The organism is Frigoribacterium sp. CFBP9030 (assembly GCF_034045195.1).
Lineage (GTDB): Bacteria > Actinomycetota > Actinomycetes > Actinomycetales > Microbacteriaceae > Frigoribacterium.
Map to the genome: position 1 here is coordinate 1 of NZ_JAXCWG010000003.1, position 57,671 is coordinate 57,671.

Genomic DNA, 57,671 nt, shown 5'->3' on the forward strand with positions numbered 1-57,671 from the left:
GGCTCGGGGGGCTCCGCGTCGCGGGGGGCGCGCCAGCCCTCCCCCCCCGCCGATGACAGGAACCCGCCGAACCGGATCGTGCCCTCGGAAAACGCACGCGAGCACCGAGTGACGGCGACCCGCCGAAACGGAACGGGCCGTCAGGAGGCGCGGGCGAGCACCGAGTGCCGGCGCCCGTACCCGAGGTACACCGCCGCGCCGACGAGCATCCAGACGCCGAACGCGAGCCAGGTGATCCAGCCGAGCGTCACCATCAGCAGCACGCAGAAGGCGCAGCCGAGCACCGGCACGACCGGGTAGAGCGGCACACGGAAGGTCCGGTCGAGCTCGGGCCGGTTGCGGCGCAGCCAGATCACCGAGACGTTGACGAGGGCGAAGGCGAACAGTGTGCCGATGCTCGTGGCGTCGGCGAGGGCGCCGAGGGGCACCAGCGCCGCCGCGAGGGCGACCGCGCCGCCGACGATCAGCGTGCCGGCGACGGGCGTCTGCGTGCGGGGCGAGATGCGACCGAGCACCCTCGGCACGAGTCCGTCGCGCGACATCGACACGAAGATGCGGGTCTGGCCGTAGAGCACGGTGAGGACGACGCTCGCGATGGCCAGCACGGCGGCGACGGCGAACACGAACGCGACCCACGGCTGACCGGTGATCTCGGCCACGATCGCGACGAGCGACGCCTCGCCGTCGGTGAAGGTCTCCCACGGGCGGGCGCCGATGGCGGCCACCGCGACGAGGATGTACAGCACGGTGATGATCACGATCGAGGCGATGATCGCCCGCGGGAGGTCCCTCTTCGGGTCGCGCGCCTCCTCGCCGGCCGTCGACGCCGCGTCGAAGCCGATGTACGAGAAGAACAACCGCGACGCCGCGGCCGAGACGCCTGCGGCGCCCATCGGGGCGAGGGGTTCGAAGTTGCCCGCGCTGAAGGCCGTGAAGGCGACCGCCACGAAGAACACCAGCAGCCCGATCTTGACGACCACGAGCACGGTGTTGACCCAGGCCCCCTCGCGGGCGCCCGGCACGAGCACGAGCATCGCGACGATGACGAGCAGGGCCGCGGGCAGGTTGACGACCCCGCCGGCGCCCGGGGGCTCGGCGATCGCGTCGGGGAGTGCGAGGCCGAACACGCCGAGGGCCTCGTTCACGTACTGACCGGCACCGACCGCCACCGCGGCGACCGACACCGCGTACTCGAGCACGAGGCACCAGCCGCAGACCCAGGCGAGGCCCTCGCCGAGCGTCGCGTAGGCGTAGCTGTAGCTCGACCCCGAGACGGGCACGCTGCCGGCCATCTCGGCGTACGACAGCGCCGACAGCAGGGCCGCGACGCCCGCGAGCACGAAGGCGATCCAGACGGCGGGCCCGGCGAGGGGCACGGCCGTGCCGAGCACGACGAGGATCCCGGTGCCGAGCGTCGCCCCGATGCTGATCGCGGTCAGGTGCCACACGCCGAGCGACCTCCGCAGACGCGGACGACCCGCGGAGTCCGTGGCCGCCGCGGCGCTCGCGTCGCTCTCGGCGGCGAACGCCTCGATGGGCTTGCGCTGCCGCAGCTGGGCGGCGAGCGAGAGGCGGGCGGAGGGCGAGGCGGTGTCTCTGGGCACCGCGAGAGGCTACCAGGCACCCGCAGCGCCCTCGGCGTCGCAGCACGCCCTCCGCGCCCTCCGAGGGGGAAGGTCAGTCGTCGATGTGCAGACCGAGCTCGCGGACCCTCGTCATCGCCTCGCGACGGGACGACGCCTGGAGCTTCCGGTAGATGCTCCGCACATGGCTCTTGACGGTGTTGACCGAGATGAACAGCTGACTGCCGATCTGGCCGAGCGTCTGCCCGGTGGCCAGGTGGCGCACGATCACGAGCTCGCGGTCGCTGAGGGGCTCGTCGAGGCGAGGCGCCGCGTCGACCGACGAGCCGAGGAGGCGCTCCAGGCTCGCCCGGATCGGCTGCGACTGCTCGCGGTGCGACGCCCGCTCGAGCAGGTGCCGCAGCACGTCGTCCCCGAGGGTCGAGAACATCCACACCGACTCGTTGCGCCCGGCGCCCAGGAGCGACCGGTCGAACGCGATGTCGGCCCGGGCCGTCTCGCCGAGGGCCAGGTGCGCGGCGGCGACGATGGCGTGCACGTGCGGCATCGTGCGGTCGCTGTGGAGGTCGCCGAGCACCAGACAGGGCTCGAGGGCGTCGAGCGCGGCCTCCGGTTCGCCGGCCGCGAGGTGCACGAGCGCGAGCACGCGGGCCGGGCACTGGATGTGTCTCGGGGTCGGGACGAGCGGGGCCGCGAGACGCCGCGCCTCCTGCGGCTGACCGAGGCAGCGCATCGTCTCGGACCGCAGCGACGCGATGGCGGCCGGCAGCGTCGACGTGCCGGTGAAGGCGTCGACCAGCCGGGTGATCCGGGCCAGCAGGTCCAGCACCTCGATGTAGCGGCGTTCGACGAGGCAGGCGTGGGCCTCGGCGAACCAGCCGTGCGCCTCCCAGTCGCTGCCGCGGGTGGCGAGCCGGACGGACTCGACGGGGGCGGCGACGCCGGGCTCGCCGCGTTCGAGCGCGAGCTGCAGCCGGGTGATCTGCGCGAGCGCGGCGAAGACGCTAGACATCAGCTCGGTACCCTCGGCCAGCGCCTCGGCCGCCTCGAGGTGCTCGTCGGCGAGGCGGAAGTCGCCCAGCAGCATCGCGACGTACGCCAGGGCCGAGAGGCACTCGACGCGTTCGGCGAGGCTCAGGTGCTCGACGGCGAGGCCGCCGGCGAGGCCGAGGGCGAACTGGGCCTGGTCGTACTCGCCGTAGTGGACGCGGATCAGTCCGAGCTGCAGCGAGAACGAGGCGCTGAGCGAGATGCGCGTGCTGATGGACTCGGTCGTGTCGTTCTCGATCAGGGTGCGAGCCACCTCGAGGTGCTCGTGGGCGACGACGAGGTTGCCGAGCGACCGCAGCGCGGCGGCGAGATGGATGTGGTAGCCGGCCCGCACCTCCAGCGACATCGTCGGATCGGCGTCGATGGCCTTGGCGACCCCTCGGAACCAGGGCAGCGCGGCGCTGCGCGAGCGCGAGCCGACGGAGCGGTGGCTGGCGGCGAGGGCCAGCAGGATGCGCGGGCGGCCCCGCCACTCGTCCTCGGGCGTCGAACGGATGGCTTCGCGCAGTCGGGCCCCCTGCAGGGGCGCGATGCTCGTCCAGGCGCGTTCGATCGCGTCGAGGGCAGCCCGGTGGTCGGCGGGCTGCATCTCGGCGCTCGGGTAGTCGGCGGCCGTATCGTCAGGCGTGTTCACGGGTCCTAACCTCTGCCGTATCGGGGTTCCTCGGTCGGGTACGAGGACTACGGCGTCGGGATGGTGGTCGTCCATCCGTCGCGCTCATACTAAGGTGACATCTCCGCTCCATCGATCAATTGGTCGTAAGCGCCCTGAAATGGGGGCCGAACGTGTACCCCGATGGTCTTCGGCGTACCGTTGGCGGATGAGCAGGATGGACTCCGTCGCCTCGGGCGGCGGGATGCGCGGCGGCGGGACGCGCCCCGGTCGCGTCTCGAGCGGCGACGTCCGGGCGCAGAAGGCGGCCAACGCCGAGGCCCCCCGGGTGCCGCATCTGCTGCGACGCATCCGCGGGCTGTTCGGGCCGCACAAGCGGGCTCTGGTCGTCACCGTCGTGCTCGTGTTCATCGGGGCCGCGATCAGCGTGCTGCCGCCCTTGCTCACGAAGCAGGCCTTCGACCGCGGGCTGTTCCCGAGCGGTGGCCCGGACGTGCCGGTGCTGCTCGAGCTCGTCGGGGCGATGATCGGACTCTGGGTGCTGTCGGCGGGCATCGGCGTCTGGCAGACCTTCCTGACCGCGACGGTCGGCAACAAGGTGATGGGGGCGCTGCGGATCCGGCTGTTCGGTCACCTGCAGAACATGGAGCTGGCGTTCTTCACCCGCACCAAGACCGGTGTCATCCAGTCGCGGCTGCAGAACGACGTCGGCGGAGTCGCGAACGTCCTCAGCAACACGATCTCGAGCGTGCTCGGCAACACCGTCACCGTCATCGCGGCCTTCGTCTCGATGCTCGTGCTCAGCTGGCAGATGACCGTCGTGACGGTGATCCTGCTCCCTCTGCTGGTGGTCGCCCAGCGCCGGGTCGGCCAGGTGCGGGCGCGCATCGCCACGCAGACGCAGGAGTCGCTGAGCGACATGACCGCCATCACGCAGGAGGCGCTCAGCGTCAGCGGGATCCTGCTGGCGAAGAGCTTCAACCAGCAGAGGGCCGAGATCGAGCGCTACTCGGCCGAGAACCGGACCCAGATCGGTCTGCAGGTGCGCCAGCAGATGAGCGGGCAGTGGTTCTTCGCGGTCGTGCAGATCTTCCTGTCGGTGATCCCCGCGGTCATCTACCTCGTGGCGGCCTGGCTGATCCTCCGCGACGTGCCGGTGACGGCGGGCACGATCGTCGCCTTCACGACGGTGCAGGCGCGGTTGACGTTCCCCCTCATGGGGCTGCTGCGGGTCGCCCTCGACCTGCAGACGTCCGGCGCGCTCTTCGCGCGCATCTTCGAGTACCTCGACCTGCACCCGGCGATCGACGACGACCCCTCGGCGCGCACCGTCGACGAGTCGCGTCTCGGCCGGGTCGAGTTCGACGACGTGTCGTTCTCGTACCCCGACGCCGAGCCCGGCCAGCGGACCCTCGACGGGGTCTCGTTCGACATCGCGCCGGGTCAGTTCGCCGCGTTCGTCGGACCGAGCGGGGCCGGCAAGACGACGGTGTCGTATCTGATCCCGCGGTTCTACGAGGTCTCCGGAGGCGCGGTGCGGTTCGCCGGGACGGACGTCCGCGAGCTGCGCCAGGAGTCCCTCGTCGAGCACATCGGCATCGTCAGCCAGGAGACGTACCTCTTCCACGCGACGATCGCCGACAACCTCCGGTACGCCCGGCCCGACGCCACCGACGAGCAGATCGTCGACGCGGCCCGGCGGGCGAACATCCACGACACCGTGGCGTCGTTCCCCGAGGGCTACGACACGGTCGTCGGCGAGCGCGGCTATCGGCTGTCGGGCGGCGAGAAGCAGCGCATCGCAATCGCCCGGGTGCTCTTGAAGGACCCTGCGGTGCTCGTGCTCGACGAGGCCACCAGCGCGCTCGACACGGTCTCGGAGCGCGTCGTGCAGGAGGCGCTCGACACCGCCGCCCGCGGCCGCACCACGATCGCCATCGCGCATCGGCTCTCGACCGTGCGGGCCGCCGACGTGATCTTCGTCGTCGACGCCGGGCGCGTGGTCGAGCGGGGCACGCACGACGAACTGGTCGCCCTGGGCGGCGTGTACGCGGAGCTCTACGGGCAGCAGGTCACGACCGGCTGAGCTCTGCGGCGGCCCCGTCGCGGAGCGCCCCTCGGCTGGGCGCCGGCCTACTCGCGTTCGGCGAGCATGTCCTCCATCGCGTCGATCTCGCTCTCCTGGCTCTGCACCATGCCGGTGGCGAAGACCCGCACCTGACGGTTCTCACTGCGGGCGAGCACGGCGTCGGCCATCTCGACCCCGCCGCGGTGGTGGGCGATCATCAGGGTCAGGAACATGCGCTCGGCCTCGACGCCGCTGGCCGCCTCGAGCGCGGCGAGCTGCTCGTCGGTGGCGAGCCCCGGCATCGGACCGCCGGGTTCGTGGGTGGCGACCGGCGTGGCCGAGCCGCCCGCGCCTCCGGACGGGGTGTGCTGGTGGTCGCCGTACGAGCCGTCGAGGGTCGGCCGCGACATCCAGGTCATGGTCGGTTCGGAGGGGGCCTGCGGCACCCCCCAGAGCTCGAGCCAGGCGAACATCTGCCCGGCCTGCTGCGACTGGGTCAGCGCCATGTCGTAGGCCATCGACCGCGTCGCCGGGTCGTCGGTGCGGTCGCGGACGATCATGGCCATCCGCACGGCCTGCTCGTGGTGCACCTGCATGTCGCGCGAGAAGCCCGCTTCGACGCTCTCGGTGCCGGGCGTGACCGGGTTCGGCGAGCTCAGCCGACCGACGGCGATGCCGATCAGCAGCACGAGGGCGATGCTGAGGGCCGCGGCGACCACGAGCCGGACGCGGCGACCCCGGGAGGCACGGGTCGGGTCGACGACGCCCGCCCCGGTACCGCCACGGTCGGCGTCGGTCACGCGATCTTGCCTGCTCCGTCGACACCGCCGGTGCAGGGGGCGCCGGGCTCGGGGGCGTCGCCGGACTTCCAGTACTTGGTGACGAAGTCGGAGACGGCCTCCTCGTCGTCGGTCACGTTGGCGAACGGCAGCTGCGCGCCCCATGCGGAGACGTACATGGGGGAGTCGAGGCCCTCGTAGGGCGAGACGACGGCGTAGGTGCTGGGGGCGAAGTCGCGGAGCTCCTCGATCTCGGCCTCGCTCACCTGAGCGGGGTCGTAGGTGAACCAGACGGCGCCGTGCTCGAGGTCGTGGACGGCGTTCTCGTTGGGCACCGGCTCGGTGTAGACGCCGCAGTTCAGCCAGATCTGGTTGTGGTCGCCGCCCGCCGGAGGGGTCTGGGCGTAGTCGACCGGGCCGGTGACGTGGTTCGCGGTGAGGTCGGAGAAGGTCTGGGCCCCCTCGACGACGATGTCGCGCGGGTTCTCGCGCGGCTGCCCGCTGGTGACGACGAAGGCGACGACGATGCCGATCACGGCCAGACCGGCGACGGAGCCGGTCACGATGCCGATCAGGCGGTTGCGCTTCGCCCTCTCCTGCTGCTTCTTGAGCGCGGCGACCTTCTCCTGACGCCGTGCGTCGCGCTGCTGCTTGACCGAGGGCTTGTCGTTGTTGCCGTTGGCCATGTGAGGTCCTGTCGTGAGAAGGGGCCGACGTGACATCGGCGTAGCCGTCCCATTCTCGGTCACACGACGCTGAAAGGAAGGTCACAGCGTGCAGTGTCTGCACCGTCCGTGCGTCCGACACCCGTCGCCCGAGACCCCGCGGGTCTCGCCTCGTAACAGTCGCAGGGCGCCTCGATAGACTCGACGCCTGGTCGCCACCGGCGCGACCCGAGCCCGTCACCTCGAGTCCGCACCCCACGACGGAGGCGGAGAACCGGAGCCTTCGTGAAGTACGCCGAGACCGTCCTCGACCTGGTGGGCGACACCCCGCTCGTCAAGCTCAACAAGGTGACCGAGGGCATCACGGCGACCGTGCTGGTCAAGGTCGAGTACCTGAACCCCGGCGGCTCGTCGAAGGACCGCATCGCCACGCGCATCATCGACGCCGCCGAGCGCGACGGCCTGCTGAAGCCCGGCGGCACCATCGTCGAGCCCACCAGCGGCAACACGGGCGTCGGGCTCGCCCTCGTCGCGCAGCAGCGGGGCTACCGCTGCGTCTTCGTGCTGCCCGACAAGGTCGGCGAAGACAAGCGGAACGTGCTGAAGGCCTACGGCGCCGAGATCGTCGTCACCCCGACCGCCGTCGAGCCCACCAGCCCCGAGTCGTACTACAGCGTCTCCGACCGCCTCGCCCGGGAGATCCCCGGGGCCTTCAAGCCGAACCAGTACGCCAACCCGAACGGCCCGCTCAGCCACTACGAGACGACCGGGCCCGAGATCTGGCGCGACACCGACGGGCGCATCACGCACTTCGTCGCCGGCGTCGGCACCGGCGGCACCATCAGCGGCACCGGTCGCTACCTCAAGGAGATCTCAGGAGGCGCGGTGCAGATCGTCGGGGCCGATCCCGAGGGCAGCGTCTACAGCGGCGGCACCGGGCGGCCCTACCTGCTCGAGGGCGTCGGCGAGGACTTCTGGCCGAGCGCCTACGACCCGAGCGTCGTCGACCGCATCATCGCCGCCTCCGACGCCCGGTCGTTCGAGCTGACCCGGCGCCTCGCCCGCGAGGAGGGGCTGCTCGTCGGCGGTTCGTCCGGGTTGGCCGTGGCCGCCGCCCTCGACGTCGCCCGCGAGCTCGGACCGGACGACGTCGTCGTCGTGCTGCTGCCCGACAGCGGCCGCGGCTACCTGGGCAAGATCTTCAACGACGCGTGGATGCGCTCGTACGGCTTCTCGGACAGCACCGACGAGCGCACGGTGCGCGACCTGCTCGCGTCGAAGACCGGTTCGCTGCCCGAGCTGGTCCACGCCCACCCGAGCGACACCGTCCACGACGTGATCGGCATCATGACCACCTACGGCGTCTCGCAGATGCCGGTGCTCTCGGCCGAGCCCCCCGTCGTGATCGGCGAGGTGGTGGGCGCCATAGAAGAGAAGTCCCTGCTCGAGGCGCTTTTCGCCGGGGGAGCGACGATGGGCGACGCCCTCGCGCCGTTCGTCGGCGAGCCCCTGCCGCTGATCGGCATCAACGAGTCGGTCACCGCCGCGCGCACCGCCCTCGAGTCGACCGACGCGCTGCTCGTCACCGACGACGGCAAGCCGGTGGGCGTCATCACCCGCCACGACGTGCTCGCCTTCGTCTCCGCCTGATCCAGGCACCTCCGCATCGCAGTCCCCTTCGAAAGGACACCCGCATGACCCACGGCTTCTCCACCCGCGCCATCCACAGCGGTCAGGACTTCGACCCCACCACCGGTGCCGTCGTCCCGCCCATCTACCAGTCGTCGACGTTCGTGCAAGACGGCATCGGCGGGTTCCGGGGCGGGTACGAGTACGCCCGGTCGGCCAACCCGACCCGCGACTCGCTGCAGACCCTGCTCGCCGACCTCGAGGGCGGCAGCCACGCGTTCAGCTTCGCCTCGGGTCTCGCGGCTGAAGACGCGCTGCTGCGGTCGGTCCTGCGCCCCGGTTCGCGCATCGTCATGGGCAACGACGTCTACGGCGGCACCCACCGCCTGGTGAACCGGCTGCACGTGCCGTGGGGCGTCGTGCTCGAGACCGTCGAGATGACCGACCTCGACGCCGTGCGCGCCGCGGTGCGCCCCGGCGAGACCGCCGTGCTCTGGGTCGAGACCCCCAGCAACCCGCTGATGAAGATCAGCGACGTCACGGCGCTCGCCGAGATCGGCCACGCGGCGGGCGCCCTCGTCGTCGTCGACAACACCTTCGCGTCGCCCTACCTGCAGCAGCCCCTGTCGCTCGGGGCCGACGCCGTCGTGCACTCGACGACGAAGTACATCGGCGGTCACTCCGACGTCGTCGGGGGAGCGGTCGTCGTCGACGACGAGGCGCTCGCCGACAAGATCGGTTTCCTGCAGTTCGGCGCGGGCGCGGTGTCGGCTCCGATGGAGGCCTGGCTGACCGTCCGCGGCATCAAGACCCTCGGAGTCCGCGTCGACCGTCACTCGTCGAACGCCGCGACCATCGCGGACGCGCTCGAGGGGCACGCCGCCGTCGACCGCGTCTACTACCCGGGTCTCGCCTCGCACCCCGGGCACGACATCGCGGCACGCCAGATGAGGGCCTTCGGCGGCATGATCTCCGTCTCGCTGGCCGCCGGGCCGTCCGTCGCACGTCGCTTCGCCGAGTCGACCGAGCTCTTCCAGCTGGCGGAGTCCCTCGGCGGCGTCGAGTCGCTGATCGGCTACCCGACCGAGATGACGCACGCGTCGGTGCGCGGCACCGAGCTCGAGGTCCCCGAGACCGTCGTCCGTCTCTCGGTCGGCATCGAGGACGTCGACGACCTGCTCGCCGACGTGCTGCAGGCGCTCGACCGGGCCACGTCCGACTAGTCGACCTGCGCCTCCTCGACGCGGAGGGGCGGAGAGCGAGGGAGGCGCGGCCTAGGGTGGGGGGATGTCCGACGGCGCACTGAGCACCCGCCCCGAGGGGGTCCTCAGCCGGCGGTATCTCCTGGCGACGCTCGGCATGTGCGCGCTGATCGGCATCGCCGCGTTCGAGTCGCTCGCCGTCACGACGATCATGCCGATCGTCAGCGCCGACCTCGACGGCGAGAGCCTGTACTCGCTCAGCTTCGCGGCACCGCTCGCGACCGGTCTGGTCGGCATGGTGGTCGCCGGCAACTGGGCCGACCGGAGCGGCCCCCGGGTCGTCGTCATCGCGTCGATGCTGCTCTTCGCGGTCGGTCTGCTCGTCGTGGGCGCGGCCCCCGACATGACGGTCTTCCTGTTCGGGCGACTCGTGCAGGGGCTCGGGTCGGGCGCGGTGATCGTCGGCCTCTACGTCATGGTCGCGCGGCTCTACCCGCCGGCGCTGCATCCGTCGATCTTCGCGGGGTTCGCCGCCGCCTGGGTCGTCCCGGCGCTCGTGGGCCCGCTGATCGCCGGTCTCGTCGCCGAGAGCCTCAGCTGGCACTGGGTCTTCGTCGGGGCGGTCGTGCTGGCCGTGCCCGCCTTCGTGATGATCCTGCCGAGCCTCCGACGGGTCCCGCCGCCCGACCGCGCCGACGGCAGGAGCGCCGTGCCCTGGAGTCCGCGGCGGATCCTCTGGGCGGCGGGCGCCGCACTCGGGGTCCTGGCGCTGAACCTCGTCGACGAGTTCGAGCCGGCCGTCGCGGTGGCCGTGGTCGTCGCCGCCGTGGCCGCCCTCGCGATCGCCCTGCGTCCGCTGCTGCCGCCCGGCACCCTGCGTGCTCGCGCCGGTCTCCCGACCCTGGTGCTCCTCCGCGGTCTCGTCGGGGCGGCGTTCCTCGCCAGCGAGGTCTACATCCCCTACCTCCTCCAGGATCGCTACGGCTTCAGCTCGTCCGCGTCGGGCACCGCTCTGACGGCGGGGGCGCTCGGCTGGGCCCTCGCGAGCTGGAGTCAGGGGCGCCTCGGCGAGCGGGTCCCGCAGCGGACGGGCATCCGCATCGGCATCGTGCTCGTGCTCGGCGGACTCGTGGTCGCCACGCTCACCCCGCTCCTCGGTCTCGCGCCGGGTGCGCTCATCGCCACCTGGACCCTCGCCGGGTTCGGCATGGGCTTCATGTACCCGCGGTTCTCGGTGCTGACGCTGGCGCTGTCGACCGGGTCCGACCGGGGCTTCAACAGCTCCGCCCTGACGATCTCCGACTCGGCGGGCTCGGCCGTGGCGCTCGCCGTGGCCGGCGGCGCTTTCGGCCTGCTCGGCGGGGCGTCGAGCCCGTACGCGTTCGCCGCCTGCTTCGCGATCGGCTCGACCGTGGCGCTGCTGGCGCTGGTGCTCAGCGGGCGCGCGGTGCCTCGACGGACGTGAACCGCGCCTCCTGCCGTCGTCGTCCCGTGGTCGAGACGCGGCCCGCAGAACTGCATAATGGTCTGCAGACAGCGATGTGTACGGTCACACCGCTCGTGACAGAGCGACGGAGCCACGGTGAAGCCTGACATCGACAAGGTGCGTGCTCCCAACATCCGCGACGTCGCCGCTCTGGCCGGCGTCTCGTATCAGACCGTCTCCCGAGTCCTCAACGACAGTCCGAGCATCCGGCCGGCGACACGGCAGCGCGTCCTCGACGTGATCGAGCAGGTCGGCTACCGCCCTAACCAGGCGGCCCGGGCCCTCGTGACCAGCCGTTCGCGCGCGATCGGCGTGCTCACCCTGCAGAACGTCCACTTCGGCCCGCAGACGATGGTCAACGCGATCGAGGCGGAGGCGAGGGCGGCCGGCTACCGGCTGAGCATCGCCAGCACGACGCGAGCCGACGACGACGTCCGCGCGAGCCTCGACCTGCTGACCAGTCAGGCGGTCGAGGCGATCATCGTCATCGCGCCGCAGCGCAAGTTCTTCGACGTCATCGACGAGCTCGACCTCGACGTGCCGATCGTCGCCCTCGACTCGACGCAGCGCAATCGGGCGCACAGCCTGTCGGTCGACCAGTTCGCCGGCGCCCGCCTGGCCACCCGGCACCTCATCGACCTCGGTCACCGCCACATCGTCCACGTCGCCGGCCCGCAGGACTGGATCGAGGCGGACGAGCGCATGCAGGGGTTCCTGTTCGAGATGGGCGAGGCGGAGCTCTCGATCGAGCCGCCCATCCTCGGCGACCTGACGGCGGACTTCGGCTACCTCGCCGGCAAGGAGCTGCTGCGCCGCCGCGACTTCACGGCCGTGTTCGCGGCGAACGACCTGATGGCCGTCGGGCTGCTGCACGCCTTCCGCGAGGCGGACGTGGACGTCCCCCGCGAGGTCAGCGTCGTCGGCTTCGACGACGCGCCCACGGCGGCGCACCTGTGGCCCCCGCTCACGACCGTCCGGCAGGACTTCGACCTGATCGGGCGTCGCGCGGTCGAGCTCGTCATCGGCGAGCTCGAGGGGCACGAGGTGATCGACCGCACCCTGCTGGCCGCCGAGCTGATCGTCCGCGCCTCGACCGACCGGCCGTGGTTCCTGTGACGGGAGGGGTGCGGGGAGCGTCGTCGCGCCTCCTCGGCGGCCTCTCCGCGGCCCGACCGTCGACCGGCTCGGCACCGCTTCATAACAGATCGGCCACGGCGTTTGACACGGGGCTTTCTCAGGATTAGCTTTGCTCCAGTCGCGGTGTGAACGGTCACATTCAGTCACCGCAACGATCCGGAGCCTCTGGTGCGGATCGCCGCCCGACGCCGAACAGACAGTGCCCGCCACGCCCTCAGGGAGCGGCGGACCGACAGAGAAGTCGAAACGTGGAGGTCAGCGTGCCCGGTGCACACATCACGACGAGCGGAACCCGCGGGGGTGGCGCGCGTGGCTGAGTCCCCGATCATCCTCGAGATGCGCGGCATCACGAAGGAGTTCCCCGGCGTCAAGGCCCTCGACGCCGTGTCGATGCAGGTCCGGGCCGGCGAGGTCCATGCGATCTGCGGCGAGAACGGCGCTGGCAAGTCGACCCTGATGAAGGTCCTCTCGGGCGTCTACCCGTACGGCACCTACACCGGCGACATCGTCTACCAGGGCGACGAGATGCGCTTCCGCGACATCAAGTCGAGCGAGTCGGCCGGCATCGTGATCATCCATCAAGAGCTCGCCCTGATCCCCGAGCTCTCGATCACCGAGAACATCTTCCTCGGCAACGAGCCCACGCGCTTCGGCGCCATCGACTGGTCGACCGCCAAGCTGCGCGCCATCGACCTGCTCGCCCGGGTCGGCCTGAAGGACGACCCCGACACCGCCATCAAGAACCTCGGCGTCGGCAAGCAGCAGCTCGTCGAGATCGCCAAGGCGCTGAACAAGAACGTCAAGCTGCTCATCCTCGACGAGCCGACGGCCGCGCTGAACGAGGCGGACTCCCAGCACCTGCTCGACCTCATCCGCGGGCTCAAGGGCCGCGGCATCGCGTCGATCATGATCAGCCACAAGCTCAACGAGATCGAGGCCATCGCCGACTCGATCACGATCATCCGAGACGGCAAGACGATCGAGACCCTCGACGTCAAGGCCGACGGAGTCAACGAGGACCGCATCATCCGCGGCATGGTCGGCCGCAACCTGGCGAGCCGGTTCCCCGACCGCACCCCCAAGATCGGCGACGTGCTCTTCGAGGTCAAGGACTGGTGGGTGCGTCACCCGCAGACCGCCGAGCGCTTCGTCTGCAAGGGGTCGAACATCACGGTGCGTCGCGGCGAGATCGTCGGTCTCGCCGGGCTGATGGGCGCCGGTCGCACCGAGCTCGCGATGAGCGTCTTCGGACGCTCGTACGGGCAGTTCGTCTCGGGCACGATCGTGAAAGACGGTCGCGAGATCGAGATCAAGAACGTGCGCGACGCGATCGACAACGGGCTCGCCTACGTCTCCGAAGACCGCAAGGTGCTCGGGCTCAACCTGCTCGACGACATCAAGCGCTCGACGGTGTCGGCGAAGCTGTCGAAGATCTCGCGGGGCTCGGTCGTCGACCGCTACCAGGAGCACACGATCGCCGAGGACTACCGCAAGAGCCTGCGCGTGAAGACGCCGACCGTCGACGAGGGCGTCGCGAAGCTCTCCGGCGGCAACCAGCAGAAGGTCGTGCTGGCGAAGTGGATGTTCACCGACCCCGACATCCTCATCCTCGACGAACCGACCCGCGGCATCGACGTGGGCGCGAAGTTCGAGATCTACAACATCATCAACCAGCTCGCGGCCCAGGGTAAGGGCGTCATCGTGATCTCGTCCGAGCTGCCCGAGCTGCTCGGTCTCTCGGATCGGATCTACACGATCTTCGAGGGCACCGTCACGAACGAGATCGACGCGTCCGAGGCCGACGCCGAGACGCTGATGAGAACAATGACGTCCAAGAAGAAGGAGAACGCCGCATGAGTGGCATCAAAGACCTGAAGAAGGTGTTCGGCGGCAACCAGTCGAACGCCCGCCAGTTCGGGATGATCGCGACCCTGGTGGTCGCCATCCTGATCTTCCAGGTCCTCACGGGCGGACTCACCCTCGACCCGCCCAACCTGATCGCCCTGGTCAGCCAGTACTCGTACATCCTGATCCTCGCGATCGGCATGGTCATGGTCATCGTCGCCGGCCACATCGACCTCTCGGTCGGCTCGGTCGCCGCGTTCGTCGGAATCATGGTCGCGACCTCGATGACCACCTGGAACTTCCCGTGGCCCGTCGCCATCGTCTTCGGCCTGGTGGTCGGTGCGGCGATCGGCGCCTGGCAGGGCTTCTGGGTCGCCTACGTCGGGGTGCCCGCGTTCATCGTGACGCTGGCGGGCATGCTGCTCTTCCGCGGTGCGAACCAGTTCGTCGGCAACGCGGTCACGCTGCCCGTCCCCGAGGGCTACACGGTCATCGGCGCCGGCTACCTGCCCGAGTTCGGCCCGAACACCGGGTACAACAACGCGACCCTGCTGCTCGGTCTCGTCCTCGCAGCCGTCGTCGTCTGGCGCGAGTTCCGCCTGCGTCGCAAGCAGCAGGCCATGGGCTCCGACATGGCGCCGATGTGGGTCAGCCTCGTCAAGGTCGCCGTGCTCGTCGCGATCATCCTGTACGCGGCCACGCTCTTCGGCGGCGGCCGGGTCGGAACGTCCTTCCCGATCTCGGGCATCATCCTCGGCGTGCTCGTGCTGGTCTACGGCTTCATCACCCAGAACACGATCTTCGGTCGTCACATCTACGCGGTCGGCGGCAACTCGCACGCCGCCGAGCTGTCGGGCGTCAACGCCCGCCGGGTGAACTTCCTGGTCATGATGAACATGTCGGTGCTCGCCGCCGTGGCGGGCATGATCTACGTCGCCCGTGCCGGGGCCTCCGGCCCGCAGGACGGCCTGAACTGGGAGCTCGACGCCATCGCGTCGGTCTTCATCGGCGGCGCGGCCGTCGCCGGCGGGATCGGCACCGTGACCGGATCGATCGTCGGTGGCTTCGTCATCGCCGTGCTGAACAACGGTCTCCAGCTGCTCGGCGTCGGCTCCGACAAGGTGCAGATGATCAAGGGCCTCGTGCTGCTGATCGCCGTGGCCGTCGACGTCTACAACAAGAGCCAGGGCCGCCCGTCCATCACGGGCTTCCTGACCCGGGGGCTGAACCGCGACAAGAACGGCGTCGCGGCACCGGCCGCCACCCAGTCCGCGGCCGGCACGCAGAACGGCGTCGGACCCTCGACGGACTCCGCGAGCCCCGTCCTCACCCCCAACGGCGACGTGACCGACGTGCAGCGTCCGAACTCGACGACCCCCAACTAGACCCGCTTCCCAGCGCGACCGTCCATCGACGGCCGGTCGCGCCTCCCTCGGACCGCCGCTCGGCGGCCCACCGCACCACCTCACTCACGAGAAAGAGACACAGCATGCGCAAAATCGCGCTGGCGACCATGGCGGTCGCCGCAGCAACGACGCTGATCCTGAGCGGCTGCTCGAACTCCGCCCGCACCGACGCCGGTTCCGGCGACGCCGCCTCCGGCTTCGAGCAGGGCTCGATCGTCGGCGTCGCCCTGCCTGCCAAGACCAGTGAGAACTGGGTCCTGGCCGGCGACCTCTTCAACGAGGACCTCGAGGCGGCGGGCTTCGAGCCCGACGTGCAGTACGCAGCGGCCAGCGGCACCGTGGCGAACCAGCAGGAGCAGATCCAGTCGATGGTCACCAAGGGTGCGAAGGTCATCGTCATCGGCGCGGCCGACGGCGGTCAGCTCGGCACGCAGGTCAAGGCGGCGCACGACGCCGGCGCGATCGTGATCGCCTACGACCGTCTGATCCTCAACACCGAAGACGTCGACTACTACGTCGCGTACGACAACTTCAAGGTCGGCGAGCTCCAGGGCCAGGCCCTGCTCGACGGCATGGCCGCCAAGAAGGCCGAGGGCCCGTACAACATCGAGCTGTTCTCCGGCTCGTCCGACGACGCCAACTCGGCCGTGTTCTTCGACGGCGCCATGAGCGTGCTGCAGCCGGCCATCGACGACGGCACCGTCGTCGTCGGCTCGGGTCAGACCGAGATCAAGCAGACCGCGACCGACGGCTGGAAGGCCGAGAACGCCCAGCGCCGCATGGACTCGCTGCTGACCAGCACCTACACCGACACCGAGCTCGACGGCGTGCTGAGCCCGAACGACACCCTCGCCCGCGCCATCATCACCTCGGTGAAGCAGGCCGGCAAGGACGTCCCCGTCGTCACCGGTCAGGACTCCGAGGTCGAGTCCGTCAAGTCGATCATGGCCGGCGAGCAGTACTCGACGATCAACAAGGACACCCGCAACCTGGTCAAGCAGGCCGTCGCCATGGTCACCTCGGTCTCCGAGGGCGACACCGCCGAGACGAACGACGACGAGTCGTACGACAACGGCTCGAAGGTCGTCCCCGCGTACCTCCTGCCCCCGCAGATCGTCACCAAGGACAACGCCGCCGAGGCCTACGCCAACGACCCCACGCTGGGCCCGTTGACCAAGTAGTCGCAGCACCGCACCACCGCACCACCGCACCACCCGAGAGCCGATCGTCCGTCAGGGCGGTCGGCTCTCGCCGTACCCGGACTCGCTATCGTGATCGGATGCACGAGGAGGCGCGGGTCGGCACGGTCACGAGCGTGACGGTCGAGCTGCTGCTCGCGTCGCCCCGCTCCCGCTACGTCGGGCGACCGTCCGACGGACCCGAGCCGGCGACCGGGGTCGAGACGCACGACCGGCTCGAGCTGCGGGCCGGCCTCGGCGTGGTCGGCGACCGCTACTTCGCGAGACCCGCCCATCGGGCGGCGTCGGTGACCGTGTTCGCGGCGGAGTCCCTCGAGACCGTCGCGCGCCTCCTCGGCTCCGGACCCTTGGACGCCGCGGCGACACGGCGGAACATCGTGCTGCGCGGCGTCGACGTCGATGCGCTGACCGGTCTCACGTTCTCGCTCGACTCGGGGGATGGGCCGGTGCTGCTGCGGGCGAACCGCCCCGCCAACCCCTGCGCATGGATGGACGTCGTGCTGGCGCCGGGGGCGTTCCGGGCCCTGCGCGGTCGGGGCGGCATCCGCTGCGAGCCTCTGACGAGCGGGGCGCTGCGTCTCGGGCCGGCGACGCTCGCCGTGCTGGGGGAAGGCGACGGGGCGGTCAGTGCCACCAGGCCGGGATCATCGACGTGATGGTGTCGAGCAGTGTCCGGCGGCTCGTGCGGCGGCCGCCGAGCCACGCCTCGATGGCGCCGACGAGGGCGTGCGCGAAGAAGCCCGAGGCGATGTGCGGCGCGATGCCGTCGGGCGCCGTGCCCGCGGGCAGGGCCTCGATGTGGGCGAGCGACGTCGTGGCGAAGTGCTCGGCGAGGGTCTGGTGGATCGACGCGTCGAGCCGGTCGGGCAGCGCGAGACGGTACACGTCGCGGTAGCGCACGACGTGGTCGACGACCCTCTCGACGGCGAGCCTCGTCACGGCCTCGGGGTCGGCGCCCGGACGCGCGCGCAGCTCGGCGTCGTCGCGGCGGATGGCGTCGAGCTCGGGGGTCAGCACGGAGGCGAGAAGACTGCCCGGCGAGGTGGCGTGGCTGTAGAAGGTGGCCCGGTTGATGCCTGCGGCCCGGGTCACGTCGGCGACGGTGATGCCCGAGACGGGCTGGTTCGACGCGAGCTCGACGATCGCCGTGTGCAGCGATCGGGTCGTCTGGACGATTCGGGCGTCGACCATGGGGGCCTCCTGTGGCGCGGTGCGGGGCCCGGCCGCGCCGGACTGACCCGAGCCTAGACCTTGGCGTCCTCCCGGCGGACCCGGTGGCGGGCGCCGTGGCGGCACCGCTCGCGCATCGTCCCGCCCCGGGGTCGTCGCGGTACGCTTGTCAGCGACGGCGTCCGTGGATCGGCATCGACCGTCACCCTCCCGTGATCTCCCGCCCCTGCCGTCGCGCGGTGCGCTCGAAACGATTCGATGCACCGTGGCGCGGCCGGGCACCGGGCTCGCCCGCCCCTCCTCGTCCTCATGTTTCGGAGCCCCGTGACCACCGTCGTCCACCCCGGTGACTCGCTCACCCGCCGTCAGCGCCTCGTCTACGTCATCGTGCTCGGCGCGCTGACCGCCCTCGGTCCGTTCACGATCGACCTGTACCTGCCGGCCTTCCCGCAGCTGCGCGAGGAGTTCGCGGTCGACAGCGGCGTGATCCAGCTGACCCTCACGGCGACCACCATCGGCTTCGGAGTCGGTCAGCTGCTGGTCGGCCCGTGGAGCGACAAGGTCGGTCGCCGCCTGCCCCTGATCGTCGCGACGGCCGTGCACATCCTGGCGAGCATCGGGGTCGCCGCGGCCCCGTCGATCGAGCTGCTCGGGCTGTTCCGCGTGCTGCAGGGCATGGGGGCCGCGGCCGGCGGGGTCGTGGCGATGGCCACCGTCCGCGACCTGTTCGGCGGACTGCCGCTCATCAGGATGCTGTCGCGTCTCGCGCTGGTCAACGGGCTCGCCCCGATCGTCGCCCCCGTGCTCGGGTCGCAGCTGCTGCGGTTCACCAGCTGGCGCGGCATCTTCGTGTTCCTCGTGGCGTACGGCGCGTTCGTCATCATCGCCGCGATCTTCCTCATCGTCGAGACGCTGCCGCCGGCCCGCCGGCTCGAGGCCGGGCACACGACGCTGGGGCAGCGGTACAAGGCGCTGTTCAGCGATCGCATCTTCGTAGGGGTGGCCCTGATCGGGGCGATGACGTTCTCGGGCCTGTTCTCGTATCTGTCGGCCTCGTCGTTCCTCTTCCAGAACGTCTACGGGCTCGACCCGCAGCAGTACGGCTATCTCTTCGCGGTCAACTCGCTCGGCATCGTCGCCGGGGTGCAGATCAGCTCGCGGCTCGCCCGCCGCGTCGGGCCGCAGTGGATCCTCGCCTGCTCGACGATCGTGCTGCTGGTGTCGGCCACCGCCATCGTCGTGCTCGACTCGGCGGGGGCCGGGCTCGTCGGGATCCTCGTGCCGCTCTGGTTCTTCATCGCGGCCTGCGGGTTCTCGTTCCCGCAGGTCCAGGTGCTCGGTCTGGCCAACCACGGCAAGGAGGCGGGCACGGCGGCGTCGCTGCTCGGCGCCTTGAACTTCGGCCTGGCCGGTCTCATCTCGCCGGTGGTCGGGTTCCTCGGGATCGGCTCGGCGGTGCCGATGGGCAGCGTGATGATCGCGACGTCGTGCGTCGCCATCGCGAGCCTCTGGCTGCTGGTGCGGCCGCGGACGGTGCCGGCGCTCGGCCACTGACCCCCGCGGTGCGGGTGCCTCCTCGGCCACCGACCCCCGCGGTGCGGGTACCTTCTGGGGATGCGCACCGACCCCCTGGCCCCGAGACCCGCGTCACCGTCCGAAGAACGTGTGGCCCGGCGCGTCCAGCGACGCTGGTGGGTCTTCAGCGCGTTGGGCGCCATCGGCGTCGTGCTGCTGCTCGGAGTCGTCATCACGGCTCGCTCGGGCGCCATCGCGATCGACGAGGAGTTCATGGGCGAGCTCGTCGAGCACCGCCACCCGTTCTGGGACGTCCCCTCGCTCGTCTTCAACGTGATCGGCGCCGGGGTGATCGGCGTCTTCGTCGTGCCCCTGGGCGTCATGGCCGTGCTGCTGCTGCGTCGACGCCCCTGGGCGGCCGTCTACTGGATCGCGGCGTGCGCGCTCAGCGCCGGCGTCGTGCAGATCGTCAAGCACGCCTTCGGTCGGGCGCGGCCGGCCGAGATCATGGTCGTCAGCGACTACGGCTCGTTCCCCTCGGGGCACACCGCGAACGCCGCGACGCTCGCCGTCGTGCTCGGCGTGGTCCTCCGCCGCGTGTGGGTCTGGGTGGCCGGCGTGCTGTACACGATCGCGATGCTGCTGAGCCGCACGTACCTCGGCGCGCACTGGCTGACCGACACCATCGGCGGGCTGCTGATCGGGGCGGGGGTGGCAGTCGTCCTCTGGGCGCCCGTCGCGCACCGGCTGCTCGACGAGCAGGAGCGCGTGCGGGGGCTGGGCTGGGTCTGGCAGCACCGCGCCTGAGCCCGTTCCGGGCGGGTCCGGCCGAGGCGGGCGTGCAGGTGCGACCGCGGTTGACGCACTCACCCGGACTCCGCGCCTCCGCGTGCCTAGGCTGACGCCATGACGGACGCACTCGAGCAGGCCAGGGCGGAGGCCGCCGCCGCGGTCGCCGCCGCCGAGAAGGCGAAGCAGGACGCGGAGGCGGCGCTCGCGCGGGCGGAACGGCTGGCGGCCGACGCCGAGGCCCAGGCGGTCGAGGAGGAGCGGGTCGAGTCGACGGCGCAGGCGACGGCCGGCGAGGCGGCCGAGACGTCGGCCTCGACGTCGGCCTCGGCGACGACGCCGACCGGCCCGCTGTCGACGGCCCCGCTGTCGACCGGGCCCCTGTCCCCGTCGGCGGTCGACGCCGTCCGTGCCGGGTACGCCTTCGACGGCCCCGCGCTCGAGCTCGGCGCCCTGGTGAACGGCGACGCCCTGCCCGACGTGCCCGTGCGCATCCCGCTCGGCATGCTCGCCCGGCACGGACTCGTCGCCGGGGCGACCGGCACCGGCAAGACCAAGACGCTGCAGGTGATGGCCGAGCAGCTCTCGGCTGCGGGCGTGCCGGTCTTCGCCGCCGACGTCAAGGGCGACCTCTCGGGGATCGCGACCCCGGGCGAGCCCTCCGAGAAGCTCTCGGCGCGCACCCGGGGCATCGGTCAGGACTGGTCGCCCGAGGGCACGCCGACCGAGTACTTCGCGCTCGGCGGCATCGGCACGGGCGTCCCCGTCCGTGCCACGGTCAGCGGGTTCGGCTCGCTGCTGCTCGGCAAGGTGCTCGGCCTCAACGACACGCAGGAGTCCAGCCTCGGGCTCGTCTTCCACTACGCCGAGCAGGAGGGGCTGCCGCTGCTCGACCTCGCCGATCTGCGGGCGGTGCTCACCTGGTTGACCAGCGACGAGGGCGAGGGAGAGCTCGAGGGCCTCGGCGGTCTGAGCAAGCAGACCGTCGGGGTGATCCTCCGCGAGCTGATCACGTTCGCCGACCGCGGGGCCGACGCGTTCTTCGGCGAGCCCGAGATCGACACGGCGGAGTTCCTGCGGACGACCGCCGACGGCCGAGGCGTGGTGAGCCTGCTCGAGCTGCCCGGGGTGCACGACCGGCCGGCCCTGTTCTCGACCTTCCTGATGTGGCTGCTGGCCGACCTGTACAACGACCTGCCCGAGGTCGGCGACCTCGACGTGCCCAAGCTCGTCTTCTTCTTCGACGAGGCCCACCTGCTCTTCGCCGACGCGTCGAAGGACTTCACGGCGCAGATCGTCCAGACCGTCCGGCTGATCCGGTCGAAGGGCGTCGGCATCGTCTTCGTCACCCAGACCCCGAAGGACGTCCCCGCCGACGTGCTCGCCCAGCTCGGCTCGCGGGTGCAGCACCAGCTGCGCGCGTTCACGCCCGACGACGCGAAGGCCCTCCGCGCTACGGTCTCGACCTACCCGACGAGCGAGTACGACCTCGCCGAGGTGCTGACGACCCTGGCCACCGGGGAGGCGGTGGTCACCGTGATGAACGAGCGCGGGGCACCCAGCCCGGTCGCCTGGACCCGCCTCCGGGCGCCGCGCGGATCGATGTCGCCCACACCGGCCGACACGATGCGGGCGTCGGTGGCGGCCTCGCCGCTGCAGCCGGTCTACGGCGCCGGGATCGACCGCGACTCGGCCCGCGAGATGCTGGCCCGCCGGCTCGAGGCCGCCGTGCTCGACGCCCGCGAACGCACCGACGCCGCGGCTCGTCAGACGACGATCGACGCCCAGCTGAAGGAGGCCGCCGCGCGCGAGCGCTCCGACGCGAAGGCCGCGGCCTCCGCCGAACGGGAGCGGAAGGCGGCCCAGGCCGAGTACGAACGTCAGCAGAAGGAGTTCGAGCGGGCCGAGCGCGCGGCGGCCGGGCGACGGGCGGGGCGCGGGGCGGCGACCCGCACCTCCTCGGGGACCCGGTCGTCGTCGCGGGAGGGCGGCGGGGGAGTGCTCGGCGACGTGCTGGGATCGAGCGCCGGGAGGGCCATCGTGCGCGAGGTCGTCAAGGGGATATTCGGCACCCTGCGGCGCCGCTGAGCAGAGGTGGCGCGGCGGTGCCTCAGGTGAGAGTGCCGTAGACGAGCACGAGCGCGCCCGAGGCCAGCGCGAAGAGGCCGACGATCACCGGCACGGTGAGCCCGGGGCGGCCCTCGTACCAGTAGCGGGCGTGCGGGTACCGCCGGAAGAACTGGCGGAGCGACATCGGCTTGTCGATGAGGGTGGAGGCGACGTCGAGCGCGTCGCGCACGGCGACGATCGCCTCGTCGGGCCAGTAGTGGCCGCGCATGCGGAACAGCCGGACCCCGACGGCGTCGAAGGCCACCAGCTGCAGCACCGTGTCGGTGCTGTTGGGGAGGTAGGTGCTGACCACCACGACCTCGGAGACCCGATCGCGGCGGACCCGCACCGAGCCGGGGAGCCATCCGCGCTTGACGAAGTGCTCGGCGTCGAGGGCGGCGAACGACAGGCGGTAGCGCCGGTAGGCGGCGAGACCGAGGGCGATCACGACGACGCCGAGAGCCACGACCACCGGCCAGAGACCGGACGGCCAGGTGAGCCAGAGGAGGGCGGCCCCGACGGGGACGATCGCCGCGAGGCCCGTGAGCGTGGCGCTGACGGCCACCGAGCGTCGAGGCTCGACGAACAGGGCGTAGTCGTCTCTCGCGACGATCGGCATCAGCTCACCCCTCGGTCGACGACGCCGTTCCGTGCGACCGCGAGGGCCTCACAGCGACTTCTGCCCGCCCCCAAGCGGGCGTCGTCGGAATCTCGATCATAGAGGGAGATGCCCGGCCGTACCGACCGATCCGTGCGGATCCGAGCCGATCACCGCCGATCGGCAGGAGGCGGTCAGCGGTCGCGCAGCTTCTCCAGCTCGCGTCGCTCGCGTTTCGTCGGTCGACCGGCGCCGCGATCGCGCACGGCGACCGTGGCGACCTCCTCGCGAGGGGGCGGCGGGGGAGTCAGATCGTCGAGCGCCAGGGCCGCGACCGGCGCGCCGACCCGCTTCACGAGGCACTGGCGCACGACGAGGATGCGCTCGAACCCGCCGAGACGCACCCGCACCTCGTCGCCCGGTCGCACCGTCTGGGCGGCCTTGACGCGTTCGCCGCCCACCCGGACGTGACCGGCGCGGCAGGCCGCCGTCGCCGCGGATCGCGTCTTGACGATGCGGACGGCCCACAGCCACGCGTCGACGCGGCACGAGGCGAGGGAGTCCATGCGTCGATGCTACGTCGGCGCGGGCGTGCGGGCGCCCCGGGCGACGGCTCGCGGGCGTCGCAGCCGCCCCGTCGTCACGGAGTCGGGCGCGCATCCGGTAGAGTGATCGAGGTCGCGCGCCGGTATCCGCCGCGCCTCCTGGAGGATTCGCCTAGTGGCCTATGGCGCACGCTTGGAAAGCGTGTTGGGTGCAAGCCCTCAGGGGTTCGAATCCCCTATCCTCCGCCGCACGACCACGAGAGCCCCCGGCATCCGTCTCAGGATGCCGGGGGTTCTCGTCGTCGCCCCGACGAGGAGGCGCGCTACGGTTGTCGCACGAGCGTCACCGATCCGGGGGGAACACCATGACCGACGAGCAGCCGCAGCCGTACCAGCCGAAGCCCTACGAGCCGCAGCCCGACCAGCCGCCGGCCTATCAGGCCCCTCAGCCCGGTGAGCACGAGTCGGCGATGCAGGGTCCGCCGCCGCTCTGGGCCCCCTACTACGACGCCCCGCTCACCGCGGCCGTGTCGCGGTTCTTCCGCAAGTTCTTCGACTACTCGGGTCGGGCCAGTCGCAGCGAGTACTGGTGGTTCGCGCTCGTCCAGGGTGTCGTGTCGTTCGTCCTCATCATGATCACCGGTCTCGTCGCCTCGATCGGCAGCACGGTCGACGCCTCGGGCCAGGCGGTCTCCGACCCGCCGCTGGCGATCTTCGTCCCGCTCGTCATCCTCAACTTCGTGCTGTGGCTGGTGCTGCTCGTCGGCACGCTCTCGCTGACCGCACGGCGGCTGCACGACGTCGGGCTCAGCGGCTTCTTCCAGTTCCTGTACCTCGTGCCGTTCGGCTCGATCGCCGTCTTCGTCATGACGCTGCTCGCGCCGAAGCCCGAGGGTGCCCGGTTCGACAAGCCCCGCGACTGATGCCGCGCCGGAGGCCCTCCGTCGCCCTCGCAGCTCAGGAGGCGCGGGTCAGCTGAGCGCGCGGGTCATGTAGCGCAGATCGAGCCAGCGGCCGAACTTCGTGCCCACCTCGCGCAGCACGCCGGCGTCGACGAAGCCGAGTGAGCGGTGCAGCCCGACCGACGCCTCGTTCTCGGCCTCGATCAGGGCGACCATGACGTGCAGGTCGTCTGCGGTCGCCTCGATGATGAGCGTCTCGAGCAGGCTGCGCCCGATGCCCGACCCCTGATGGCCCGGGCGGACGTACACGCTGTTCTCGCAGGTGTGCCGGTAGCCCTCCTTCGCGTGGAACGGGCCGTAGCTGCCGTAGCCCACGACGAGGTCGCCGTCGACGGCGACGAGCGCGGCGCGGCCCGCCTCGGAGTGGTTCGTCAGCCACTCGCGTCGCCCCTCGAGGGTCGGGGGCTCGTCCGTCCAGATGGCGGTCGAGTTCGCCACGGCGTCCGCGTGGATCTCGAGCACGCCGGGCAGGTCGGATTCGGTCGCAGGTCGTATCTCCATGGCGAGAGCCTAGGGGTGCGGCCGGCGGGCGTTCACCCCCGTTCACCGCGGCCTCCGAGCCGACCGCCCTAGTGTGGTCGTCGTGTCGACTCGCATCTACATCACGTCCGCAGAAGGCCACACCGGCAAGTCCACCATCGCGCTGGGGGTGCTCGACACCCTCAGTCACGAGCTGGGTCGCGTGGGGGTGTTCCGACCGGTCGCGCGGTCGACGGCCGAGCGCGACTACGTGCTCGAACTGCTGCTCGCGCACGACGGGGTCGACCTCGACTACGACGAGTGCGTCGGCGTCACCTACGACGACGTGCACGCCGACCCCGATGCCGCGCTCGCGACCATCGTCAGCCGGTTCGCCGCCGTCGAGCGCCAGTGCGATGCCGTCGTCGTGATCGGCTCCGACTACACCGACGTCGGCAGCCCGACCGAGCTGTCGTTCAACGCCCGGGTGGCCGCGAACCTCGGTGCGCCGGTGCTGCTCGTGCTCGGCGGGCGCAGCTCCGACGGGGGCACCGCTCGCAACGGCGCCGAGATGCGTCAGGTCGCGGAGGTCACGACGGCCGAGCTGCGCAGCGAGCACGCGAGTCTGCTCGGGGTCGTGGCGAACCGCGTCGGGCCCGATCGCCTCGACGAGGTCGTGGCGGGCGTGGGCGAGGCCCTTGCGGGTACGCCGTCCGCCGACGTGCCCGTCTGGGCCCTGCCGGAGGACCGCCTCCTCGTGGCCCCGACCGTCCGCGCCGTCCTCGCCGCGACGGGCGCGACGATGATCCGCGGCGACGAGGCCCTTCTCGACCGTGAGGCGGTCGGCGTCGTCGTGGCCGCCATGTCGATGGAGAACGTGCTGCCGCGGCTCACCGAGGGCGCCATCGTCGTCGTGCCCGGCGACCGGTCCGACGTGCTCGTCGCGACGGTGCTCGCCCACGCCTCCGAGACGTTCCCCTCGCTCGCCGGCATCGTGCTGAACGGCGGATTCGAGATGGCCCCGCAGGTCGACCGGCTCATCGCCGGTCTCGACAGCCCCCTCCCCATCGCCCACAACGACATGGGCACCTACGACACCGCGCTCGCGATCACGCAGACCCGAGGCCGGCTCGCGGCCGACTCGTCGGGCAAGTACGACCTCGCGCTCGCCCTCTTCGAGAAGCACGTCGACGGGGCGCAGCTGCTGCGCCTCCTGCAGGTCAGCCCCTCGGGCGTGGTCACGCCGCTGATGTTCGAGTACCAGCTGCTCGAGCGGGCGCGCGGCGCCGCGAAGCACATCGTCATGCCCGAGGGCGACGACGACCGCATCCTCCGCGCCGCGTCGACGCTGCTGCAGCGGGGTGTGGCGCGGATCACGCTGCTCGGCGACGAGACGGCCATCAGGGCGCGCGGTGCCGAGCTGGGGCTCGACCTCGCCGACGCCCGGGTGCTCGATCCCTTCGACCCGAGCCTGCAGGTGCGCTTCGCCGCCGAGTACGCCAAGCTGCGCGCCCACAAGGGCATCTCCGCCTCGATGGCGATGGACACCGTCACCGACGTCTCGTACTTCGGCACGATGATGGTCAAGCTCGGACTCGCCGACGGGATGGTCTCGGGCGCGAAGCACACCACGGCTCACACGATCCGACCCGCGTTCGAGGTCATCAAGACCCTGCCCGACGTGGGCGTCGTCTCGAGCGTGTTCCTCATGGCGCTCGCCGACCGGGTGCTGGTCTACGGCGACTGCGCCGTCATCCCCGACCCCACGGCGGAGCAGCTGGCCGACATCGCCATCTCGTCGGCGCAGACCGCCGAGCAGTTCGGCATCGAACCGCGGGTCGCGATGCTCAGCTACAGCACCGGCGACAGCGGCTCCGGCGCCGACGTCGAGAAGGTGCGGGCGGCCACGGCGCTCGTGCGCGAACGCCGACCCGACCTGCTGGTCGAGGGGCCCATCCAGTACGACGCGGCCGCCGATCCGACCGTCGCGGCGGCGAAGATGCCCGACTCCGAGGTGGCGGGCCGCGCGACGGTGTTCATCTTCCCCGACCTGAACACCGGCAACAACACCTACAAGGCGGTGCAGCGCAGCGCCGGGGCCGTCGCCATCGGGCCGATCCTGCAGGGCCTCCGCAAGCCGATCAACGACCTCTCCCGCGGCGCGCTGGTCGGCGACATCGTCAACACCGTCGCCATCACGGCCATCCAGGCCGGGACGCAGAGCGCCCAGGCCGCAGCCCCCACCCCCGCATCCACCCCCGAAGGGAACCCCTCGTGAGCGCAGTCCTCGTCGTCAACTCCGGTTCGTCGTCGTTCAAGTACCAGCTGATCGAGCTCGACGGCGAGCGGACCCTCGCGAGCGGTCTCGTCGAGCGGATCGGCGACAGCGTCGGGTCGACGAGGCACCGCAACGAGGTCACGGGCGACGAGACGCGCAACGACTCGCAGCCGATCGCCGACCACGCCGCGGGCTTCGCCGCGATGCTCAGCGCGTTCGAGGCCGACGGGCCGTCGTTCGACGAGTACCCGCCGGTGGTCGTCGGGCACCGCGTCGTCCACGGCGGCGAGGAGTTCGACCGGGCGACCATCGTGACCGACGACGTCGAGAAGGCGATCGATCGGCTCTCCACCCTCGCGCCCCTCCACAACCCCGCCAACCTGCAGGGCATCCGGGCGGCGAAGAAGGCCTTCGCCGACGTACCGCACGTCGCCGTCTTCGACACCGCGTTCCACCAGACGCTGGCCCCCGCGGCGTACACCTACGCCATCGACGCCGACCTGGCCAAGCGACACCACGTGCGCCGGTTCGGGTTCCACGGCACGTCGCACAAGTACGTCAGCGAGAAGACGGCCGAGTTCCTCGGGCGGCCCCTCGCCGAGCTGAAGACCATCGTGCTGCACCTCGGCAACGGGGCGTCGGCGGCCGCCATCGACGGCGGGCGCTCGATCGACACGAGCATGGGCATGACCCCGCTCGAGGGTCTCGTGATGGGCACGCGTTCGGGCGACATCGACCCCGCCGCCGTCTTCCACCTGCACCGCGAGGCCGGCCTCGACGTCGCCGAGCTCGACACGCTGCTCAACAAGAGGTCCGGGCTGCTGGGTCTCACCGGCAGCGGCGACATGCGCGACGTGCAAGACAGCGCCTCTCGCGGCGACGCCGTGGCCGAGGCCGCGCTCGCCGTGTACCGCCACCGCCTGCGGCACTACATCGGCGCGTACGTCGCCCAGCTGGGCGGGCTCGACGCGGTGGTCTTCACCGCCGGAGTGGGCGAGAACAACGCTCTGCTGCGCCGACGCACCCTGGCGGGGCTCGAGTTCTTCGGCATCCACGTCGACGACGACCGCAACGAGCTGGCGTCCCGCGAGGCGCGCCTCATCTCGCCCGACGGGTCGGCCGTGAAGGTGCTCGTCGTGCCGACGAACGAGGAGCTCGAGATAGCACGGCAGTCCGCGGCGCTCGTCTGAACCATCTGAGACGCGAGAGGGCCCCGGGAGCGCGAACTGCGCCTCCGGGGCCCTTCGTGGTCTCCCCGACGACCGAGGAGGCGCGGGTCAGTACTTGATGGTCGCCAGAGCGTCCGACACGGTCGCGTCACCCGAGACGACCTCGAACTGGGTCTTCACGGCCGTGCCCTCGATCAGCGCCGTGGCGATGATCTCCGCCACGTCGGCACGGGGGATGGTGCCGCGGTCGACGGTGGTGCCCAGGGTGACGAGACCGGTGCCGGCGTCGTCGGTGAGACCGCCGGGGCGGACGATCGTCCAGTCGAGGTCGCGACCGCGGAGGTCCGCGTCGGCCTCGCTCTTGGCGCGCATGTACACCTGGTACACGTCGTCGTCGTTCTCGGCGGGCAGTTCGGCGCGGGCCGGGTCGAAGTCGTCGGTGCCGATGGCCGAGACCATGACGTAGCGACCGACTCCGGCCTTCTCGGCGGCGTCGGCCAGCAGCACGGCGCCGTCGCGATCGATGGTGAGCTTGCGCTCGGCACCGCTGCCGCCCCCGCCACCGGCGGCGAACACGACTGCGTCGGCCCCGTCGAGGTGGCCGGCGAGCGTGTCGACGTCGGTCTTCTCCAGATCGAGCACGAGCGCACGGGCACCGGCTGTCTCGAGGTCGGCGGTGTGGTCTGCGTTGCGGACGATGCCCACGGGGTCGTGCCCGGCGTCGGCGAGTCGGCGTTCGAGGAGCAGGGCGATCTTGCCGTGTCCTCCGGCGATGACGATTCTCATGCCACCAGGCAACACCCCGGGTCGCGGCGGGCACTCAGATGCCGCTAAACTTCTCGAGGCTCCTCACGTGGCGCCATCCAGGCCAACTCCCCCAGGGCAGAAATGCAGCAAGGGTAACCGGGCTCTGGCGGGTGCGTGAGGGGTCTTTTCTCGTCTCGGGGCGCCGTCCGTCGAGGTCCCCCCTGTTCGCGGGGTGCGGATCGGCGGCTCCTCCGCATAGGATGACGGCACGTCGACGCCAACCACGTCGACCACGCGCCGCTCACCACGACGCGATCCGGCCCCTCACCAAGGCCGGTTGTCCCGCCCCTCACCACGGCGGAACGAGATCGATCGACCCGAGAGGACCGCGACCGTGACGTCGCACAGGATCAGAAACGCCTCGTCGACCCCTACCCCGGGCGACCCCGCGCCGACCATCGTCGTCGGCTCACCGTCTCCGCTCTCGGGCGGGTCCGACTCGTCCACCCGCGGGGGAGCGCGCCGCAGCAGGCGGAGAGACAGTCGTCGCCCCGTGGCGCCGCGGATCGCCCTCGGTCTCGTGGTCGTGCTGCTCGTCGGCCACCTGGGGGCGACGCTGCTGTGGTCGTCGGCCGCGAACCCGGTCCGGGCGGCCGTCGGGGAGGAGACCCTGCGCGGGTACATGCTGCCGTTCTTCCAGCAGAGCTGGTCCGTCTTCGCCCCCGATCCGGTCTCGAGCGACATCTCGCTCGACGTCCGCGCCGTCCCGACCGGCGAGAGCGCGGCCACCGAGTGGTTCACGATCACCGATCGCGACATCGCCAACGGGGTGACGCACCACCTCGTGCCGTCGCGCACCTACCTGACCAACTTCTCGCTGGCCCGCGGGTACTTCCGGGCCTATCAGGCGCTCGGCGACGAGGCCGGCCCCGCGGTGGGGCAGACCCTCACCGACGGCGACTGGCGGCAGGAGCTCGTCGACGACCTCGCCGCGACGTCCTCCGCCGGCGACGGCGCCGTCCGGTCGTACGTCGACTACGAGGACGCCCTGAACCGCATCGCCTCCGCGGTGGCCACGGCCCAGTGGGGCGAGGTCGACGACGTCCAGGTCCGGGTCCGCATCACTCCCGTCACCCCGTTCGAGCAGCGCGCCGACCCCGCCCCGAACCCCGAGTTCCGTTTCGTGACGGGCGGATGGCGCTCGCCGCTGCCCGACTCGACGCTCGACCAGGGCGCCATCGACGTGCTGTACGGCCCCGGGGGTCGGTCGTGAGCGCCGTGGTGGACGTCGCCCGCGCCTCCTGGGCCCGGCTCGCCGGGCGTCTCGAGTGGTGGTTCCTCGACGGCCGGAAGGCGCTCTACGGCGTCGCCGCCGCGCGGATCGTCACCGGCCTGGGCATCCTCCTCTTCGTGCTCGCGAACGCGAGCACGGCGTCGTACACCTGGGGAGGCGCGTCAGGCTGGTCCGAGCCGCTCAACCGGTCGTCGACCTGGGGGTTCCCGTTCGTGATCTTCGACGCGGCGCAGGTGGGCGGCCCGGCGTTCTGGATCGGCTACGTCGCGCTGGGGCTGTCGGCCCTCGCGCTCCTCCTCGGCTGGCACGCCCGCGTCGCCGCGATCGCGACGCTCTGGCTGTACGCCAGCCTCGCGGCCTCGAACGTGCTCGCCGTCGACCAGACGGACAACGCCGTCCGGCTGTTCCTCTTCTACTTCTGCTTCACCGACCTCTCGCGCGTCTGGTCGCTCGACGCGCGTCGGAGGAGCCGTCAGGAGGCGCGGGGTCGTGCCGCGGTCGCCTCGCGTCCCCGATGGGTCGCCCGGGCCCGTGAGGAGGCGGGCTGGGTGTCGACGCTGCTGCACAACGGGGCTCTCGTGGCCGTTGCGGGTCAGCTCTTCGTCGTCTACGTCGTGGCGGGCCTGTCGAAGGTGCAGGGCGAGCTCTGGCGAGACGGCACGGCGATCTACTACCCGCTGCACGTCGACCGATTCGCGCCGTGGCCGGCTCTCAGCGGTCTGCTGACCGCCAGCGGCGTGCTCGTCGCGTTCGCGACCTGGTTCGCCGTCGCGGTGCAGCTGTTCTTCCCGTTCCTGCTGCTACGGCGCTGGACCAGGGTCGTCGGCCTGCTCGGCGTGACCGGCATGCACATCGGGATCGGCCTCTTCATGGGCCTGCCGTTGTTCTCGCTCGCGATGCTCGCGGCGGACATGATCTTCATCCGGACGGTCACCTTCCAGCGCGCCGCGGTGTTCGTCGCGGAACGCGCCCGGACCGCCCGGGCCAGGATCTCGAGATCGAGGGGAGGGATCGGCGAGCTGCCCGAAGGCGCGCCGAGCGATCGGACGTCGCCCGCCGTCACCTAGCGAGGCGACCACGCGACACCACCACCTGCACCACAGCACACCCTCGGCCAACCACCGGGGGAGTCGGATCAGCCGGCGGGCCCGAGGCCCGCCAGAAAGAGGCACCCGTGCGACAACTCACTCACCGCGGCCCCCTGGGCACGCTAGGACTCTGGGGGGCGGCCGTCGCCGTGGGGACGCTCGTCGTCACCGCGACGGTGGTCCCCGCCCAGGCGGCACCACCGGACGTCTCCGAGGCGGAAGGGCTCTTCCTCAGCGGGAGCGGCATCGTCGACGTCGACGAGGTCGCCGAGCTCGGGGGCGCCTACTCGTCGTACTCGGGCACGACGTCCGCCCCGGTCGTCGACCCGCTCGACCTGACCGCGCTCCAGACGCTCCGCATCCAGGGCGGCGTGCAGCTGCTCGGCGACAACGGCATCCTCGACCTGGGCGCCGTGTCGCAGTACGGCTCGGCGACACCGAGCGGGTCGGTGGCGGCCTCGGGGCTCATCACCGAGGGCGGTCTCGTGCAGGCCGGTGACGGCACGCCGGCCCAGCAGGCGTCCCTCGACCTCACCGGGTTCCTGACCCAGGCCCAGATCGCCGGTCTCGCCGACGAGCTCGCGCTCGAGATCGGCGCGATCTCGTCTCGCGCCGAGGCCACCCGCACGAGCACCGGATACACCGTCGACAGCGAGTACCAGGTCGACGGAGCGACGATCGCCCTGCACAGCCCGGCGGTGGAGGCGCTCACCGGCGATCTGACGACCACCATCGACGACCTGAACGACTCGGCGAACGGCGCGACCGCAGATCTCCCCGACACGATCGAGACGGGTGTCCTCGCACCTGTCCGCGGTGCGCTGTCGGTGCTGGGGAGCACCCTCACCCTGGCCGACACGCAGGCGGCCGTCACGGCGAGCGTCGATCTGCCCGCCGCGACCGCTCCCGTCCTCTCGGCGCCGTTGACCAGCGGGCCCGTCACCGTCGACCTGTCGACCGGTGACGTCACGGTCGACGTCGCCGAGCTGCAGTCGCTGAACGATCTGCCGGCGAACACGGAGCTGCTCACGGGAGCCGCCGTCGAGGCGGAGCTCCAGACGGCGCTGTCGACCATCTTCGACACGACCCTGCCCGACTCGCTGAGCACCGCGATCACCGGAGCGATCGACACCACTCGGGTCCAGGCCGTCGTCACGACGACTCCGACCGTGTCGGTGACTCCTCTGCTCGGGTCCGCCACCAGGGCGCCCCTCGGCACGCTCACCATCAGGGTCGACACGACGCTCGGCGCTCTGCTCGGGACGGACCCCACCCGGCCCGTCGCGACGTCGACGCTGACGCCGCTCCCGAACGCCACTCCCGCGATCGAGCTGCTGCTGGTGCCGGTCCGGGCGCTCCTGAACGACGTCGTGCTCACAGGCGTCTCCGACGCCGTCGAGGTCGCGTTGCCCGGCATCACGCGGCCGGTGCTCGCGCCCGTGCTCGACGGGACCGCGCTCGACGCGGTCGGGGACGTCCTCTCCGCGGCGACGAGCGGGGTCGGCGACGTCCTCAGCCCGGTGCTCGACGTCGTGAACAGCCTCGTCTCGGTGACGGTGAACTCGCAGTCAGGTCCCGGTTTCCGCGACCCGGACGGCACCGACACCGGCGCCTCCACGGTCCGTGCACTGCGTCTGGCGATCCTGCCCGATGGTGCGGGCTCCGGCGCGGTGGTCGACCTGGCCAGCGCCACGGTCAACGCGCAGGCGCTCGACGTCCTGACGATCAACACCCCCGACGCCGGTGACGAGTTCGTCGTCCTCGGCCCCGCCACGCAGACCGCGGTGACGGTGGGCGGTCTGTCCGCACCGGAGGCCGTCGTGAACGTGACGATCGGCTCCGCGATCGCTCGGACGACGGCCACCGCCACGGGAACGTGGAGCGTCGTCGTCCCGGGCGTCGCCGTCGGACCGGACCAGACCGTCTCGGCCACCCAGACCGTCGGCGCCGGGGCTCCTTCGGCCGCCGTCACCACCGTGATCGACGTGCGGCTCGCCGCACCGGTCGTCATCACGAGCCCCGACGGCTCGGCACCCGTCGTCGTGGCCACGTCCACGAGCACGACGGACGTCACCGTCACCGGGACCGCGGAGCCCGGCGCGACCGTGCGGGTCTCGCTCGGAGCAGGGGCCCCTCAGGCCGCGGTGAACACGGACGGACGGTGGACGACGACCTTCACCGGCGTCGGCGTCGGGACGTACGACATCACGCCCGAGCAGTCGCTCAATGGGACGGTGTTCGTCGAAGGCGAAGCGGTCACGATCGAGGTCGAGACCGCCGATGTCGGCACGGACGTCCTCGGCACCGACGTCCTCGGCACCGACGTCCTCGGCACCGATGCGACCGGTACCGTCGCGACGGACAGCGCCGGCACGGACGCCGTCGGGACGATCGCCACGGACAGCGCGGGGACGGATGTGATCGGAACCATCGCGACGGACACCGCTGGTGCGGACGTGATCGGCACGGTCGCGACGGACAGCGCGGGGACGGATGCGATCGGCACCATCGCGACGGACAGTGCGGGGACGGATGTGATCGGCACCATCGCGACGGACAGCGCCGGCACGGACATCGTCGGCACGGTCGCGACGGATTCGGCCGGATCGGACATCGTCGGCACGGCGACCGATTCGATCGGTACGGACATCGCCGGCACGGCGACGGATTCGACGGGCACGGACGTGCTCGGCACGGATGTCGTGGGCACCGACGTGACGGGCACGGACGTGCTCGGTACGGCGGTCGACACGCTCGGCACGGACTCGGTGGCCACGATCGGCACCGACGTCGTGGCCTCGATCGGCACCGATGTGGCCGGCACGGTCGCGACGGACACCGCCGGCACGGACGTGATCGGCACCATCGCGACGGACAGTGCGGGTTCCGACGTGATCGGCACCATCGCGACGGACAGCGCGGGGACGGATGTGATCGGCACGGTCGCGACGGACAGCGCCGGGACGGACGTCGTCGGCACCATCGCGACGGACTCGGCCGGGTCGGACATCGTCGGGACGGCGACCGACTCGATCGGCACCGACGTGATCGGCACCGCCACGGACACGGCGGGGACGGACGTGCTCGGCACCGATGTGCTGGGTACTGATGTCATCGGCACGGACGTGCTCGGTACGGCGGTCGACACGCTCGGCACGGACGCGGTGGCCACGATCGGCACCGACGTGGTCGGCACGGTCGCGACGGACACCGCCGGGACGGACGTGATCGGCACGGTCGCGACGGACAGTGCGGGTTCCGACGTGATCGGCACCATCGCGACGGACAGCGCCGGAACGGACGTCGTCGGCACCATCGCGACGGACAGCGCCGGAACGGACGTCGTCGGCACCATCGCGACGGACAGCGCAGGTACGGACGTCGTCGGCACCATCGCGACGGACTCGGCCGGATCGGACATCGTCGGGACGGCGACCGACTCGATCGGCACCGACGTGATCGGCACCGCCACGGACACGGCGGGGACGGACGTGCTCGGCACCGATGTGCTGGGTACTGACGTCATCGGCACGGACGTGCTCGGTACGGCCGTCGACACGCTCGGCACGGATGTGCTGGCGACCGACGTGACCGGCACGCTCGGCACGGACGTGGTGGCCTCGGTCGGCACCGACGTGGTCGGCACGGTCGCGACGGACACCGCCGGCACGGATGTGGTGGCTTCGGCCGGCACCGACGTGGTCGGCACGATCGGCACGGATGTCGTCGGCACCATCGCGACGGACACCGCCGGCACGGATGTCGTCGGCACGGACGTGGTGGCCTCGGTCGGCACCGACGTGACCGGCACGCTCGGCACGGACGTGGTGGCGTCGACCGGCACAGACGTGACCGGCACGGATGTGGTGGCTTCGACCGGCACAGACGTGACCGGCACGGTCGGCACCGACACCGCCGGCACCGACACCGCCGGCACGGACACCGCCGGAACCGACACCGTCGGCACCGACACCGCCGGCACCGACACCACTGGCACCGACACCGCCGGTACCGACACCGCCGGCACGGACACCGCCGGCACCGGCACCACGCCCGACGCGCTCCCTGGCGACCACTCCTCCACGGTCCAGATCAAGCGCATCGTCCGCGGCACCGGAGTCGTCCAGACCGTCTACGGCACCGACTTCGTCCCCGGTGAGACGGTGAGCGCGGTCGTCCGATCGACGCCGATCCCCCTCGGTTCGCAGGTCGCCGACGAGAACGGGACGGTCACGTTCCGGTTCGCCGTCGGCGCCGACTTCGAGCTGGGGCTGCACCGCGTCGAACTGACCGGCAGCGACTCATCGCTGGTCGAGCCGGAGAACGACAGCACGCAGTTCGTGGTCGTCGACGCGGCCGTCGGAGCGGGTGCGGTCGGAACAGAAGGAGGCGCGGGCATCGTCGTCGGGGCGGGCGGACGCCCTAGCACCGGAGGCAGCACCCTCGCCTACACGGGACTGGACGCCCTGCCCTGGGCGGCCACCGGCACGGGCATCCTCGTGCTCGGCCTCGGGATGCTGCTGGCCTCCCGTCGCCGCAGCAGGATCGGGACGACGATGCGCTAGAGCCGGGGTCGGTGACGACGGGGGACTCACCCACCTCGTCGTCGCCGCCCATCGAGAGAGGGCCTCGTCCGCAGTCGCGGGCGAGGCCCTCTCGCGAGTAGTCCGCTGTCGGTGGCCCCGGCTACTCTGGTCCCGTGGTCACCGCCTTGTATCGCCGTTACCGGCCAGAGAACTTCTCCGAGCTCATCGGGCAGACGCAGGTGACCGATCCTCTGCGCACGGCCCTCCGCACCAACCGCGTCAACCACGCCTATCTCTTCAGCGGTCCCCGCGGGTGCGGCAAGACCACGTCGGCCCGCATCCTCGCCCGCTGCCTCAACTGCGCCGAGGGGCCCACCGACACCCCGTGCGGCGTCTGCCCGTCCTGCGTCGAGCTGGCCCGAGACGGCGGCGGCTCGCTCGACGTCATCGAGATCGACGCGGCCAGTCACAACGGCGTCGACGACGCCCGAGACATCCGAGACCGCGCCATCTTCGCGCCGGCTCGCGACCGCTTCAAGATCTTCATCCTCGACGAGGCCCACATGGTCACGCCGCAGGGCTTCAACGCCCTGCTCAAGGTGGTCGAAGAGCCGCCGGAGCACGTCAAGTTCATCTTCGCGACCACCGAGCCCGACAAGGTCATCGGCACGATCAGGTCGCGCACGCACCACTACCCCTTCCGTCTCGTCCCCCCGGCGCAGATGCTCGACTACGTGCAGCAGCTCAGCGCGACCGAGAAGGTCGACGCCGCACCCGGCGTGCTGCCCCTCGTGGTCCGCGCCGGCGGCGGCTCCGTCCGCGACACCCTGTCGCTGCTCGACCAGCTCATGGCGGGCAGCGAAGACAGCGGCATCGAATACGAACGTGCCGTGGCCCTCCTCGGCTACACGCACGCCTCCCTCCTCGACGAGGTCGTCGAGGCCCTGGGCGCGCACGACGGTGCGGCCGCCTTCGCGGCCGTCGACCGGGTCGTGCAGACCGGGCAAGACCCCCGTCGCTTCGTCGAAGACCTCCTCGAGAGACTGCGCGACCTGATCGTCGTCGGCGCGACGGCCGACGGGGCCTCCGCCGTGCTCCGTGGCATCACCGCAGACGAGCTCGACCGCCTGCTGCACCAGGCCCGGTCCTTCGGCGCCGCCGAGCTCTCCCGCTCCGCCGACGTCGTCAACCGCGCCCTCACCGACATGACGGGGGCGACGTCGCCGCGTCTGCACCTCGAGCTCATGATCGCCCGGGTGCTCGTCCCCGAGGCCGACGAGACCGAACGCGGGGCACTGGCCAGGGTCGAGCGCCTCGAGCGTCGCGTCGGCGTCGAGGGCGTCGAGGCGTCGGTCGCGGGTGCGCCTCCCACCGCTCGCACCTCGTCGCCGGCCGCCGCCGCACGCACCGAGTCCCGTGCGACTCAGCCCCCCGCGGCGGCTCGCACGCCGGCACCCGCGGTCGAGTCGACCCCGGTCGCCGGGTCGGCACCCGGTGCCGTCGCCGCCACGGCTTCGGCCGCCTGGGGTGCCAAGACCCCAGACCCGAACCCAGACACACAGCCGGCGCAGGCGGCACAGCCCAGGCAGGCAGAACAGTCGACGCCGTCGGCTCCGGCCGCGCCGACGGCGGCCCACTCGGCGGCGTGGGCACAGACGCCGCCCGTGGTCGACGGCGTCCCCGCCGACCCGGCCGAGCGCGCATCGTCGACGGCCCCGGTCACACTGCAGCAGATGCGCGACAGCTGGCCCGAGATCGTCGAGGTCGTCGAGAAGGCCAAGCGCACCGCGTGGATGGTCGTCGTCACCGCGACGGTGCAGGCCTACGCCGACGACGTCCTCACCCTGACCTTCCCGAGCGCCAGTGACGTCGAGAACTTCAAGAAGCCGCAAGGCGCGGGCGAAGGCGTCAGCGAGCACCTCCGACGCGCCATCCAGAGCGTCCTCGGCGTGACCGTCAAGTACATCGCGCGGGTCGAGGGTGCGCCGTCACGCCCAGCCCCGGCCCCGGCTCCGACGGAGACCCCGGCGACGTCGAACCCCGTGTCGCCGGCCGACGCACCGGCGCCCTCGGCCGCCGAGCCGTCCGCCGCCGAGCCCCCTGCAGACGAACCCGCGGTCACGGAGCCCCCGGCGCCGAGCCGAGCGCCTGCAGCGCCGGCGCCCGTGGCCGCACGACCGGCCGCCCGTCAGGCCGCCTCGCCCGTCACCGGGTGGGACGTCGCGGCGATCCCGCAGACGGCGCCGCCCGAACCCGACGAGCCCGAGCACATCACCGAAGAACCCGACGGCGGAGCCCCGCGGATCGACGCCGATCCGGCACCCGTCGCGGCACCACCCGCGACCGGTCGTCCGTCGGATGGTCCGTCGTCGTCGTCGGCATCGAGCAGGGTCTCGACGTCCGGTGCGGGCGCACCGAGCGAACCGTCACGGTCCGGCGCCTCCGCGCCCGAGCGCCGGGCGGCCGCCGGCGACCCCCGACGGGGCATCCCCGCCAACTCGAGGTACGGCGAGGCCGTCGTCCGTGAGATCCTCAACGCCCAGTTCATCGAAGAAGAGACGATCGCTCCCCGCGTCACGCCTCAGAGAAGCGAGTAGTCGTGTACGAGGGCATCGTCCAAGAGCTCATCGACGAGTTCGGCAGACTGCCGGGCATCGGTCCGAAGTCGGCGCAGCGCATCGCCTTCCACATCCTCCAGAGCGAGAACTTCGACACCACCCGGCTCTCCGAGCTGCTCGTCGACGTCAAGACCAAGGTGCGCTTCTGCGAGATCTGCGGCAACGTCACCGAACAGGAGACGTGCGGCATCTGCCGCGACCCCCGACGCTCGCCGGCCACCATCTGCGTGGTCGAAGAGGCCAAAGACGTCCAGGCGATCGAGAGGACGCGCGAGTTCCGTGGGCTGTACCACGTGCTCGGCGGGGCCATCAGCCCCATCGACGGCATCGGACCGGACGATCTGCGCATCCGGCAGCTCGTCCAGCGTCTCGCCGACGACACCGTCCAGGAGGTCATCATCGCCACCGACCCGAACCTCGAAGGAGAGGCCACCGCCACGTACCTGTCGCGAATGCTCTCGCCGTTCGGTCTCCGGGTGACCCGACTCGCGTCCGGCCTGCCGGTGGGCGGCGACCTCGAGTACGCCGACGAGGTCACCCTCGGCCGGGCCTTCGAAGGGCGCCGGCTCGTCACCGAGTGAGGCCCGATCAGAGTCGTGCGCGACGCGCCCGCACGAAGCTGTACAGACCGAAGGCGATGAGTCCGAACGCCACGGCAGTCAGCACGATCGTCCCGAACGGCAGCTCGGCGAGGGCCTTCAGGGCACCGTCGAGACCGGACGCCTCGTCGGGATCCGCCTGCACGGCAGCCACCCCGAAGAGGACGCCGACGACGACGAGCGCGATCCCCTTGGCGACGTAGCCCACGATGCCGAGGGCGATCGTGACCCGACCCGACGGGCCCGACGGCACGACGAGGTCCTCCCGGAACTTCTGCCGGATCCCCTTCACGACCATGTACCCGCCGATGCCGACCACGATCAGGGCCACCACGACGAGCAGCACGACGCCGCCCGGAGTCGCCAGCAGTCGGGCGCTCAGCGACTCCGTCTGATCCGAGCTGTCGCTCGATCCGCCCCGGGCGAACGTGAACGCCGTGAAGCCGACCGCGAGGTAGGCGACGCCCTTGCCGCCCTCCTTGACCCGAGCGGCCCAGTCCTCCTTGTCCGTCCCCCGGACGAGAGCGGCCTCCAGGACCTGGAAGAGACCCAGAGCCCACAGCCCGACGACGATCACCCAGAGCAGGGCCATGCCCGCCGGGCGCGATGCGAGCTCCCCGAGCGCGCCTCCCTGGTCGGCCTCGCCACCGCCCCCGAAGGCGATCCGCAGGGCGATCACCCCGATGAGGATGTGCAGCACGCCGTTCATGCCGAAGCCGACCCGCGCGAGGGTCTTCAGGGGGCGGCTGTTCTGCACCCTGCTGGTGGTCTGGCGGGCTTCTGCTGAGGCGTCGGGCATGCGTCAACCGTAGGGGAGCGGAGGTCGGCCCGCCCGGTCCGTTCCGACCCCGGGTCGACCGTGCGTCACACGCCCGCTGCACCGAATAGAATCGGCGGACGCAGGCGCGACGTCGATGCGACGCGCCGTTCCCTCTTCTGGAGTCACCGTGAGCTTGATCGTGCAGAAATTCGGCGGGTCGTCCGTCGCCGACGCCGAGAGCATCAAGCGCGTCGCGAAACGCATCGTCGAGACCCGCAAGGCCGGTAACGACGTCGTCGTGGCGGTCAGCGCGATGGGCGACACGACCGACGAGCTGCTCGACCTGGCCAACGAGGTCAGCCCGATCCCCGGGGGGCGCGAACTCGACATGCTGCTCACCGCGGGCGAGCGCATCAGCATGGCGCTGCTCGCCATGGCGATCCGCAGCCTCGGCGTCGAGGCGCGCTCGTACACGGGCAGCCAGGCCGGCATGATCACCGACGCCCAGCACGGCAAGGCCCGCATCGTCGACGTGACCCCGAAGCGGATCCGCGACGCCCTCGACGCCGGCTACATCGCCATCGTGGCCGGGTTCCAGGGCTTCAACCGCACCACGGGCGACATCACCACCCTCGGCCGCGGCGGGTCCGACACCACCGCGGTGGCGCTGGCCGCCGCCCTCGACGCCGACGTCTGCGAGATCTACACCGACGTCGACGGCATCTTCACGGCCGACCCCCGTGTCGTCCCCAAGGCGCGCAAGCTCGACCGGGTCACGAGCGAGGAGATGCTCGAACTCGCCGCGGCGGGGTCGAAGGTGCTCTACATCCGTGCCGTCGAGTACGCCAGGCGCCACGGCGTCACCCTGCACGTCCGCTCGTCGTTCAACAACAACGAGGGAACCCTGGTCGTCAACCCGAAAGAGGGAGAGAACGTGGAAGAGCCCATCATCAGCGGTGTCGCCGGTGACCTCAGCGAGGGCAAGATCACCGTCGTCGGAGTCCCCGACGTGCCCGGCAAGGCGGCGCAGATCTTCCGCACCGTCGCCAAGACCGGTGCGAACATCGACATGATCGTGCAGAACATCTCGGCCGCCTCGACGAGTCGCACCGACATCTCCTTCACGCTCCCGAAGTCCGAGGGCGCCGTCGTGCTCCAGGCGCTCGAGTCCGAGCGCGCCGAGAGCGGCTTCGAGTCGCTGCAGTACGACGATCAGATCGGCAAGCTCGCCCTCGTCGGCGCCGGCATGCGCACCAACGCCGGTGTCTCGGCGCAGCTGTTCACCGCGCTGTTCGAGGCGGGCATCAACATCGAGATGATCTCGACCAGCGAGATCCGCATCTCGGTGGTCACCCGGGCCGACACCCTCAACGACGCCCTCCGCGTCGTGCACACGGCGTTCGGACTCGACGGCGACGTCGAGGCCGTGGTCCACGCCGGCACCGGCCGCTGACGCGACCAGCAGAACACCGAGGAGGCGCGGCGCGGCCCGCACCGCGCCTCCTGCCCCGTGAACACCCACCGCACCACCGAGACACCCCAGGAGAAGACGATGGCTGAAGGTCTGCGCGTCGGCGTGGTCGGCGCGACCGGTCAGGTCGGCAAGGTCATGCGACGACTGCTCGACGAGCGCGACTTCCCGCTCGCCGAGATCCGGTTCTTCGCGACGGCGCGCTCCGCCGGCACCACACTGCCGTTCCGCGGTGCCGACATCGTCGTCGAGGACATCGAGACCGCCGACCCGACCGGTCTCGACATCGCCCTCTTCTCGGCCGGCGCCACCGGCTCGCGGGCGCACGCACCGCGTTTCGCCGCGGCCGGCGCGCTGGTCATCGACAACTCGAGCGCCTGGCGGATGGACCCCGAGGTGCCGCTCGTCGTCAGCGAGGTCAACCCGCACGCGATCGGCCAGGCCGTCAAGGGCATCGTCGCGAACCCGAACTGCACCACCATGGCCGCCATGCCCGTGCTCAAGGTGCTCGACACCGAGGCCGGTCTCGAGCGACTGATCGTCAGCACCTACCAGGCGGTCTCGGGCAGTGGGCTCAAGGGCGCCGACGAGCTCCTCGGTCAGGCGCGGGCCGCTCTCGAGCAGGACGCCGCGGGGCTCGTGCACGACGGCTCGGCCGTGACGATGCCCGCCCCCGAGGTGTACGTCCGACCGATCGCCTTCGACGTGATCCCCCTCGCGGGCAGCATCGTCGACGACGGTCTCGACGAGACCGACGAGGAGAAGAAGCTGCGCAACGAGAGCCGCAAGATCCTCGAGCGACCCGATCTGCGAGTCAGCGGCACCTGCGTGCGCGTGCCCGTCCTGACCGGGCACTCGCTGTCGATCAACGCCGAGTTCTCGTCCGCGCTGACCGCCGCCCGCGCCAAGGAGCTGCTCGCCGACGCGCCCGGGGTCGTGCTGACCGACGTCCCGACGCCGCTCGAGGCGGCCGGCACCGACCCGAGCTACGTCGGGCGGATCCGTCAGGACGAGGGCGTGCCCGGCGACCGCGGGCTGGCGCTCTTCATCAGCAACGACAACCTGCGCAAGGGCGCGGCGCTCAACGCGGTTCAGATCGCCGAGATCGTCGCGGCCGAGCGCACCACCACCGTCGGAGTCTGACCGGGCGGGTCGCTGTCTCGACATCGAGACACCCCGCCCGGGCGCCCGGCGGGCCCGCGAGGCCCGGGGCCTAGACTGGCGCTCGTGAACGATGCGAAGAAGCCCGTCGACGTAGCCCTCATCGGTGGGGGCGTCATGAGCGCCACCCTCGGCGCCATGATCAAGCAGCTCGAGCCCGACTGGTCCATCCATATCATCGAGGCACTCGACGACGTCGCCCTCGAATCGAGCAACCCCTGGAACAACGCGGGCACAGGGCACTCCGCCCTGTGCGAGCTGAACTACACGCCCGAGCGGGCCGACGGGTCCATCGAGACCAGCAGCGCCGTCAAGGTCAACGAGCAGTTCCAGGTCTCGCGGCAGTTCTGGTCGTTCCTCGTCGCCGAGGGCGCCCTGCCCGAGCCCGAGGCGTTCATCAACTCGAGTCCGCACATGAGCTTCGTCTGGGGCGAGAAGAACGTCGAGTACCTCCGCAAGCGCTTCGAGGCTCTCCGCGACCACCCGCTGTTCCAGGGGCTCGAGTTCAGCACCGACCGCGAGCGCATCGCCGAGTGGGCGCCGCTGCTCGCCTCCGGGCGGCCCCTCGGGCAGCCGATCGCAGCGACCCGGATCGCCGCGGGGACGGACGTCGACTTCGGGAGCCTCACGCGCCTCCTCGTCTCCGACCTGCAGTCCTCCGGTGCCCGGCTCCGCCTGGGGCACCGGGTGACCGGTCTGAAGCGCCGCGCCGGCGGCGGGTGGACGATCTCGGTCCGCCCGAAGTCGGGTGCCGCGTTCGAGATCGAGGCGGCGTTCGTCTTCGTCGGAGCCGGCGGGGGAGCCCTCAACCTCCTGCAGAAGTCGGGCATCCGCGAGATCGAGGGGTTCGGCGGGTTCCCGGTCAGCGGGGAGTTCCTGCGCACGGACGACCCGGCGATCGTGGCCAGGCATCAGGCGAAGGTCTACGGCAAGGCCGCCGTGGGCTCGCCGCCGATGTCCGTCCCGCACCTCGACACCCGGGTCGTCGACGGGCAGGCCAGCCTCATGTTCGGCCCGTACGCCGGGTTCAGCCCCAAGTTCTTGAAGAGCGGGTCGTGGTTCGATCTCTTCGCCTCGATCCGGCCGCACAATCTCTACCCGATGATCCGTGCCGGGCTCGCGAACCTCTCGCTGGTGAAGTACCTGGTCGGTCAGCTGGCCGCGAGCAAGAGCACGAAGTTCGAGGCGCTCCGCGAGTTCGTGCCCGATGCCGACCCGAAGGACTGGTACCGCATCACCGCCGGTCAGCGCGTCCAGGTCATCAAGAAGGATGCGAAGAAGGGCGGGGTGCTCCAGTTCGGCACCGAGGTCGTCTCGGCGGCCGACGGCTCGATCGCGGGGCTGCTCGGCGCCTCGCCCGGCGCCTCGACGGCCGTGCCCATCATGCTCGACGTCCTCGAACGCTGCTTCCCGTCGCGGATGTCGGCGTGGCAGCCGACCCTCCGTCGCATGGTACCCACCTACGGCACGCCGCTCGCGACCGACGAGGCGAAGGCGGCGGCGACCCTGGGGGCCACCGCCGAGGCGTTGAACATCCACGCCTGATCGGGTCGACGGGGTCGGCTTGACTCCTGTTCGAACATGTGTTCGACTGATCGCATGCGGTGGAGCGGTCAGGGTGTCGACGTCGAGAGAGACGACGCGTCGCCGCCGCTCGTGCGACTGTCGTCGGTCGTCCGTTCGGTCACGACGCCCGAGTTCGACGGCATCACGTTCCACGAGATCCTGGCGAAGAGCGCGCTGAACCGGGTGCCGGGCGGCGATTCGACTCTGCCCTTCGGCTGGACGATCAACCCCTACCGCGGGTGCAGTCACGCCTGCGTCTACTGCTTCGCCCGACCGACGCACGAGTACCTCGATCTCGACGGCGGCGACGACTTCGACCGCCAGATCGTGGTGAAGGTCAACATCGCCGAGGTGCTGTCCAGAGAGCTCAGGCGGCCGTCGTGGCAGCACGCCCCCGTCGCCCTGGGCACGAACACCGATCCGTACCAGCGAGCCGAGGGTCGGTACCGCCTGATGCCCGGCATCATCGCGGCCCTGGCCGAGTCGGGCACGCCGTTCAGCATCCTGACGAAGGGCACGCTCCTGCGTCGCGACCTCCCGTTGCTGGCCGAGGCGGCGCAGCAGGTGCCCGTCGACATCTCGATGTCCATCGCGATCTACGACGACGAGCTCCAGCAGTCCCTCGAACCCGGCACCCCCACGACGGCCGCACGGCTCGCCACCGTCCGCGCGGCACGCGACCTCGGCCTCGACGTGTCGGTCTTCATGATGCCCGTGCTGCCGCATCTGACCGACGGCGTCGACCATCTGCGCGCAGCGCTGTCGGCGGTCCGCGACTCGGGGGCCACCAGCGTCATGTACAGCGCCCTCCACCTGAAGCCCGGTGTCAAAGAGTGGTTCTTCGCCTGGCTCGGCCGCGAGCATCCCGAGGTGCTCGACCGGTACACCGACCTCTACTCGCGGGGCACCTATGCGCCGACGGGGTACCGCAAGTGGCTGGCCGCACGGCTGCGGCCCCTGCTGGCCGAGTACGGCCTCGAACGCGGGCGCACCGACCCGTCGACCGGGTCGACCCGCTCCCGCGTGCACGACGCCCTGGGCGACCGGGCGGAGGCGATCGCAGGGTCGCGCGCCCTCCTCGCGGCCGAGCTGCCGGGCGGAGCTCGCACCGCGCATCCTCGGCTGTTCTGACATCCGTGCCCGGTCGGGGCACAAAACAGGCGTGTTCCGGGCGATACCCGGGGACACCCCTCGATAACGGGGTACAGAAGAAGTCCATGTTCAGGCATACTTCTTCAGTCAGCCCGTCGACGAGAAGGAGGCCGCATGCTGCTCGGCCTCCCGGCTCACCTGGCTCCGCAGAGCACCGGTCGCGCAGTCGCCCGAGCCTGCTACGTCATGGCCTGCGTGGTGCTCGCCAGCGCGTCGCTCGTGCTCGTCATCAGTCAGGCGACCGGCCCCGGGTACATCCTCTGGCCCGCCCTGGTCGCGATCTGCACCCTCATCGCGATGAGCGTCGTCCTCCAGCGTCGACGCACGGCGTCGGCCATGGCCGCCTTCCTCGCCATCGGCTCGGCGGCGACGTACTGGTACGCCGTCACGATCCTGGCCCAGATACCGGCCGTGCGGACGTCCGACGCCTTCTCGCTCTCGCTGCCCAAGATCGCCCTCATCCTGGTGGCGGGCAGCGGCCGCCAGCCGCGGCTCGGTCTCGTCTGGGCCACGATCGCGGTCGTCCTCGGCGAGGTGGCGACCCTGGCCGCCACGTGGCAGACGGGTGAGACCTCGCAGTTCGACGTCGCGACGGCCCTGACCTATCTGCTGGTCGTCGTCACCGTCGGCTGGGGTGTGATCGCCCGAGACCGTGCCCGGCGCGCGCAGCCCAGTCTGCACCGGGCCGCTCTCGACCAGCAGCTGCAGGGCATCCGCCACGACATCGAGCAGCAGGCCGCCGCCCTGCTGCACGACACCGTCCTGAGTCATCTCGCGGCCGTCGCCTCCGCCCCTCCCGGGCCGCTCGCTCCGCGGATCGCGAAATCGATGTCCGCCGACATCGAGACGCTCGTCGGGCAGGAGTGGCTGGCCGGTCGGGCGTCCGACGGCATGCCCCGGGACTGGCACCGGAGCGAGCTCGCCTTCGCCGTCGAGTCCGCCCGCGAGGCCGGGCTCGAGATCGGCGTGACCGGCGACGTGACCGCCGTGGCCCGGCTGAGCGCCGATCAGGCGCAGGCCCTCGGGCTCGCCGTCGCGCAGTGCCTGGCGAACGTCGAGAAGCACAGCGGGACGACCCGGGCCGAGGTCGTGGTCTACGGCGACGCGGACGACGTCTCCGTCATGGTGATCGACGACGGGGTCGGCTTCGACGTCGAGGGCACCGGCGCCGACCGTCTCGGGCTCAAGAACTCCGTGCAGGCGCGGATGGAGCGGGTCGGCGGCGAGGTGCAGATCTGGTCGTCCGTGGGCAGCGGCACGAGCGTCGTCATCCGGGTGCCGACAGGCACGTCCGCCGACACCGGTGCCGTGTCGGGAACCGACGCGCGCGATCATGCCGGTGATGGCCGTGCCGGTGACGACACTGCCGGTGACGGCCCGGTCGATGGCGGCACTGCCGATGGCGGCCCGGTCGACGGCGCTCCCGGCGCCGGGCGGACCATCGCCGGAGGGGCGGCGTGAGCCGCCGCGAGCGGACGCCGCAGCAGGTCGACCCGCTCGGTGCGCTCAGCGCCGGCCCCCTGACCGTCATCGCGGGGCTGGCCGCCGTCCTCTACGCCGTCGTGGTGACGGTCGTCGTCCGTGCCGACGTCGCCTCGTGGCCCGCAGCCATCGCCGCGCTCGGCGCTCTGGCGGCGGCCGCGACGGTGCTGGTGCACGGGTCCCGGCCCGCGCGTGCGCCGTTCCGGAGACCTCACGTCGTGGTGATGGTCGTGCTGCTCGCGGCGGTGGTCGTGCTCTCGGTCGTCTCGACGGCGGGCCACAACGAGATGGTCCGAGACGACTGGACATCAGTCTCGGTCGGCGTGCTGATCCTCGGCCTGGCGCCGTACCGGCCCGGACGCGAGATCGGGATCGCGGGCCTGATCCTGGCGTCGGTGATCGGCATCGTGGTGGTCGTCGAGAGCCCCTCGTTCGCCGCGGGTCTCCCGGCGGTCCTCTACGTCGTCGTGGCGGTGACGCCCGTGCTCGCGCTCACGTCGGCCGGGGCGACGTTCTCGGCCACCTTCGTGACGCTGGTCGACCACTGGGTCGAGCGCGCCTCCTCGTATCGTCGGGCTGGCACCGCCGATCTGCGGGCCGGCATCGCCCGGTCGGTGCAGCAGGACCGCGTGACCATCCTCAACCGCGACGTCGTGCCGTTCTTCACGGGGTTGATCGAGGCCGGCGAGGTGACCGCTGACGACAGCCGGCGCGCTCGCGCCATCGCCGAGACGCTGCGCGGGACGATGGTGGCCGAAGCGGACCGCAGCTGGCTCGAGCAGCTCCTCACGGCGCCGGCGGTCGCGGTGGGGGGAGTCGTCGACGACCCCGAGCACCTGGCCGGCGAGATGGCCGACGACCACCGGACCGCCCTCCGCGCCCTCCTCGTGGCGTTCGCCGACACCGGTGTCGTCGACGCGTCCGATGTGCGCATCGCGGTGCGAGCCGAGGAGGCGCGGGTCGACATCCGTCTGACCGTCGCCACCCGGGCGCCCGACCTCGCCGTCCGCAACCGGCTCGCCCCCTACTTCGCCGTCGTCCGCGTCGTCTACGACGACCTCGTGGTCGATCTGAGCCCTCCCCTCCTGACACTAAGGTTTTCTTATGACCAGCACTGAGTCGAGCGACCGCTCGTCGCACCGCCCCGGCTACTCGCGACCCGCGGCGGCCCCGTCGTGGAACACCGTCGGCCCCGCGGGCGGCGACCCGTCGACGCGGCGGGTCCGCCTCGCGATCCTCGACGACCACGAGGTGCTGCTCGACAGCCTCTCGAGCTGGATCAACGTCAACGCATTCGACTTCGACCTCGTGCTGACGGCGCACACCTGGCTGCAGCTGGTCCACAGCGACAACTTCCCCACCGATCTCGTCTTCCTCGACTTCCAGCTGAAAGAGCCCGTGTCGATCGAGGCCCGGGTGCGCACCTGCCGTGCCGCGGGTGCGAAGGTCATCGTGCTGTCGAGTCTCGACACCCGCGAATCGCGTGAGCGCGCGCTCGAGGCAGGGGCCTCGGCGTTCCTCTCGAAGTCGTTGCCGATGCGCGAGGTGATGGACGCCGCTCGGCAGGTCATGGGCGTCGCCCGCGACGCCTCGCCGCAGCGCGACTGGCGGCCGCTGCCCGTCGGGGCCACGAACCAGAGTCGACCGAAGCTCAGCGCCGGCGAGTCCGAGGCGTTCCGCCTCTACGTGTCGGGGTTCAGCACGAACGAGGTCGCGCAGCAGATGAACGTCCAGTACGAGACGGCGAAGACCTATCTGCGCCGGGTCCGCGAGAAGTACGCGAAGGCGAACCGACCGGCGAGCAAGAAGTCCGAGCTGATCCGCCGCGCCGCCGAAGACGGCTACCTGCAGTAGTGGCGAAGCTCTACTTCCGCTACGGGGCGATGAACAGCGGCAAGAGCACCGCCCTGCTGCAGGCCGCGTACAACTACGAAGAGCGCGGGCAGCGGGTCGTGCTCGCCAAACCGCGCGTCGACACCAAGGGCGACGATCAGATCGTCTCGCGACTCGGGGTCAGCCGCACGGCGGACGTCGCGTTCGCGCCCGGCGACGACGTCCTCGACGTCTTCTGCGCCGAGCGGGCGCGGGTCCGCGAGGCGACCGGCAGCGACATCGCCTGTCTGCTGGTCGACGAGGTCCAGTTCCTGGAGCCGGCTCAGGTCGACGACCTGCTCCGCATCGCCATCCTCGAGGGCGTGCCGGTGCTGGCCTACGGCATCCGGACGGACTTCCGCACGACGGCGTTCCCGGGCAGTCGTCGTCTGCTCGAGGTGGCGCACTCGCTCGAAGAGCTGAAGACCATCTGCCGGTGCGGTCGCAAGGCGGTCTTCAACGCCCGGACGATCGACGGGCGCTTCGTCTTCGACGGTGACCAGGTGGCCATCGACGGCCACGAGGTCACCTACGAGTCGCTCTGCGGCGCGTGCTACCTCGCCGAGAGCGGCGGCCGACTGAGCGCCTGAGCGGCTCTCAGCGGCTCTGAGCGGCTCTCAGCGGCGCAGAGGGCGGCGGGTGAGGCGGCGCCACCATCGGGCTGCGCCCCAGCGTGTCACCTTGGCCATGGCCTCGGTCACGATGTCGCCGTTCATCTTCGAGACACCCGCCTCGCGTTCACGGAAGACAATGGGCACCTCGGCGATGGGGTGACCGGCGTCGATGGTGCGGAGGGTCATGTCCACCTGGAAGAAGTAGCCCCGTGACTCGACCTCTTCGAGCCGCATGCCGGCCAGCACGGGAGTGCTGTACGCCCGGAATCCCGCCGTGGCGTCGTGGACCCGGATTCCGAGCGCGATGCGCGAGTAGAGGTTGCCGCCGCGGCTCAGCAGCTCGCGACGCAGCGGCCAGTTGACGACCGACCCGCCCTTGATCCATCGTGAGCCGATGACGAGCCCGGGGGCCGGCAGCCGTCGCAGCGCGTCGAGCATCTCCGGCAGGGTCTCGGCGGGGTGGCTTCCGTCGGCGTCGAACTCGACGAGGACGTCGTACCCGCGGGCCATGCCCCAACCGAACGCCTCGATGTAGGCGGCCCCGAGGCCGTCCTTCGACCGACGGTGGAGGACGTGCACGTTGCCGTCGGACGCGGCGATGCCGTCGGCGATGTCGCCCGTCCCGTCAGGGCTGGCATCGTCGGCGATCAGGATGTGCGCAGCGGGCACCGCCTCGCGCAGCTTCGCGACCGCGCGACCGATGTTCTCGGCCTCGTCGTACGTCGGGATGATGACCAGGACGGAGGGAGCGGCCCCGGTTCCGTCGGCGGCGGTCATCGTCGACCTGCCGTCGACACGACCGCCGTAGGCGACGTGGGGGAGATCACGTCCGCCAGCTCGGCGCCCTTCGGGAACACCCACTTGTTCATGGCCCAGTAGCGGAACACCATGGCGATGAGCGTGCCGATGATCGGGCCGCTGATGAAGTCCGCCACCTCCTGCGTGGCGAACGACACGTTGGGGACCTCGAGACCGAGGCCGTAGCGGGAGAGGTAGAGCGGGGCCGAGTTGAGGCCGACGCCGATGACGCTGACGACGACGAACAGCAGCATCTCGTGCGCGGTGTGGCGGTCGCCGCGGTCGTCGAACGACCACTTCTTGTTCATCCAGTACGACACGACGGTCGCGACGATGATGCCCAGTGCGAGGGCCGTCACGGGGTGCTGGGGGATGACGAAGAGCTTCAGGCCGTAGTTGATCACCATGGTGATGACGAACCCGATGCCGCCGACCACGAGGAATCGAAGGGCTGAGGGGTTGGCTCGGGCCAACCGGATCACTGCATTCACCGGATCACCCTAGCGCCCGTCGTCGGCGAGATCGTCGAGCGGCACGGCACGGCACGGCACGTGGCCGGGTCGACGGCCCGCGCCACTGGGGAGACGAGAAGACGCCCGCCTCTCTGTCGTGACAGAGCGGCGGGCGTCTTCGAGGTGGAACTGATCACATCGTCGGGGTAGCGGGATTCGAACCCACGACCTCCTCGTCCCGAACGAGGCGCGCTACCAAGCTGCGCCACACCCCGATATGACTGGCCGCGATGTTCTGCGACCGGAGCAACCTGACCATGGTAGCAAACGAATCGCGTGGGTCATGACCGACGATGCCGTCGACACCGGCGGCCCGCATGTCAGGCCGTGAGGGTGACGACGACAGCCTCCGGACGGCAGTCGAACCGGACGGGGGCGTAGATAGAGGTCCCGAGACCGGCGGAGATCTCGAGGTGAGCCGTCCGTCGTGCGTGGCTCCACGTGCTGAGGCCGCTGACCTTGCTGCGGGGGATGTCGCAATTCGTGACGAGCGCACCGTAGCCGGGCACACGGACCTGGCCGCCGTGGGTGTGCCCGCCGAAGACGACGTCGGCCCCGTTGGTGACGAACGAGTTCAGCACCCGCTGATAGGGCGCATGGGTCAGCGCGATGCTCACCGGCTCGGGCCCGCCGCGGTCGTCCTGCCAGCCGACGTTCTCTCGCAGATCGTCCAGGGCGCCAGGGAGGCGATCGAGACGATCCCACCCTCGGTGCGCGTCGTTGACGCCGAAGAACTCGAGTCTTGACCCACGGACCTCGATCGCTCTGGCCGTGTTGTTGAGGTCGAGCCAGCCGAGACCGGTGAAGAACGACTCCATGCGGGCGATGTCGAGCGGCGTGGGGGTGCGGTGGGCCTTGCTGGGTCCGCCGAAGTACGCGAGGGGGTTCTTCGGTGTGGGGGCGAAGTAGTCGTTCGACCCGTGGACGAAGACGCCCGCGACGTCCCGGAACGGCTCGAGCGTGTACTCGAGGGCCTCGTGGGCGTCCACATGCCCGATGTTGTCGCCTGTGTTGACGATGAGATCGGGCTCGTAGACCGAGAGACCCCGCACCCACTCCTGCTTCTCGGTCTGCCAGGGCGCGAGGTGGAGATCGCTGAGGTGCAGGATCGTGAGACTGCGCGAACCGGCCTCGAGGATGGGCAGCACCTCGTGCCGCACCGTGAACCGGTTGCGTTCGACGAGCGAACCCCAGGCGAAGGCGCCCAGGCCGACGGCCGCGCCCACCATCGCGGTCGCGGCCGTCGTCCGTGCAGGACTCAGTGGACTCATGTGCAGTTCCCGGGGTCCTTGCCCTCGGCATCGCCGTAGAGCTGCAGACGCACCGGGCCGGTCCGGTCGACGGTGGAGCCGGCGGCCGGGTCGGAGGCGACCACCTGGCAGACGTTGTCGGCCGAGCCCTTCACGTACCCGGCCACCGAGACGTTGGCCGCCTCGAAGCCCGTGCCCGCGAGCGCGGACACCGCGTCGTCGAACGAGTCGCCGACCACGTCGGGGACCGTGACCGCGTTGCCGCCGTCGCTCGTGTAGACCGTCACGGAGGTGCCGGACGAGACGCGCGAACCGGCGCTGGGGCTGGTCGTCGTCACGGTGCCCAGGGGCTGTTCGGACTTCTGGCGACCACCGTCGACGTACGAGAGTCCGAGAGCCCGCAGGCTGGTGGCGGCCTCTTCGGCCGTCTTCCCCGTCACGTCGGGGACGCTGAGGGAGGAGGTGCCGCGGACGACCGACGGATCCGCCACCGGGAACGCGGTGCCGGGGTAGACGGTGTTGTTGACCGTCTGCACGTCACGGAAGAAACCGGCACGCGCGTTGGCGTAGGTCGTCCCGGTCGCAGGCGAGTAGGCCGACCGGAGACTGACCTTGCCCTTGACGTTGCCCATCCACACGGCCGTGGCGAGCTTGCTCGTCGAGCCGATCAACCAGATCTGGTCCTTCTCGGTCGTGGTGCCCGTCTTGCCGATCTCGGGGTAGCCGTCGTAGGGGAGTCCTCCGACGCCGGTGCCGCCGTTCGACCAGAGCTGCGACATGCCCTGGATGGTGGCCGCGGCGATCTCGGGGTCGAGCGCCTGGTTGCACTCCTGCGGCTGACCGCCGATCTTCTGGCCGTCGGCGTCGACGATCTGGTCGACGATGATCGGCTTGCAGTACTTGCCGCCGGCGGCGATGCCGGCGTAGGCGGCCGCCATCGTGAGCGGAGCGATCTCGTTTGTCCCGAGGAACGACGAGGGGTTCTGGTACTGGAGCTCCGTGCCATCGGCACGGTGCACACCGAGCGAGGTGGCCACGTCCCGGATGTCGCGCAGGTCGAGCTTCTGGGCCATCGCGGCGTACGCGGTGTTGATCGACAGCGCGGTGGCGCGCTGTGCGGTCACGTAGCCCGGATTGCGCCCGTCGTCGTTCTTCGGTGCGAACCCCTGCGGGAAGTCCGAGCTGACAGTGCTGAGCGATTCTCCCCCGAAGGTCATGGGGGTGAACGGACGCGGCCTGCCGTTGACCGACTCGCTCAGGCCGTGGCCGTTCTGCAGCCAGTCGATGAGCGTGAACGGCTTGTAGGTCGAACCGGTCTGGAACCCGCCCGAACCGCCGTACGGCTTGTCGGTGCTGTAGTTGATGGCCGTGACGTTCGGGTCGGTCACCTCGGGGTCCTCGTTGAGGTTGCGGTTCTGGGCCATGACGATGACCCGACCGGTGCCGGCCTCGACCGAGTTGACGGCGCTGCCGAGGATGAGCGCGGACTCGGTCGGAGGTGCGTAGCGGTCGATCTGGGCGCGGGCGCTCGCGGTCAGGTCGAGATTGATGGTCGTGTAGACCTTGTAGCCGCCGGTGCTCCAGTTGGCCTCGCGCTCTTCCGCGTCGGCACCGAGGGAGGGGATGTCCTTGATGCTCTTCTTGACGTAGTCGCAGAACTGCTGCGCACCTGCTGCGGTGACCGCGGTGCAGCCCTGCGACGGGGTGGTCAGCTTGACGTAGTCGGCGGGGTTCGCCACGACAGCTGCGTCGTAGGTCTCCTGATCGATGTACTTCTCGCCGAGCATGCTGGCGAGGATGACGTTGCGGCGATCGACGTTGCCCTGGTAGTTGTCGGGCGTGCCGAGGTTGCGCTTCTCGGGGTACTGCACCATGGCGATGAGGCTGGCCGCCTCGGTCGCCGTCAGGTCGGACGCCGCCTTGTTGTAGTAGTGCTGCGAGGCCGCCTGGACGCCGTACGCCTGGTCGCCGAAGTACGCGATGTTCAGGTACGCGAGGAGGATGTCGTCCTTGCTGTACTTCTTCTCGAGCCCGATGGCGAACTTCATCTCCTGCAGCTTGCGGTCGATGCTGACCTCTTTGGCCTCCTTGATGGCCTTGGCCTGCTCGTCGCCGGTGAGACCCTGCGCCTCGGCCAGGCGGATGTTCCGCACCAGCTGCATCGTCAGGGTCGAGCCGCCACCGCTCTCTCCGAGCCCGCCGGCGAGTGAGCCGACTCCGGCTCGGACCAACGACGTCAGGTCGACACCGCCGTGCTCGTAGAAGCGGCGGTCCTCACCGGCGACGACGGCGTTCTTGAGATTGGGGGAGACCTCTTCCCACTTCAGAGCGACGCGGTTCTGCGCGTAGAGCGTCGCGAAGGGGACGTCTTGACCGTTCTGCTTGCCGTACAGCACGTTGCGCTGCTGCAGCTTTCCGATCTCGATGTACTCGGGGATCGACTCGAAGACGCCGATGGAGCTGGATGCGGTCATGCCGGCGACGGCGATGGCGGGTGTCACACCGATGGTGACGAGCAGACCGGCCAGGACGCTGAAGCCGACGAAGCCGAAGAGCGCGCCGACGACGGACGTCGGCTTCGATTTTGGGTCAGACATAAGATCAGGGTAAGTGACAACCCGGAAAACCAAGCTGAACGGAACGACAAATGGTCCTTTGGGAGTACATGACGACGCCGCTGATGGTGCACAACAGCACCGCGATCCTGAACAACTGGGGGAGTGACGGCTGGGAGCTCGTGCAGGTGACGCAGGGGCCCGAGGGCGGCCCGGTCGCCTGGTTCAAGCGTCAGAAGCAGGACGACTGATGGCCGACGTCGCCGCCCGTCTGGCCGAGTTGGGGCTCGCTCTCCCCGCGGTCGCGACGCCCGCAGGCGCCTACGTCCCCGCCGTGCGCACCGGCTCGTACGTCTACACGGCGGGTCAGCTGCCCTTCGTCGACGGCGCTCTGCCCGCGACGGGCAAGGTCGGTGAGGGCGATGGTCTGGTCGACCCCGCCGCGGCCAAGGAGTACGCGGCCACGTCCGCACTGAACGCCCTCGCGGCGGCCGCCTCCGTGCTCGATTCGCTCGACGACGTCGTGCGCGTCGTCAAGGTGACGGGCTTCGTCGCCTCCGACCCGGCGTTCAGCGGTCAGCCCGGTGTGATCAACGGCGCGTCCGAGCTCCTCGGCCGGGTGTTCGGCGACGCGGGCATCCACGCCCGCAGCGCGGTCGGCGTGGCCGTCCTCCCTCTCGACTCGCCCGTCGAGGTCGAGATCGTCCTCGAGGTCCGCCCCCTGGCCTGACCCTGCGGCTCAGCGCATCTCGGCGGTGATGACCCCCATCACCGCCGAGTCCGCGAGCGTCGTGGTGTCGCCGACCTCGCGTCCTTCGGCGACGTCGCGCAGGAGTCGTCGCATGATCTTGCCCGAGCGGGTCTTCGGCAGTTCGTCGACCAGCACGATCGTGCGCGGGCGGGCGATGGCGCCGATGCGGTCGGCGACGTGCGCTCGCAACCGGGCCACCGCCTCCTCGGGGGTCACGCTCCGCCTCTTCTTGTCGCGGAGAACTACGAACGCGACGACGGCCTGGCCCGTGGTCTCGTCGGCGGCTCCGACGACGGCGGATTCGGCGACGAGCGGATTCGACACCAGCGCCGACTCGATCTCGGCGGTCGACAGGCGATGCCCCGAGACGTTCATGACATCGTCGACGCGGCCGAGCAGCCAGATGTCGCCGTCGTCGTCGCGTCGGGCGCCGTCTCCGGCGAAGTAGCGGTCGCCGAAGCGGCCCCAGTAGGTCTCGACGTATCGGTCGCGGTCGCCCCAGATGCCGCGGAGCATCGACGGCCAGGGCTCCGTGACCACGAGGAGGCCGCTCTCGCCGTTCGCCACCGGCACGCCCTGGTCGTCGACGACGTCGACGACGATGCCGGGCACGGGGGTCTGGGCGGCGCCGGGCTTCGTCGTCGTCACTCCGGGCAGGGGCGAGATCATCATCGCGCCCGTCTCGGTCTGCCACCAGGTGTCGACGATGGGCGTCGTCCCCGACCCGATCACCTCGCGGTACCAGAGCCACGCCTCGGGGTTGATGGGCTCGCCGACGGATCCGAGGAGGCGCAGCGACGTCAGATCGCGAGCCTGTGGGATCTCGCGCCCCGCCTTCATGAACCCGCGGATGGCCGTGGGCGCCGTGTAGAGGATGGTCACCCCGTACTTCTCGACGAGATCCCACCAGCGCCCGGGGCCGGGGGAGTCGGGTGTGCCCTCGTAGAGCACCTGTGTCGCCCCGTTGGCGAGCGGCCCGTAGACGACGTAGCTGTGCCCGGTGATCCAGCCCACGTCGGCGGTGCACCAGTAGACGTCGGTCTCGGGGCGGAGGTCGAACACGTTCCTGTGCGTGTAGGCGACCTGGGTCAGGTAACCGCCCGACGTGTGGAGGATGCCCTTCGGTCTGCCCGTCGTGCCGCTGGTGTGGAGGATGAACAGCGGATGCTCCGCCTCGAACATCTCGGCGGTGTGCTCCGCTTCGACGCCCTCGAGGGCCTCATGCCACCAGAGGTCACGCCCCTCCACCCAGTCGACGGCGTTCTCGCCCCGCCTGATCACCAGCACGTTCTCGACCGTCGACCGCCCGCCGAGCGCCAGTGCCGCGTCGACCGCTGGTTTGAGGGGCGAGACGCTGCCCTTCCGCCACCCGCCGTCGGCGGTGATCACCAGCGTGGCCTCGGCGTCGTCGATCCGTGCGCGGAGGCTCTCGGCGCTGAAGCCGCCGAACACGACCGAGTGCACCGCGCCCAACCGGGCGACCGCGAGCATGGCGACCACCGCCTCCGGGATCTGCGGCAGGTAGACGACCACCCGGTCGCCCGGCCCGACGCCCAGCGACGACAGCAGGTTGGCGGCCCGCTTCACGTCGGCCGTCAGCTCGGCGTAGGTGACCGCGCGTGCGTCACCGGGCTCGCCTTCCCAGAGGAGGGCGACGCGCTCACCGTGGCCGGCCTCGACGTGGCGGTCGAGGCAGTTGTAGGCGACGTTCAGCGTGCCGTCGGCGAACCACCGTGCGAACGGGGGATCGGACCAGTCGAGGGTCTCGGTCGGTCGGCGACCCCACGTCACGCACGCGTCGGCCTGCTCGGCCCAGAAGGCCGACCGGTCCGCGTGCGCGCGATCGGCCAGATCGCGGGTGGCGACGGCGTTCGAGGCGAACACCGGGTCGGGGGCGAACGTGGACGCCTCTCTCGGAGGGGTCGGGGTTCCGTCGGCCATGTCGGACCTTTCGCGTCGTTGCGGGAGGCGCGGGCTGACCCGCACAGGAAGCGAGACTACCCCCGGGGTCTTTCCGGGTCGGCCTGTCCGATCACGGAAGATCGACGTGTCGCGCGTGGCGAGGCGGGCCCATCCTGGGGTACAGTTAACGCAGTCGGATTCAGTTCCGACTCGCAATGCGTTGATTCCCCCCAATCGCGTGTTGCGGTGGCGGCGCCGGTTCCCCCCAATCGGCGCCGCCCCTCTTCGTTTAACCCGGAGATCACCCTCCGCGGGTGAGGGCGATCACCCCTCCACATCGTCGGCATGGCGTCGTCGTCCCCAGGCGATGCACCGAACCGTCTGCTCCGGTGGCGTGTCCTCTAGCGTCCGGCTATGACTCCGATCCAGACCTCGAACACCCTCTCGGCCGCCCCTGCCGCCCCCTCGCCGCGTCCCGTCGATCACCCGTCGGTCACCCGCGGAGTCGACCTGGGGCGCTTCGTCCCCGCGGCGTCGCGCGGCCGTCTCGATCATCGGGGTACAACGGGCGCGAACGGGGTACAGAGCCTGCCCGGCTCGTCTCGCGGGGCTCCCTTCGGCCCGTTGCGCGAGATCATCGACGAACCGGGCGTGACCGACGTCTTCGTGAACGGCGGAGGGGGCACCTGGGTGGATC

At 70.9% G+C, this 57,671-nt stretch carries 46 protein-coding genes, 2 tRNA genes and 1 other RNA gene (1 of these 49 running past the window's edge); 33 read left to right on the forward strand and 16 right to left on the reverse strand.

Going from position 1 to position 57,671, the window contains the following annotated elements:
* Nucleotides 1–140: 140 nt before the first annotated feature.
* Nucleotides 141–1,604 (reverse strand): APC family permease, encoded by a 1,464-nt coding sequence (locus tag SOM13_RS04100; protein ID WP_320478959.1) that lies wholly within the window; start codon nt 1,602–1,604, stop codon nt 141–143.
* A 73-nt stretch (nt 1,605–1,677) separates the two neighbouring features.
* Nucleotides 1,678–3,267 (reverse strand): LuxR C-terminal-related transcriptional regulator, encoded by a 1,590-nt coding sequence (locus tag SOM13_RS04105; RefSeq protein WP_320478960.1) that lies wholly within the window; start codon nt 3,265–3,267, stop codon nt 1,678–1,680.
* A gap of 196 nt (nt 3,268–3,463) precedes the next feature.
* Between SOM13_RS04105 and SOM13_RS04110 the strand changes: the two genes are divergently transcribed.
* Nucleotides 3,464–5,332: an ABC transporter ATP-binding protein gene (locus SOM13_RS04110; RefSeq protein ID WP_320479099.1), complete on the forward strand. Its 1,869-nt coding sequence runs from the start codon at nt 3,464–3,466 to the stop codon at nt 5,330–5,332.
* Between the two features lie 47 nt (nt 5,333–5,379).
* Here SOM13_RS04110 and SOM13_RS04115 read toward each other — a convergent pair whose 3' ends face one another.
* Both SOM13_RS04115 and SOM13_RS04120 read right to left on the reverse strand, forming a co-directional pair.
* The gene (locus SOM13_RS04115) at nt 5,380–6,114 is read right to left on the reverse strand and encodes a DUF305 domain-containing protein (RefSeq protein ID WP_243214790.1); all 735 of its coding nucleotides are present in this window, start codon (nt 6,112–6,114) and stop codon (nt 5,380–5,382) included.
* A complete protein-coding gene (locus SOM13_RS04120) occupies nt 6,111–6,779 on the reverse strand; it encodes a DUF3105 domain-containing protein (protein WP_192058741.1) in 669 nt (222 codons plus the stop codon). The genes SOM13_RS04115 and SOM13_RS04120 overlap by 4 nt, the downstream gene beginning before the upstream one ends.
* A gap of 264 nt (nt 6,780–7,043) precedes the next feature.
* On the opposite strand from SOM13_RS04120, the gene SOM13_RS04125 reads away from it, so the two are divergent.
* The 8 genes from SOM13_RS04125 (at nt 7,044) to SOM13_RS04160 (ending at nt 17,318) form a co-directional block, all read left to right on the forward strand.
* Nucleotides 7,044–8,408: a cystathionine beta-synthase gene (locus tag SOM13_RS04125; RefSeq protein WP_320478961.1), complete on the forward strand. Its 1,365-nt coding sequence runs from the start codon at nt 7,044–7,046 to the stop codon at nt 8,406–8,408.
* Nucleotides 8,409–8,452: 44 nt separating this feature from the next.
* Nucleotides 8,453–9,610, forward strand: coding sequence for a cystathionine gamma-synthase (locus tag SOM13_RS04130; protein ID WP_192058737.1), 1,158 nt, complete (start codon nt 8,453–8,455; stop codon nt 9,608–9,610).
* 64 nt (nt 9,611–9,674) lie between these two features.
* Nucleotides 9,675–11,054, forward strand: a complete 1,380-nt coding sequence (locus SOM13_RS04135) for an MFS transporter (protein ID WP_320478962.1) — start codon at nt 9,675–9,677, stop codon at nt 11,052–11,054.
* A gap of 117 nt (nt 11,055–11,171) precedes the next feature.
* On the forward strand, nt 11,172–12,191 hold the full coding sequence (locus tag SOM13_RS04140) for a LacI family DNA-binding transcriptional regulator (RefSeq protein ID WP_192058732.1): 1,020 nt from the start codon (nt 11,172–11,174) through the stop codon (nt 12,189–12,191).
* 357 nt (nt 12,192–12,548) lie between these two features.
* Nucleotides 12,549–14,069 (forward strand): multiple monosaccharide ABC transporter ATP-binding protein, encoded by a 1,521-nt coding sequence (gene mmsA, locus SOM13_RS04145; protein WP_243214810.1) that lies wholly within the window; start codon nt 12,549–12,551, stop codon nt 14,067–14,069.
* Between the two features lie 5 nt (nt 14,070–14,074).
* Nucleotides 14,075–15,442, forward strand: coding sequence for a multiple monosaccharide ABC transporter permease (gene mmsB, locus SOM13_RS04150; protein ID WP_243214811.1), 1,368 nt, complete (start codon nt 14,075–14,077; stop codon nt 15,440–15,442).
* 104 nt (nt 15,443–15,546) lie between these two features.
* A complete protein-coding gene (locus SOM13_RS04155) occupies nt 15,547–16,644 on the forward strand; it encodes a sugar-binding protein (RefSeq protein WP_192058728.1) in 1,098 nt (365 codons plus the stop codon).
* Nucleotides 16,645–16,742: 98 nt separating this feature from the next.
* Nucleotides 16,743–17,318, forward strand: coding sequence for an MOSC domain-containing protein (locus SOM13_RS04160; RefSeq protein WP_192058725.1), 576 nt, complete (start codon nt 16,743–16,745; stop codon nt 17,316–17,318).
* Here the strand turns inward: SOM13_RS04160 and SOM13_RS04165 are convergent.
* The gene (locus SOM13_RS04165; RefSeq protein ID WP_192058723.1) at nt 17,287–17,853 is read right to left on the reverse strand and encodes a TetR/AcrR family transcriptional regulator; all 567 of its coding nucleotides are present in this window, start codon (nt 17,851–17,853) and stop codon (nt 17,287–17,289) included. The genes SOM13_RS04160 and SOM13_RS04165 overlap by 32 nt on opposite strands.
* A 288-nt stretch (nt 17,854–18,141) precedes the next feature.
* Between SOM13_RS04165 and SOM13_RS04170 the strand changes: the two genes are divergently transcribed.
* The 3 genes from SOM13_RS04170 to SOM13_RS04180 all read left to right on the forward strand — a co-directional run bounded on the left by SOM13_RS04170 (nt 18,142) and on the right by SOM13_RS04180 (nt 22,224).
* Nucleotides 18,142–19,386, forward strand: a complete 1,245-nt coding sequence (locus SOM13_RS04170; RefSeq protein WP_192058721.1) for a multidrug effflux MFS transporter — start codon at nt 18,142–18,144, stop codon at nt 19,384–19,386.
* Between the two features lie 60 nt (nt 19,387–19,446).
* Nucleotides 19,447–20,154: a phosphatase PAP2 family protein gene (locus SOM13_RS04175; RefSeq protein WP_192058719.1), complete on the forward strand. Its 708-nt coding sequence runs from the start codon at nt 19,447–19,449 to the stop codon at nt 20,152–20,154.
* Between the two features lie 99 nt (nt 20,155–20,253).
* Nucleotides 20,254–22,224, forward strand: coding sequence for a helicase HerA-like domain-containing protein (locus tag SOM13_RS04180; RefSeq protein WP_320478963.1), 1,971 nt, complete (start codon nt 20,254–20,256; stop codon nt 22,222–22,224).
* Between the two features lie 22 nt (nt 22,225–22,246).
* Here SOM13_RS04180 and SOM13_RS04185 read toward each other — a convergent pair whose 3' ends face one another.
* Together SOM13_RS04185 and SOM13_RS04190 are read right to left on the reverse strand one after the other, a co-directional pair.
* Complete coding sequence (locus tag SOM13_RS04185; protein ID WP_320478964.1) at nt 22,247–22,864, reverse strand: hypothetical protein; 618 nt, start codon at nt 22,862–22,864, stop codon at nt 22,247–22,249.
* A gap of 173 nt (nt 22,865–23,037) precedes the next feature.
* A complete protein-coding gene (locus SOM13_RS04190; protein ID WP_192058713.1) occupies nt 23,038–23,409 on the reverse strand; it encodes an RNA-binding S4 domain-containing protein in 372 nt (123 codons plus the stop codon).
* A 140-nt stretch (nt 23,410–23,549) separates the two neighbouring features.
* On the opposite strand from SOM13_RS04190, the gene SOM13_RS04195 reads away from it, so the two are divergent.
* Nucleotides 23,550–23,634 (forward strand) — tRNA-Ser (locus SOM13_RS04195).
* Between the two features lie 119 nt (nt 23,635–23,753).
* Nucleotides 23,754–24,311 carry a DUF805 domain-containing protein gene (locus tag SOM13_RS04200; protein ID WP_244636775.1) on the forward strand — a complete coding sequence of 186 codons (558 nt, stop codon included), beginning with the start codon at nt 23,754–23,756 and terminating at the stop codon, nt 24,309–24,311.
* A 48-nt stretch (nt 24,312–24,359) separates the two neighbouring features.
* On the opposite strand, the gene SOM13_RS04205 is transcribed toward SOM13_RS04200, so the two are convergent.
* Entirely contained in the window at nt 24,360–24,851 is a 492-nt protein-coding gene (locus SOM13_RS04205; protein WP_192058711.1) for a GNAT family N-acetyltransferase, read from the reverse strand.
* 82 nt (nt 24,852–24,933) lie between these two features.
* Between SOM13_RS04205 and pta the strand changes: the two genes are divergently transcribed.
* Together pta and SOM13_RS04215 are read left to right on the forward strand one after the other, a co-directional pair.
* A complete protein-coding gene (pta, locus tag SOM13_RS04210) occupies nt 24,934–27,087 on the forward strand; it encodes a phosphate acetyltransferase (RefSeq protein WP_192058709.1) in 2,154 nt (717 codons plus the stop codon).
* Nucleotides 27,084–28,277 carry an acetate/propionate family kinase gene (locus SOM13_RS04215; RefSeq protein ID WP_243215395.1) on the forward strand — a complete coding sequence of 398 codons (1,194 nt, stop codon included), beginning with the start codon at nt 27,084–27,086 and terminating at the stop codon, nt 28,275–28,277. Before pta ends, SOM13_RS04215 begins: the two co-directional genes overlap by 4 nt.
* Nucleotides 28,278–28,364: 87 nt before the next feature.
* Here the strand turns inward: SOM13_RS04215 and SOM13_RS04220 are convergent, their stop codons facing one another.
* Nucleotides 28,365–29,042, reverse strand: a complete 678-nt coding sequence (locus SOM13_RS04220) for an SDR family oxidoreductase (protein WP_320478965.1) — start codon at nt 29,040–29,042, stop codon at nt 28,365–28,367.
* A 54-nt stretch (nt 29,043–29,096) separates the two neighbouring features.
* On the opposite strand from SOM13_RS04220, the gene ffs reads away from it, so the two are divergent.
* The 6 genes from ffs to recR all read left to right on the forward strand — a co-directional run bounded on the left by ffs (nt 29,097) and on the right by recR (nt 39,110).
* An RNA gene (ffs, locus tag SOM13_RS04225) (signal recognition particle sRNA small type) lies at nt 29,097–29,193 on the forward strand.
* Between the two features lie 363 nt (nt 29,194–29,556).
* Entirely contained in the window at nt 29,557–30,276 is a 720-nt protein-coding gene (locus tag SOM13_RS04230; protein WP_192058703.1) for a DUF5819 family protein, read from the forward strand.
* Entirely contained in the window at nt 30,273–31,364 is a 1,092-nt protein-coding gene (locus tag SOM13_RS04235) for an HTTM domain-containing protein (RefSeq protein WP_192058701.1), read from the forward strand. Before SOM13_RS04230 ends, SOM13_RS04235 begins: the two co-directional genes overlap by 4 nt.
* A gap of 107 nt (nt 31,365–31,471) precedes the next feature.
* Nucleotides 31,472–35,950, forward strand: a complete 4,479-nt coding sequence (locus tag SOM13_RS04240; RefSeq protein WP_320478966.1) for a choice-of-anchor G family protein — start codon at nt 31,472–31,474, stop codon at nt 35,948–35,950.
* Between the two features lie 134 nt (nt 35,951–36,084).
* Nucleotides 36,085–38,508 carry a DNA polymerase III subunit gamma and tau gene (locus SOM13_RS04245; RefSeq protein WP_320478967.1) on the forward strand — a complete coding sequence of 808 codons (2,424 nt, stop codon included), beginning with the start codon at nt 36,085–36,087 and terminating at the stop codon, nt 38,506–38,508.
* Between the two features lie 2 nt (nt 38,509–38,510).
* Nucleotides 38,511–39,110 carry a recombination mediator RecR gene (recR, locus tag SOM13_RS04250; protein WP_192058695.1) on the forward strand — a complete coding sequence of 200 codons (600 nt, stop codon included), beginning with the start codon at nt 38,511–38,513 and terminating at the stop codon, nt 39,108–39,110.
* 7 nt (nt 39,111–39,117) lie between these two features.
* On the opposite strand, the gene SOM13_RS04255 is transcribed toward recR, so the two are convergent.
* The gene (locus SOM13_RS04255) at nt 39,118–39,927 is read right to left on the reverse strand and encodes a DUF1206 domain-containing protein (protein WP_192058693.1); all 810 of its coding nucleotides are present in this window, start codon (nt 39,925–39,927) and stop codon (nt 39,118–39,120) included.
* Between the two features lie 148 nt (nt 39,928–40,075).
* Here SOM13_RS04255 and SOM13_RS04260 point away from each other — a divergent pair, with 148 nt between their 5' ends.
* From SOM13_RS04260 to SOM13_RS04295, 8 genes are all read left to right on the forward strand, one after another.
* Nucleotides 40,076–41,341, forward strand: coding sequence for an aspartate kinase (locus tag SOM13_RS04260; RefSeq protein ID WP_243216126.1), 1,266 nt, complete (start codon nt 40,076–40,078; stop codon nt 41,339–41,341).
* 99 nt (nt 41,342–41,440) lie between these two features.
* Nucleotides 41,441–42,502 (forward strand): aspartate-semialdehyde dehydrogenase, encoded by a 1,062-nt coding sequence (locus SOM13_RS04265; RefSeq protein WP_320478968.1) that lies wholly within the window; start codon nt 41,441–41,443, stop codon nt 42,500–42,502.
* A 135-nt stretch (nt 42,503–42,637) separates the two neighbouring features.
* Nucleotides 42,638–44,065, forward strand: a complete 1,428-nt coding sequence (locus SOM13_RS04270; RefSeq protein WP_414655510.1) for a malate:quinone oxidoreductase — start codon at nt 42,638–42,640, stop codon at nt 44,063–44,065.
* Between the two features lie 54 nt (nt 44,066–44,119).
* Nucleotides 44,120–45,217 carry an Rv2578c family radical SAM protein gene (locus tag SOM13_RS04275; protein WP_320479100.1) on the forward strand — a complete coding sequence of 366 codons (1,098 nt, stop codon included), beginning with the start codon at nt 44,120–44,122 and terminating at the stop codon, nt 45,215–45,217.
* A 135-nt stretch (nt 45,218–45,352) separates the two neighbouring features.
* A complete protein-coding gene (locus tag SOM13_RS04280) occupies nt 45,353–46,699 on the forward strand; it encodes a sensor histidine kinase (protein ID WP_320478970.1) in 1,347 nt (448 codons plus the stop codon).
* Nucleotides 46,696–47,838 carry a hypothetical protein gene (locus tag SOM13_RS04285; protein WP_320478971.1) on the forward strand — a complete coding sequence of 381 codons (1,143 nt, stop codon included), beginning with the start codon at nt 46,696–46,698 and terminating at the stop codon, nt 47,836–47,838. Before SOM13_RS04280 ends, SOM13_RS04285 begins: the two co-directional genes overlap by 4 nt.
* A complete protein-coding gene (locus SOM13_RS04290) occupies nt 47,825–48,574 on the forward strand; it encodes a response regulator (RefSeq protein WP_243213657.1) in 750 nt (249 codons plus the stop codon). The genes SOM13_RS04285 and SOM13_RS04290 overlap by 14 nt, the downstream gene beginning before the upstream one ends.
* Entirely contained in the window at nt 48,574–49,182 is a 609-nt protein-coding gene (locus SOM13_RS04295; protein ID WP_192058678.1) for a thymidine kinase, read from the forward strand. The genes SOM13_RS04290 and SOM13_RS04295 overlap by 1 nt, the downstream gene beginning before the upstream one ends.
* A 27-nt stretch (nt 49,183–49,209) precedes the next feature.
* Here SOM13_RS04295 and SOM13_RS04300 read toward each other — a convergent pair whose 3' ends face one another.
* The 5 genes from SOM13_RS04300 to SOM13_RS04320 all read right to left on the reverse strand — a co-directional run bounded on the left by SOM13_RS04300 (nt 49,210) and on the right by SOM13_RS04320 (nt 54,363).
* Nucleotides 49,210–49,983 (reverse strand): polyprenol monophosphomannose synthase, encoded by a 774-nt coding sequence (locus tag SOM13_RS04300; protein WP_243213654.1) that lies wholly within the window; start codon nt 49,981–49,983, stop codon nt 49,210–49,212.
* Nucleotides 49,980–50,495 carry a GtrA family protein gene (locus SOM13_RS04305; RefSeq protein ID WP_243213652.1) on the reverse strand — a complete coding sequence of 172 codons (516 nt, stop codon included), beginning with the start codon at nt 50,493–50,495 and terminating at the stop codon, nt 49,980–49,982. The genes SOM13_RS04300 and SOM13_RS04305 overlap by 4 nt, the downstream gene beginning before the upstream one ends.
* Nucleotides 50,496–50,657: 162 nt before the next feature.
* A tRNA-Pro gene (locus SOM13_RS04310) sits at nt 50,658–50,731 on the reverse strand.
* Between the two features lie 105 nt (nt 50,732–50,836).
* Nucleotides 50,837–51,787, reverse strand: coding sequence for a metallophosphoesterase (locus SOM13_RS04315; protein WP_192058672.1), 951 nt, complete (start codon nt 51,785–51,787; stop codon nt 50,837–50,839).
* The gene (locus tag SOM13_RS04320) at nt 51,784–54,363 is read right to left on the reverse strand and encodes a transglycosylase domain-containing protein (protein ID WP_192058670.1); all 2,580 of its coding nucleotides are present in this window, start codon (nt 54,361–54,363) and stop codon (nt 51,784–51,786) included. The genes SOM13_RS04315 and SOM13_RS04320 overlap by 4 nt, the downstream gene beginning before the upstream one ends.
* Before the next feature lie 50 nt (nt 54,364–54,413).
* Between SOM13_RS04320 and SOM13_RS04325 the strand changes: the two genes are divergently transcribed.
* Both SOM13_RS04325 and SOM13_RS04330 read left to right on the forward strand, forming a co-directional pair.
* Nucleotides 54,414–54,572, forward strand: a complete 159-nt coding sequence (locus tag SOM13_RS04325) for a hypothetical protein (RefSeq protein WP_192058668.1) — start codon at nt 54,414–54,416, stop codon at nt 54,570–54,572.
* Entirely contained in the window at nt 54,572–55,051 is a 480-nt protein-coding gene (locus SOM13_RS04330) for a RidA family protein (RefSeq protein WP_243213649.1), read from the forward strand. The genes SOM13_RS04325 and SOM13_RS04330 overlap by 1 nt, the downstream gene beginning before the upstream one ends.
* Before the next feature lie 9 nt (nt 55,052–55,060).
* On the opposite strand, the gene acs is transcribed toward SOM13_RS04330, so the two are convergent.
* Nucleotides 55,061–57,013, reverse strand: a complete 1,953-nt coding sequence (gene acs, locus SOM13_RS04335; protein WP_320478972.1) for an acetate--CoA ligase — start codon at nt 57,011–57,013, stop codon at nt 55,061–55,063.
* Between the two features lie 375 nt (nt 57,014–57,388).
* Between acs and SOM13_RS04340 the strand changes: the two genes are divergently transcribed.
* Nucleotides 57,389–57,671, forward strand: the beginning of a protein-coding gene (locus SOM13_RS04340; protein ID WP_320478973.1) for a TadA family conjugal transfer-associated ATPase. Its footprint extends 845 nt past the window's final position; 283 of the gene's 1,128 nt are visible here — the first part of the coding sequence; its start codon is at nt 57,389–57,391; its stop codon lies off the right edge, out of view.

Bases quoted from the DNA above. Each gene is read 5' to 3' on its own strand.
- SOM13_RS04220 (WP_320478965.1), bottom strand. From the start codon at position 29,042: ATGAGAATCGTCATCGCCGGAGGACACGGCAAGATCGCCCTGCTCCTC.
- SOM13_RS04325 (WP_192058668.1), top strand. From the start codon at position 54,414: ATGGTCCTTTGGGAGTACATGACGACGCCGCTGATGGTGCACAACAGC.
- SOM13_RS04275 (WP_320479100.1), top strand. From the start codon at position 44,120: ATGCGGTGGAGCGGTCAGGGTGTCGACGTCGAGAGAGACGACGCGTCG.
- SOM13_RS04265 (WP_320478968.1), top strand. From the start codon at position 41,441: ATGGCTGAAGGTCTGCGCGTCGGCGTGGTCGGCGCGACCGGTCAGGTC.
- SOM13_RS04180 (WP_320478963.1), top strand. From the start codon at position 20,254: ATGACGGACGCACTCGAGCAGGCCAGGGCGGAGGCCGCCGCCGCGGTC.
- acs (WP_320478972.1), bottom strand. From the start codon at position 57,013: ATGGCCGACGGAACCCCGACCCCTCCGAGAGAGGCGTCCACGTTCGCC.
- SOM13_RS04300 (WP_243213654.1), bottom strand. From the start codon at position 49,983: ATGACCGCCGCCGACGGAACCGGGGCCGCTCCCTCCGTCCTGGTCATC.
- SOM13_RS04315 (WP_192058672.1), bottom strand. From the start codon at position 51,787: ATGAGTCCACTGAGTCCTGCACGGACGACGGCCGCGACCGCGATGGTG.
- SOM13_RS04185 (WP_320478964.1), bottom strand. From the start codon at position 22,864: ATGCCGATCGTCGCGAGAGACGACTACGCCCTGTTCGTCGAGCCTCGA.
- SOM13_RS04205 (WP_192058711.1), bottom strand. From the start codon at position 24,851: ATGGAGATACGACCTGCGACCGAATCCGACCTGCCCGGCGTGCTCGAG.
- SOM13_RS04280 (WP_320478970.1), top strand. From the start codon at position 45,353: ATGCTGCTCGGCCTCCCGGCTCACCTGGCTCCGCAGAGCACCGGTCGC.
- SOM13_RS04320 (WP_192058670.1), bottom strand. From the start codon at position 54,363: ATGTCTGACCCAAAATCGAAGCCGACGTCCGTCGTCGGCGCGCTCTTC.
- SOM13_RS04160 (WP_192058725.1), top strand. From the start codon at position 16,743: ATGCACGAGGAGGCGCGGGTCGGCACGGTCACGAGCGTGACGGTCGAG.
- SOM13_RS04290 (WP_243213657.1), top strand. From the start codon at position 47,825: ATGACCAGCACTGAGTCGAGCGACCGCTCGTCGCACCGCCCCGGCTAC.
- SOM13_RS04175 (WP_192058719.1), top strand. From the start codon at position 19,447: ATGCGCACCGACCCCCTGGCCCCGAGACCCGCGTCACCGTCCGAAGAA.
- SOM13_RS04155 (WP_192058728.1), top strand. From the start codon at position 15,547: ATGCGCAAAATCGCGCTGGCGACCATGGCGGTCGCCGCAGCAACGACG.
- SOM13_RS04270 (WP_414655510.1), top strand. From the start codon at position 42,638: ATGAGCGCCACCCTCGGCGCCATGATCAAGCAGCTCGAGCCCGACTGG.
- SOM13_RS04120 (WP_192058741.1), bottom strand. From the start codon at position 6,779: ATGGCCAACGGCAACAACGACAAGCCCTCGGTCAAGCAGCAGCGCGAC.
- SOM13_RS04330 (WP_243213649.1), top strand. From the start codon at position 54,572: ATGGCCGACGTCGCCGCCCGTCTGGCCGAGTTGGGGCTCGCTCTCCCC.
- SOM13_RS04165 (WP_192058723.1), bottom strand. From the start codon at position 17,853: ATGGTCGACGCCCGAATCGTCCAGACGACCCGATCGCTGCACACGGCG.
- SOM13_RS04170 (WP_192058721.1), top strand. From the start codon at position 18,142: ATGTTTCGGAGCCCCGTGACCACCGTCGTCCACCCCGGTGACTCGCTC.
- SOM13_RS04130 (WP_192058737.1), top strand. From the start codon at position 8,453: ATGACCCACGGCTTCTCCACCCGCGCCATCCACAGCGGTCAGGACTTC.
- SOM13_RS04200 (WP_244636775.1), top strand. From the start codon at position 23,754: ATGACCGACGAGCAGCCGCAGCCGTACCAGCCGAAGCCCTACGAGCCG.
- SOM13_RS04135 (WP_320478962.1), top strand. From the start codon at position 9,675: ATGTCCGACGGCGCACTGAGCACCCGCCCCGAGGGGGTCCTCAGCCGG.
- SOM13_RS04110 (WP_320479099.1), top strand. From the start codon at position 3,464: ATGGACTCCGTCGCCTCGGGCGGCGGGATGCGCGGCGGCGGGACGCGC.
- SOM13_RS04255 (WP_192058693.1), bottom strand. From the start codon at position 39,927: ATGCCCGACGCCTCAGCAGAAGCCCGCCAGACCACCAGCAGGGTGCAG.
- mmsA (WP_243214810.1), top strand. From the start codon at position 12,549: ATGCGCGGCATCACGAAGGAGTTCCCCGGCGTCAAGGCCCTCGACGCC.
- SOM13_RS04190 (WP_192058713.1), bottom strand. From the start codon at position 23,409: ATGGACTCCCTCGCCTCGTGCCGCGTCGACGCGTGGCTGTGGGCCGTC.